The sequence below is a fragment of the Streptomyces sp. NPDC043867 genome (assembly GCF_056435845.1).
On the sequence record NZ_JBWKDS010000039.1, the window covers coordinates 1 to 57,466 of the forward strand.

Consider the following 57,466-nt stretch of genomic DNA (forward strand, 5'->3'; position numbering starts at 1 on the left):
CGTGGCTAAGGACGCAGCGGAAACGGGGGTGGGGGGGGGGGGGGGGACCCCCCGCCCCCCTCCTCCCCTTCCCCCCCCGATCCCGGGTCTCCGCCGGGGCGGGCGGACCCCCGGGGAGGTCAGCGGGCGTACCGCATCAGTGCCCGGACCATGTGGCACGTGGTGTCCGACGGGGGATGGACGCCGATGAGCTGCGCGGCGCTGCGGATCGTCTCGTTACGGGCCAAGTCCGGCACGTAGACACCGGAGTCGAGCAGGGCGATCGCGAGGCGCATCGCCTTGAGCCGGCGGTTGTGGGTGACGTACCAGTCGCGGGGCCGCCCGGGCGGGAGCGGGCGCTTGTTCACGGGCTCGTACGGCAGGTCGGGCGGGACCGCCCTGCGGACGGTGGACCGGGCGGACTTCGGCTTCAGTGCGGCAGCGGGCACGGGCATCCTCCTGTCGCGGTCAGGGCCTCACCGGAACCTCCGGCGCACCCTCGAACACTGCTTCCATTCTACCGCCCGGCACTGACAAAAGCCCCTGGCCACAGGGGCTTTGGCGGGGGCTGTGGCGCAGGTGGGAGGGGGTGTTCCGGGTACCGTGGGGGCATGGAGATCTGGATCAATCCCGCCTGTTCGAAGTGCCGCAGCGCCGTCGGTCTGCTCGACGCGGAGGGCGCCGACTACACCGTGCGCCGCTACCTGGAGGACGTGCCCACCGAGGACGAGATCAGGGACGTGCTGGAGCGTCTCGGACTCGAACCGTGGGACATCACCCGCACCCAGGAGGCCGCCGCCAAGGAACTCGGCCTCAAGGAGTGGGCGCGGGACGCCGGTTCGCGGGACCGGTGGACCAAGGCGCTGTCGGAGCATCCCGAGCTGATCCAGCGGCCCATCATCACGGCGGACGACGGAACCGCCGTGGTGGGCCGCACGGAGGAGGCGGTACGGAACGCGCTGTCCCGCTGACCGTCCGTCACCGAGGCGTCCCTGTGGCCCACATCACCCCGGCGGTCTCCGTGACCGTTGAGTGACCTCGTTCGGTATCTCGTACATAGCGGCGTACGTTCCCCCGCATCCAGGAGGCGCGCATGTCGCGTAGGAGAACGCTCGGCACCAAGAAGAAGCTCGCCCTGCTGGTCGGCGCCGCCGCCGTGGCCGGAGGCGGGGCCTTCGCCCTCGCGGCCACGTCGAACGCGTCGCCGGTCCAGAGCGCCCAGGACTCTGCGGTCTGCCAGGGACTGGCCACCGCGGTCGGCAACAACCAGCGGTTCATCGACGCCCAGCGGGCCGCTCCCGACGCCCAGTCGAAGGCCCGGATCGCCAACCGCGAGGACGTCATCAAGGAGATCGGGCGCCAGCAGAAGGCGTCCGGCTGCGAGGTCGGGGAGTCGGCTCAGGACTCCCAGGCCGGCCGGCCGGCGACCGACGCGCCCGCCGGGACGGCTCCCGAGGAGACCGCACCCGGTGACGACGCGGGCACCGGGGACGCGGGCCAGGACGCGGGAGGCGAGGAGGCGGGCGGTGCCGCCGGTGAGCAGGTGTGCGCCGGTTCGACCGTCACGCTCTCCGGCGAGAACGGCGCCCCGGCCGCGTCCAGCAACGAGTTCCCGGCCGGGACCAGGCTGAAGGTGACCAACCTGGACAACGACAAGTCCACGACGGTCGAGGTGACCTCGGTCTCGGGCAGCTGCGTCCTGCTCAACAACGCGGCGTTCGAAGAGGTCAGGGAGCCCGGAAAGTTCCTGATCCGCCGGGCCCGCATCGAGAAGGTCGGCTGACGGCCCTCTGCCGCCGTACGCGGGAACACCGCCGAGGGTCCCGTTTCTCCCGCACGGGAGGGGCGGGGCCCTCGCCCGGTGCGGGGCCCCTGCCGTGCGCGCCCGCAAACGCATCGCATACGAGCCGCCGCCCCCGGCGCACGGTCCACGCGGCCCCGGCCCGCCGCCCCCTCGGTGCCCCCTCACCGCGTGACCCCGGGCACACGAGTCCCAGGTAACACGGGGTTCACCTGCGGGCAATGACCGGGAAATCGCCTGTTGACAGGCTGCCGGACATCCCAGCGGCGCCCCAGTGCCGCAGCGCCGCAGCACCCGCGCATGCGCCTGCAGACCCACCCCGAAGGATGTGGCCCGTGACCTTCAAGGCTGAGTACATCTGGATCGACGGCACCGAGCCGACGGCCAAGCTCCGTTCCAAGACGAAGATCCTGGCCGACGACGCCAAGGGTGCCGAGCTGCCCATCTGGGGCTTCGACGGATCGAGCACCAACCAGGCCGAGGGCCACGCCTCGGACCGCGTACTCAAGCCGGTCGCCACGTACCCGGACCCGATCCGCGGCGGCGACGACGTCCTCGTCATGTGCGAGGTCCTCAACATCGACATGACGCCGCACGAGTCCAACACCCGTGCCGCGCTCGCCGAGGTCGCGGAGCGGCACGCCGCGCAGGAGCCGGTCTTCGGCATCGAGCAGGAGTACACCTTCTTCAAGGGCTCGCGTCCGCTCGGCTTCCCCGAGGGCGGCTTCCCGGCCGCGCAGGGCGGCTACTACTGCGGCGTCGGCTCGGACGAGATCTTCGGCCGTGACGTCGTCGAGGCGCACCTCGACAACTGCCTGAAGGCAGGTCTGGGCATCTCCGGCATCAACGCCGAGGTCATGCCCGGCCAGTGGGAGTTCCAGGTCGGCCCGCTCGCGCCGCTGGAGGTCTCCGACCAGCTGTGGGTCGCGCGCTGGCTGCTCTACCGCACCGCCGAGGACTTCGGCGTCTCCGCGACGCTGGACCCGAAGCCGGTCAAGGGCGACTGGAACGGCGCCGGCGCGCACACCAACTTCTCCACCAAGGCGATGCGCGAGGGCTACGACGCGATCATCACCGCGTGCGAGTCGCTGGGCGAGGGCTCGAAGCCGCTCGACCACGTCAAGAACTACGGCGCCGGCATCGACGACCGGCTGACGGGTCTGCACGAGACCGCCCCGTGGAACGAGTACAGCTACGGCGTCTCCAACCGCGGCGCCTCGGTCCGCATCCCGTGGCAGGTCGAGAAGGACGGCAAGGGCTACATCGAGGACCGCCGTCCGAACGCGAACGTCGACCCGTACGTGGTGACGCGGCTGCTCGTCGACACCTGCTGCACCGCTCTGGAGAAGGCCGGCCAGGTCTGATCCCCCGCCTCCCCTGAAGGGGCGCCCGCCGGACCGGCGGGCGCCCCTTCCGCGTTCCCCGCCGGGCGCGGGAGACAGGATCGCGCCGAGGCCCGGTATCACGTGCCGAGAAGGTCCCTACCGGAGCTGCTCAGGGCCGGGCTCATCTGCTTCAATGGACCCATGGCCAGCTTCCGGAAGTGCACCGCGACGGGTCGCCACGACCTCGAGCCCTTCTGGCCCTCCCGTCAGCTCCACGACTTCGACCGGGAGTGTTGTCGCGCGATGAACGCGCGGGCCCTCTAAAGCCGTCCACCCCGGCCTTCGGCCAGCGCGCACGACGTACGTCCGCCGACTCCCCCGCGAGGACCTCGCGGCCGTCGGCACCACACGACGACTCCTCGCGCGAAAGAGCTGACCTCTCATGGCGAACACCCGTACCTTCTCCACCGCCGGCACCCTCACCGCCTCCGCCCCGACCGCCGCACGGCACCGGCTGCGCGCCGTCGACCGGGACGAGGTGGTCGATGTCGCGGACTTCCTCCCGCCGGGGGCCACCTGGCTGCCGGCTCCCCAGCACACCCTGCCGACGCTGCCGGGCCGGCCGCCGATGGTCGGCTACCTGGTCCTCGTCCCGGCCGACCAGCAGCCGCTGCTGCCGGTCGCCGTGCCGGACGCACCCGACGCGAGGGCCCTCGGCGAGGACGCCGGCGAACCGCTCGTCCGGATCGACTCCGTGCAGCGCACCGCGCGGGTCGACGGCCGGACGCTCGACCTGACGTACCTGGAGTTCGAACTGCTCGCCCACCTGGTCGCGCACCCCCACCGGGTGCACACGCGCGACCAGTTGGTCACCACGGTGTGGGGCTACGGGCATGTGGGCGACGGCCGTACCGTCGACGTCCACGTCGCCCGGCTGCGGCGCAAGCTCGGCGCGGAGCACCGCAAGGCGATCCAGACGGTGCGGCGGGTCGGGTACAAGTACGCCCCGCCGGCCGGACGCTGACCCCGGATCTCCTGTCAGCAGATTCCCGTTCCGTCCGCGCCGTGCCTTGGGCAGAGTGACCGGCATGAGACTTCTGATGCTGGGCGGTACGGAGTTCGTGGGGCGCGCCGTCGTGGAGGCGGCGCTCGCCGCCGGCTGGGACGTGACCGTCTTCCACCGCGGGCGGCGGGCCGCCCCCGCGGGCGTGCGGACGCTGCACGGCGACCGCACCGCTCCCGGCGGACTCGCGGCGCTCACCGAGGGCGAGTGGGACGTCGTCGTCGACACCTGGTCGGCGGCACCGCGGGCGGTGCAGGACACGGCGCGGCTGCTGGCAGGCCGGGCCGGCCGGTACGTGTACGTGTCGAGTTGCTCGGTGTACGCGTGGCCGGCCACCGCCGGGTACACCGAGGACGCTCCCCTCGTCGGGGGCGCGTCGGCCGGCGCGGAACAGAGTGACTACGCACGCGACAAGCGGGGCGGTGAGCTGGCCGTGCTGGAGAGCTTCGGTGCCGGCCGCTCGGTGCTGGTGCGCTGCGGGCTGATCCTCGGGCCGTACGAGAACATCGGGCGGCTGCCGTGGTGGCTGAACCGGATCGCGCGCGGGGGTCCCGTGCTCGCGCCCGGCCCTCGCGACCTGCCGCTCCAGTACGTCGATGTCCGCGACCTCGCCGAGTGGACCGTCGGAGCGGCGCAAGGTGAGGTGAGCGGGGCGTACAACCTGGTGGGGCCGCGGGGGCACACGACGACGCGCGGGCTCCTCGACGCGTGCGCCCGGGTCACCGGCGGGCGGGCGGAGCTGCGGTGGACCGAGCCCGGGGCGATCCTCGCGGCGGGGATCGAGCCGTGGACGCACCTGCCCGTGTGGGTGCCGCCGGGCAGCGGGCTGCACGACGCGCTGCACGGGGCGGACGTGTCCCGTGCCCTCGGTGCGGGACTGCGGGTGCGGCCCGTCGAGGAGACGGTCGCCGACACGTGGAGCTGGCTGCGGAGCCTCGGAGGTGTGGCCCCGCAGCGGTCCGACCGGCCGGTGGTGGGACTCGACCCGGCCGTGGAGGCGAAGGTGCTCGCCATGTGACCCCGGGCGTGCCCTCCCCGGATCGGTGCGGGCCCGCGCACGACGCCGTACCCGACCGCACTGACTATGGTTCAAACCTGATTCGGGAGATCAACTCCCTTGATTTCACAGCGTTCTGGCCCCCTTGTGCCGGAAATGGCCCCATGGGTTTCCAAGTTCTTCCGCGGTTCCTGAACACCCCACACGCCTCACGCGTATGGAAGGGAGCCGCTTCACTCCTGTCGGGCGCCTCGCTGCCCCGCAAGGAAGTCAGAGGAGTTCCATGGGACGCAACACGCGAAAACGCCGTTCACCGCTCGCCGTCCGCGCCATCGCCGCATCGGCGGCTCTGGCGATCGGCGGCGGCGGACTGGTCTGGGCGAATTTCTACGCTTCCGCGCACGAGGAGAACTCGGCGCAGAACAGCACCAAGGCCGCCGCCGCCCAGGCGGCCACCATCAAGTGCCCGGACGTGGGTCAGCAGTTGACCAGTGTCCCGTACCGGGCACGATCCGGCGTCGACAGGGAGCTGGCGGCCCTCGACAAGCAGATCACCGAGGCCTACGCCCGGCTCGCCGCCACGCGCGACGCCGCGACGAAGGACACCGCTTTCGTCCAGAACGCCATCCTCGGCCCGCTGAAGGACAAGCGGACCGCGACGATCGAACGGATCAAGATCGGATTCAAGCGGGTCGGCAGCACCGCGCCGAGCTCGCTGGACGCACTCGCGCCGTGCACCGGCGTCCCGGCGGCTCCGCCGCAGACCACCGACGGCCAGGCCGGCAACGGTCAGGGCCAGAACGGCGGAGGCCAGAACCAGGGCACCGGCGGCCAGGCCGGCAACGGCCAGGGCCAGAACGGCGGCGGTCAGGGCCAGGGCAACGGAGGTCAGGCCGGGAACGGCGGGCAGGCCGGCAACGGTCCGGTCGCGGCCGACTTCGTCGACATCACGAAGGTGCGGCCCAACGTGGCCCGCAAGGCACGGACCCGCGCGGCCGGCTCGTCCGGCACCTTCACCAGCTCCTGCGGTGTGAACGCCAACAAGAAGTTCAACACCGACAACGTGATCGTGGCGCCCGGTGTCACCAACGGCGCTCACCACCTGCACGACTACGTCGGCAACCAGTCGAACGACGCGTTCGCCAACAACGACACGTTCGCCGCGGCCCAGACCAGCTGCGCGAACCAGGGCGACAAGTCGTCGTACTACTGGCCGGTGGTGCGGATCCAGGACGGTACGCAGGACTTCGACCAGAACAACGACGGCGGCGGCAAGGAGGGCAACGTCGGCAAGGTCCTGCAGACCAAGCAGGCGTCCATCAAGTTCGTCGGCAACCCGCGGAGCAAGGTCGTCGCGATGCCGAAGTTCCTGCGGATCATCACCGGTGACGCGAAGACCACGACCAACGGTCTCGCGAACGCCAACGCCCACTGGAGCTGCACCGGCTTCGAGAGCAAGGTCCAGCTGACGGAGCAGTACCCGATCTGTCCCCAGGGCAGCAGCGTGGTGCGCTCGTTCGCCTTCCAGAGCTGCTGGGACGGCCAGAACGCCGACAGCGCGAACCACCGTACGCACGTGGCCTTCGCCGACGCCCAGGGCAACTGCGCAAACGGCTTCAAGGCGATCCCGCAGCTGACGATGCGCCTCGTGTACGACGTGCCGCCGCCGACCGTCGCGAACGGTCAGGTCAAGAACGCCTACGCGGTGGACGGTTTCCCGGAGCAGCTGCACAAGCCGAGCACCGACCACGACGACTTCATCAACGTCTTCGACGAGAACCTGATGAACAAGATGGTCAACTGCATCAACACCGGCAAGAAGTGCAAGTGACCGGCTGAGCCGACTCACCGAGGAGGCCGGCGGCGGGAGATCCCGCCGCCGGCCTCCGGCGTTTCCGCGGCGCCCCGGGGCACCCGCGAACCCGTTGGTCAGCCGCTGTGGTGACCGGAGTGCGCGGTCCCGGTCTCCCCGCCGCCACCGCCCCCCGAGTGGTGCGAGGTCCCCTCCTCCATGGTTCCGCCGAGCTTGCCGCGCAGCGCCGTGACCGTCCCCGGCTCGCCGACGGCGACCCACTTGCTGCCGACGAGGTACGAACCGCCGTAGTCCTTGGCCTCGTTGAGCCACTCACGCTGACCGCGGTCGGTGGCGAAGGTGGCCAGGATGAACTTGCCGTCGGTGTTCTTGCAGACGGCCTGGCGGATCTCGTCGGCATCCGTCTGGATGTCCGGCTCGCACTTCGCCTCGGAGGCCAGGTCCTCCAGGCTGCCGGTGGCCGTGGCCGGTACCTTGTCGTCCCCTGCTCCGGCGTCGCCCGACCCGCCGCAGCCGGTGAGCAGCAGCAGCGCCGCGGCGGCCCCCGTCGCTGCGGCCGCAAGCCCTTCGCGCGTCAACCTCATTCGTTCCTCCGGTCCCTCACGGCGACATGAACTCGCCAGCTCCGTTCGCACCGTTGAGCACGGACGCCCGTCCGGTTAGCGTGCCGCACCTGTCGAGACAGGGGGCGCGCAGATGAACAGTCCGTCGCGACGCACGGTGCTGGGCACGGCCGGTGCCATCGGCCTCGGGACCGCCCTCGGGGTGACGGTCCCGGCCCACGCCGCAGGGAGCCCCGGCGAGGGCCCCGCCTTCGATACGGCTCCCGCACGCTCCGCGCTCAATCGGCTGCTGCCCGGACACGCCGAGCAGTACCGGCTCGGTCCGGTCGCGCCGGTGGACGGGCGGGACCGTTTCCGGGTGACGGGCTCCACGGGACGCATCGAGGTGACGGGGACGAGTCCGGCCGTGCTGCTCACCGGCGTCCACTTCCATCTGAAGTACGTGTGCGGTGCCCACCTGGCCTGGAACGGCTCCCAGCTCCGCCTGCCGCGCCGGCTGCCCGCGCCCGCGCGCCCGCTGGGCCGGGACACCGCGCTCCCCCACCGGTTCGCGCTCAACGACACCAACGACGGCTACACCGCCCCGTACGCGGACTGGCCGTACTGGGAGCACCAGATCGACCTCCTCGCCGCGCACGGCTGCAACGAGGTGATGGTCGTCGCCGGCATGGAAGCCGTCTACCACCGCGTCCTGCGGGACTTCGGGTACACCGACGCCGAGGCCCGCGGCTGGCTGCCCGCCCCCTCCCACCAGCCGTGGTGGCTGCTCCAGAACCTCGCCGGGTACGGCGGTCCGCTCTCCCCCGCACTGATCGCCCGGCGCGCGGAACTGGGCCGCCGCATCGCCGGCCGGCTGCGGGAGCTGGGCATGGCCCCGGTGCTGCCCGGCTACTACGGGCACGTCCCCCAGGACTTCGTGGCGCGCAACGGCGGGGACGCACACGTCGTGCCGCAGGGCGTCTGGCACGGCTTCCAGCGCCCGGACTGGCTGGATCCGCGCACCGGCGCCTTCGCCGAGGTCGCCGCCTCGTTCTACCGCCATCAGCAGGACGTGTTCGGCGGGGCCGCCCACTTCAAGATGGACCTGCTGCACGAGGGCGGCACCGCCGGGGACGTGCCGGTGCCGGACGCGGCCCGCGGGGTGGAGCGGGCCCTGCGGCGGGCCCACCCGGACGCGACCTGGGTGATCCTCGGCTGGGAGGCCAACCCGCTGCCCGCGCTCCTCGACGCCGTCGACAGGCAGAGGATGCTGATCGTCGACGGTGTCTCGGACCGCTTCAGCGGCGTCACCGACCGCGAGCGGGACTGGGGCGGCACCCCGTACGCGTTCGGTTCGATCCCCAACTTCGGCGGCCGTACGACGATCGGCGCCCGGACGCATCTGTGGAACGAGAAGTTCTTCGCCTGGCGGGACAAGCCGGGCAGCGCGCTGGCGGGCACGGCGTACCTGCCGGAGGCCGCCGACCGGGACCCGGCCGCGTTCGAGCTCTTCTCCGAAATGGCCTGGAGCCCCGGCCGGATCGACCGGGCCGCCTGGTTCTCGTCGTACGCCGACTTCCGGTACGGGCGGCGGGACCCCCGTGCCCGCGGCGCCTGGCGGGCCCTGCACGACACCGCCTACCAGCAGCGGGCCGTGGAGCGCAGCGACCCCCACGACTCGCTGTTCTGCGCCCGTCCCGACCTGGCGGCCGTCCGTGCCGCCGCGTACGCGCCGCGCGCCCTCACCTACGACCCCGGCCGCTTCGACGCCGCGCTGGCCGGGCTGCTCGCGGTGGCCGGGGACCTGCGGGGCAGCGCCGCGTACCGGTACGACGTGGTGGACGTGGCCCGGCAGGCGCTCGCGCACCGCAGCCGCCAGTACCTGCCGCAGCTTCGGGCCGCCTACCAGAGGCGGGACCTGCCCGCCTTCCGGGCGCTGGCCGCGCTGTGGCTGCGGCTGATGCGGCTGTCGGACGACGTCACCGGGACGCACCCGGCGTTCCTCCTCGGGCCCTGGGTCGAGGACGCGCGCCGGCTCGCCACGGACGACCGGGAGCGCGCCGAGTTCGAGCGGACCGCCAAGGTGCTGATCACCGTGTGGGGCGGCCGGGCCACCTCCGACGCCGGGGACCTGCACGAGTACGGCAACCGGGAGTGGAACGGCCTGCTGGCCGACTTCTACCTGCCGCGCTGGCAGAAGTGGTTCGACGCGCTGGAGGCCGCCCTCGTCACCGGGACGCCGCCCGCCGCCGTCGACTGGTTCGCGTTCGAGGAGCCGTGGACCCGGGAGCGGAAGGACTATCCGCTGCGGCCGTCCGGCGACCCGTACCGGACGGCCGCGCGCGTCCGGGACGTCCTGGCCCGCGCGCCCTACCAGGGCGCCCTCGCGGTCACCGCCGACCCGCCCGCCTTCCCGCCCGGCGGGCACGCGCGCGTGGAGGCCGTCTTCACCAACGTCAACGGCCTGCGCGCCACCGGCCGCGTCGACTTCACGCTCACCGGCGTCGCGGCGGATCCCGACGGTCCGACGTCCCTCGCCTCGGTGCCCGCCGCCGGGACCGGCGTCGTCCGCTGGCGGGCGGACGCCCCCGGCACTCCGCTGGACGGCCCGCTGCGCCCCCTGCCCTACACGATCGGGGTCCGCTACGGCCCGCGGGGCGAGGACCGGGTGCGAGCCGGCTTCGACGGCACCCTCTTCGAGGCGGGGCCGCTCGCCGACGGCTGGACGACGTACACGAACAACGCGGCCGTCTTCGGACAGCTCGGCGACCGGTTCGCGATCGACGGCGCGGGCGCGGACCTGTGGAAGGGCACCGCGGAGTTCGGCACCCTCTACCGGGCGGGAGCCCTGACGGACGGAGCCGTCGTGACGCTCCGCGTCGACGCCCAGGCGGTCACCGGTCCCTGGGCCAGGGCGGGCATCGTCGCCCGCGACAGCCTGGCGACCCCCGGGTCCAGGGGCTTCCTCGACCTTGCGGTCACCCCGGCCAACGGGGTCGTGCTGTCGTACGACTCGAACGGCGACGGCACCCTCGACACGTACCGGCGCCTCACCGGGATCGGGGCGCCGGTGCTGCTGCGGCTGACGCGCGCCGGGGCCTCGTACACCGGCGCGTGCTCGACGGACGACGGGGCGACCTGGCGGGCGGTGGCGACCGTGCCGGTGCCGGGCGGGGCCGACGCCCAGGACGTGGGGATGTTCACGAGCGCGGCGAACGGGGGCGGGGGTGCGCGCGGGACCGCGGAGTTCAGCGGCTGGAGGATCGCGTGACGCCGTGGTCCGCACCGGCACGCCTGTGCGAGGGTGGGTCCGTGAACGACGACTGGGAAAAGCGCGTGGCGGCCGCCTGGGCCACCTTCGACGACTACGACGAGGCACGGGCGGCGGACTTCCGCGCGGTGATCGACGAACTCGTCGCCGAGCTGCCGGACGACAGCCCCGTCCGCGCCTTCGAGCGGGCCTGCGCCTGGGACTCGACGGGCCACTCGGACCGGGCGGTGCCGCTCTACCGGGAGGCACTGGCGGGCGGACTCGACGGCTACCGCGCCCGGCGCACCAAGATCCAACTCGCCAGCTCGCTGCGGAACATCGGGCAGGCGGAGGACGGCGTCCATCTCCTCACCCCGGAACTGGTCGCCCCCTCCGACGAGTTGGACGACGCCGTACGCGCCTGCCTCGCGCTCTGCCTGGCCGACCTCGGCCGGGAACGTGAGGGCCTGGCCCTGGTGCTGGGCGCTCTGGCTCCCCATCTGCCGCGCTACCAGCGGTCGATGGCGAACTACGCCCGGCTGCTGGTGGAGCCCGACGCGTAAAGCCCCGGTCCGCTTCCCGCGGGCCGAGGTGACCAACCAACGATCCGCTCGTTCTGCTGAACGTGCAGTCACAGGATGTAGCCCCGCGCCCCGCACCCGGAACGGCCGTCGACGTCGAGCAGGCCGAGGCCGCGCTCGTCGAGCACTATCCGCGGCTGGTCCGGCTCGCCTATCTGGTGCTGCCGCCCAGCCTCGGCCGTAACCGCCGGGTGCTGACGGCGCACGCCCTGACCCAGCGGGCGCTGCCGCGCGGGCGGACCGCCACGTGCGTGATCCCCGCCCAGGCGAACGGCCGCGACGGCGACCCGGGCTATGCCGTCGTGCGCCTCCAGGTGGTGCGCGGCGCGCTGGACGCCGCGCTGCCCCTGAAGCGGCCGGCCTGGCCCAAGCGGTCCCAGCTGCCGCCGCTGCTGCCGCAGGTGTGGGGTCTGAGGCTCTTCCCGCGTTCCGGCGGCGCCGACGAACTCGCGCTGGACCAGCGGCTGTCCGGCCTCACCGGACCGGCCCGCGCGGCCTTCGTCCTGCGCGCCCTGGAGCAGCTGTCCGACGCCGGCGTGCGCGAGGTGCTCGACGCGGCGGGCGTCGACAGGCCGGGTGCGGCGCTCGCGGAGGCCCGCGCCCTGACCGGCCAGGACGAGCTGCTGCTCTCCCCCGCGTTCGACCCCTGCTCGCTGCACGCCCGGCCCACGGACCTGATGCGGCGCAGGCAGCACATGAAGGCCGCGCTCGCCGCCGCGGCGGCCGTCGCGGTGTGCGGGGCGCTGCTCGGGCTGCCCGGCGACGGCTGGGGCCGGGACGGGGCCGCCGCACCCGCGTACGCGCAGAACCCGGCCGCGGAGGCCGCGCTGGACCCGGCGCGGGTGGTGAAGGTGCCCGCGACGGCGTGGCGGTCGTCCGCGCGCACCGACTTCTCCGTGTGGCCCGCGCGCGGAAACCTGACCGGGGACAGGGCCCTGCTGCGCCGGGCCCTCGCCGTGTGGGCCCGCCCGGGCGAGACCGTGCAGGTCTCGGCGACCCCGGGCACGCCGTCCGGCGCTCCTCCCGGCCCGCCCCAGCTCCTGTACGCGGGTGACGTCGACTCCGCGCGCGTGGTGCTCCTGTACGACGGTCTGCGCATCGTCCGGTACGCCGAGCCGAAGGCTTCCGCGAACGGCGCCGCCCTCGACTTCGCGCGGGTGGACGGCGCGAGCGACGCCGAGTCGGGCGCGGTGGTCCTCGACCGCGCCGACGGCAACGTCCGCTATCTGACGGCGCCCTGGGTGCGCGAGGCGGCCGAGCTGGATCTGCTGAAGCCCGCGGCCGCCCCCGTCGACCTGGGTCTTTCGCGGGACGGGGTGACGGGGCCGCTGGCGAGCCCGGCCCAGCAGAGCGGCACCTGCCGCTCCTGGCGGGCGCTGCGGCTGACGGGCGGCACCGGCGGCGCGGGCCCGCGCCTGCTGAGCGACCTCGGCGAACTGACCCCGGCCCACCTCACCGCGGGCCGGCCCGGCGCGCCCCGTGAGGCCACGCCGCAGAGCTGGTCGCCCTATGCCTGCTCCCTCGCCTCGGTGCGCTCGCAGGGCGTGCGGTCGGTGAACGCCTGGCAGTTCGCGCGGCAGTCGCTGCCGGACGCGAGCGGGGCCGGCGCGTGGGTGTGCACACGGGCGGAGACCTGGCGGGGTGCCGACGCGCGCGTGCTGGCGCAGTTCCACACGCCGGGCGGGCGCTTCGGGGCGGTCGCGGCGAAGTCCGAGAACGCTCCCGCGTGCGGGTCGCGCGACCCGCACGTGCTGGCGGGCGTGCTGTGGAAGTCGGCCGCGGGGTCCTGGTACCTGCTCGCCGCCGGCAGCAGGGACACGGTCTCGGTCAGTGCGACGGGCGGAGTCCGCGGGACGGCACAGGGGAACCTGCTGACCCTGCGGACGGAGCAGGGGGCGCGGGCGGAGCTGACGGGGACGCTGACGAACGGCACATCGGTCAGCGGACTGCGCTGAGCTGAGGGGACGGCCGGCGGGTTTCCCGGCGGAGGGGTCCCGCGGGGCCCCGCCGCCGGGCAGAGGGCTCCCGCGGGTCCCGTCGGCAGCGCGTCCTCGAAGGGGAGGCCGGTCGCCGGGACGCCCTCCCGGCGGACGCGAAGCGTGACGGCCCGACGCTGGTCCGTGTCCCGCGGGCGAAAGGCGAGCACAGCGGGCCCGTCAGGTGAACACCCCAGGCCGGACCGGCCCGTTCCGGTACGGCTCCGATCGGTAAGGTGTTCGTATGACGACCGGGGTGCGCCGCAGGATGGGTGTCGAGGAGCGACGGGAACAGTTGATCGGCGTCGCCCTCGACCTGTTCAGCCGGCGCTCGCCCGACGAGGTCTCCATCGACGAGATAGCCTCCGCCGCGGGCATCTCGCGACCGCTGGTCTACCACTACTTCCCCGGCAAACTCAGCCTGTACGAAGCGGCGTTGCAGCGGGCCTCCGACGATCTCGCGGGGCGTTTCGTGGAGCCGCGGGAGGGACCGCTCGGGGCGCGGCTGCTGCGGGTCATGCACCGCTTCTTCGACTTCGTGGACGACCACGGGCCCGGCTTCTCGGCGTTGATGCGCGGCGGCCCCGCCGTCGGCTCGTCGACCACCAACGCGCTGGTCGACTCGGTGCGCCAGGCCGCGTACGTCCAGATCCTCGCCCACCTCGGGGTGGCGAACCCGCCCGCCCGGCTGGAGCTGGTGATCCGCTCGTGGATCTCGCTGGCCGAGTCGACGGCGCTGATCTGGCTGGACGGGCGGCGGATTCCGCGCGGCGAGCTGGAGACGCAGCTCGTGCACGACTTCGGCGCGCTGGCCGCGGTGAGCGCGGCCTACGACGCCGAGGTCGCCGCGCTGCTGCGGCGGGCCTTCGAGAACGAGCCGGCCGAGGGGCCCTTCACCGACCTCGCCGTCCGGCTGATCTCGCTGGCAACGCCCCCGGCGCCGTAGCCGCGGACCCTCACGCCTCGAACTTGCGGTACGACGGGTCGAGGTCGCGCACCTCGGCAGACACATGCAGGGCGACGCCCCCGGCGGGCTTCACATACGTCTTGAGCAGCTCCACGACGGCCTCGGTCAGCTCCGCCTTGGTCTCCTCGCTCCGCCCGGCCAGGAGCCCGAGGGTGACGTGGACGACGGCGTGCCCGGCGGTGTCGGCGCCCACCACGGTGTCCTCGGCCGGACGGAACTGCGTCTTGCAGGCGCCGATCTTCGCGGCTGCCGTGTCGACGACCTGCGCGTGCAGCGCCCGCGCGAATCCGCTGCGGTCGAAGGCGTCGGCGAGCGTCGCGGAGTAGTCGACGGTGATCTGCGGCATGGGCACTCCTGTTCCAGGGGACGTTCCCGTCACCCTAGCCGCAGCGCGTGCGCTGCGATGCCGTCCCCGGACGGGGTGCCCGCGCGCGGCCGTGCGCCGGGAGCCGGGGGGGGGGGGGGGGGGGGGGGCGCCCCCCCCCCCCCCCCCCCCCACCGGCCGTACCGCGCTAGCGCGAGGTGCGTTCGAACACCGCGACGGTGCGGGCCGGGACGGCGAACGTGCCGGATCCGGCCGCGTAGGCGGCGCGTTTCACGGTGGAGTCCGCGCCGGCCGCCTGTACCGGATGCAGCGCGTACGCCGTTCCGGCCAGGGCGTGGACCGCGGCGATCCGGTAGCTCACGGGCTGGTACGAGGTCCACCACTGCGCGCCCTGGATGTGCTCGGCGGGCGGGGACACCTGGACGTATCCGTACCCGGCCGGGCCGAGGGTGCTGGTGCACTCCCTGGCGACCGAGTCGAATTTCCACTCGAAGAGGACGGCGGTGACGTCCTTGGTGCCGGGTGGGGACGCCTGGGCCACTCCTGTGGGAAGGGTGACCGAGGCCGCCATGCCCGCCGCGAGGACGGATATGGCGGCCAGAGTTCTCCTGGCCATGTGATCTCCTGCACTTCGTCGTGCGGGTGGGGGAGGTGCGAGGACCGGAGGTTGCGGACTGAACAACGCCGGTGTGATCGGGACCGTAGCGCTTGCCGACAAGTTTCAGCAAGATGTCGCAAGAAATTCCAACCCGCTTCGCGGTACGGCCTCTTGGCCCGCTCCCACCCCTGCCCGCCGAGGCACAGGAGGCTCACCCGTTCGGTCAGACGCCCCACCAGACGGTGGTGTCCGCGGGCAGCTTCGCCTCGTCGTCCACGACGGTCACCGCACCGTTGGAGACCAGCACCCGCCCGTACGCCGGGACCGTCACGGATGCGCCGCCCGTGTTCGCCGTGCAGACGAAGTCGCCCCGGCGGAACGCCAGTACGCCCTCGGGTGCCGGCAGCCACTCGACGGCGTCGCCCGCCCCGAGGTCGGCGCGCTCACGCCGCACGGCCAGCGCGGTGCGGTACAGCTCCAGGGTGGAACCCGCCACGCCCGTCTGCGCCTCGATGCTCAGCTCGCCCCAGCCGGCCGGCTGGGGAAGCCAGCTGCCGCCGTCGCCGAAGCCGTACGAGGAGCCCCCGCGGGTCCACGGGATCGGCACCCGGCAGCCGTCGCGGAATCCGTCCTGCCCGGCGCCCCGGAAGTACGCGGGGTCCTGGCGCACCTCGTCCGGCAGGTCCACGACGTCCGGCAGGCCGAGCTCCTCGCCCTGGTAGATGTACGCGGAGCCGGGCAGCGCCAGCATCAGCAGGGTCGCGGCCCGCGCCCGCCGCAGTCCGAGCTCACGGTCGCCCGCGGTGCGGATCTGCGTGCCGAGGCCGGCCTCGTTGGCGAAGCGCGTGGCGTGCCGGGTCACGTCGTGGTTGGAGAGCACCCAGGTGGCGGGGGCGCCGACCGGGCGCATCGAGTCCAGGGTGCGGTCGATGACGGAGCGCAGCTCGGCCGCGTCCCAGTAGGTGCCCAGGTACTGGAAGTTGAAGGCCTGGTGCAGCTCGTCGGGGCGCACGTAGTTGGCGGTGCGCTCGATGGTCGGGGTCCACGCCTCGGCGACGAAGATGCGCCCGCCCGTCACCCGCCCCCGCCCTTCCGAGGAAGGCCCTTCGGGCCCCGTCTCGTCTCCCGCGTACTCGTCGAGGATCGTGCGCCACTGCCGGTAGACGTCGTGCACGCCGTCCTGGTCGAAGAACGGCATGACATCGTTGCCCAGCAGCTTCAGCTGCTCGTGGGATCCCAGGTCCGGCAGGCCCGTGGCCTTCACCAGCCCGTGGGCGACGTCGATGCGGAAGCCGTCGACGCCCATGTCGAGCCAGAAGCGCAGGATCGAGCGGAACTCGTCGCCGACCGCCGGGTGCTCCCAGTTGAAGTCGGGCTGCTCGGGGGCGAAGAGGTGCAGGTACCACTCGCCGGGGGTGCCGTCGGGCTCGGTGACGCGGGTCCACGCCGGGCCGCCGAAGATGGACTCCCAGTCGTTGGGCGGCAGTTCGCCGTCCGGGCCCTTGCCGGGCCGGAAGTGGTAGCGCTCCCGCAGCGGCGAGCCGGGGCCCTCCCGCAGCGCGCGCTTGAACCACTCGTGCTGGTCGGAGGAGTGGTTGGGCACCAGGTCGACGATGATCCGCAGGCCCAGCCCGTGGGCGTCGCGGATCAGCGCGTCGGCGTCCAGGAGGTTGCCGAACATGGGGTCGACGGCCCGGTAGTCCGCGACGTCGTAGCCCGCGTCGGCCTGCGGCGAGGCGTAGAAGGGGCTCAGCCACACGGCGTCGACACCGAGGTCGCGCAGGTACGGAAGTCGGGAACGTACGCCCTCCAGGTCGCCCATGCCGTCGCCGTTGCTGTCGGCGAAGCTGCGCGGATAGACCTGGTAGATCACCGCGTCGCGCCACCAGTCGCGGTGTGCGGCGACGGTGGCGAGAGCGGAGGTCGGGGCCTGGTCGGTGGAGTGCTGGCTCATGGCGTCCTTGATGCGATGGGGGTCCCCCCGGCCGGACGGGGCCGGGAGCGGGGGGAGCAGTTCGGGTCATGGAAGCGGGTGATGAGGCGGCCGCGACGCCGGCGGGGTCGGATGGGCGTCGCGGCCGCCACCCGCGCGCGGTGCGCGCGGGAGTCCTGGCGTGGCGGGCGTCAGCCCTTGGTGCCGCCCGCCGTCAGGCCGCTCACCAGGTTCTTCTGCACAAGGTAGAAGAAGGCGGAGACGGGTATGGCGACCAGCACCGCCGTGGCGGCCATGAGGTTGCGCTGCGCGTCGTGCTCGCTGACGAAGCTCTGCAGGCCGACGGCGAAGGTGTACTTCGTGTCGGACAGCATGAACGTCGAGGCGAAGGCGACCTCGCCGAACGCGGTGATGAAGCTGTAGAAGGCGGCCACGGCCAGGCCCGGCTTGGCGAGCGGCAGGATCAGCCGCAGGAACGTGCCGAAGGGGTTCAGCCCGTCGACGCGTCCCGCCTCGTCGATCTCGAAGGGGATGGTGTCGAAGTATCCCTTGAGCAGCCAGGCGCAGTAGGGCACCGCGGTCGAGCAGTAGACCAGGATGAGGCCCAGGTAGCTGTCGATGAGCTGGAGGTCCGACAGGATCTGGTACATCGGCACGATCAGGACGGCGATCGGGAACATCTGGGTGACCAGGAGCACCCACATGAACTTCCGGTAGCCGGGGAAGCGCATGCGGGAGACCGCGTAGCCGGTGGTGGCGGCGACCATGACGCCGATGGCCGAGGTGCCGAGCGAGACGATGAGCGAGGTCTTCATCCACGCGAAGAAGTTCGTGTGCTGAAGCACGAACGCGTAGTTGTCGAACGTCATCTTGTCCCAGATGCGCCCGGGGTGGAGGTAGTCGTCCTTGTCCGGGCCGAGGGACAGGTAGACCAGCCAGGCGATCGGGAAGAGCGCGATCAGGCTCGCGACGATCAGGATGCCGTGGGACACGACGGAGCCGGCGCGGGTGTTCTCGCCCCGCCGGGGACCCTTGCCCGGAGCGGGGCCCGGGGAGACCTGGTCCGCCGGGGCGGACGTCGGAAGTGTCGTGGTGCTCATGGGGGCTCCCGCCTCAGATCGCGAGCTGCTGGTCATTGCGGTTCAGCCAGCGGCGGTAGAAGGAGGTGAAGACGATCAGGATGGTCAGCAGCAGGATGCCGTAGGCCGCCGACTGCGCGAAGTCACGCGGCTGCTGGCCGAAGCCCAGGTAGTAGGCCCAGGTGACGAGGATCTGCGCGTCCGGGGCGGTGTTGCCGAACAGCAGGAAGATGACGGCGAACTGGTTGAACGTCCAGATGACGCCGAGGAGCACGACGGTGGAGCTGACGGACCGCAGACCCGGCAGGGTGACGTGCCGGAACCGCTGCCAGGCGTTCGCGCCGTCCATCTCGGAAGCCTCGTACAGGGTGGAGTCGATGGACTGCAGGCCGCCCAGCAGCGAGACCATCATGAACGGCACGCCGCACCAGGTGTTGACCATGATCGCGGCGAACCGCTGCCAGAAGGTGTCCTCCAGCCACAGCGGTGTCGGCAGGTGCACCGACTCCAGCACGGAGTTGATGACGCCGCCGTCGGCGAGCATGAAGCGCCAGCCGAAGACGGTGACGAAGGTCGGCACGGCCCACGGCAGGACCAGCAGCAGTCGGTAGAAGGTGCGGCCGCGCAGCTTCTGGTTGAGCAGCAGCGCGAGGCCGAGGCCGATGACGTAGTGCAGCGTGACGCAGAGCGCCGTCCACACGATCGTCCAGATGAAGTGCGACCAGAACCGGTCGTACGACGTCGGGCCCCACAGGATGTCGGCGTAGTTGTCGAGGCCGATGAACTCGTAAGTGGCGTCGATGTGGTTGACGCCGATCGTGCGGGCCGAGTTGAGGCTGTTGGCGTCCGTCAGCGTCAGGTAGAGGCCCCGCGCCAGCGGATAGAGCACCAGCACGCCGAGCACGAGGACCACCGGGGTGATCATCGCGTACGCGTACCAGTACTTCTGGTACGAGTGCCGGATGCGCTCGATCCGGCCGGGCCGGCGCCCGCGGTCACCACGCCGCTCGCCGGTCGCTCTGTCGATGGCGACTGTCATGATTCGACACCTTCTGCAAGTTCAGGAGTTGGTCGCACGCCCGGCGCCGGCGACGGCTCGGCCGGGGCGCACAGGCCGGATGGCCGTCGGATCCGTCCCCCGGTGCAGGCGGATCCGACGGCCACGCGGGGTCACTTCTTGAAGTCGGGGACCAGCTTGGCGATCGCGGTCTCCGCGTTGCTCAGGCCCTTGTCCAGCGACTCCTTGCCGCCGGCGATCTTCGGCAGTTCGGTGTCGAGCGGACCCCACAGCGAGCTGTACTCGGGCAGCGCCGGGCGCGGCTGGGCGGCGGCGAGCACCGTCTGGTAGCCGGCGATGCCCGGGTCGGCCTTGACGTCGGCGGTGTAGGCGTCGTCGCGGGTCGGCAGCGTCGAGTTCTTCAGGGCGATCGTCTCCTGGGACTTCGCCGAGGTCATGAACTTCACGAACTTCAGCGAGGCGTCCTGGTGGGCCTTGTCCGAGCCCGCGTAGACGGAGAGGTTGTGGCCGCCGGTCGGGGCGCCCGGCTTGCCGGTGGAGCCGGCCGGGACGGTGGCGATACCGAGGTTCGCCTTGTTCTTGAAGGCCGAGCCCTTGTAGAAGTTCGTGATCTCCCAGGGACCCTGGACGATCGCGGCGACCTTGCCGTTGACGAACGCGTCCTGGATGTGGGCGTACGCGTCGGCGGTGGTGTCGGCCTTGTGCAGGCCCTTGCCGCTGAACAGGCCCTGCCAGGTCTCGAAGCCCTTCTTGGCCTCGGGCGAGGCGACGGTGATCTTCTTGGCGTCGGCGTCGACCGTGTCGGTGCCCTCGCCGTAGAGGAAGGACTGGGCGTAGTACGCCTGGGTGGAGCCCCAGTAGCCGTCGACGCCCGTCTTCTTCTTCACCGTGGCGGCGGCGGTCTTCAGGTCGGCCCACGTCGTGGGCGCTTCCTTGATGCCGGCCTTCTCGAAGAGCGCCTTGTTGTAGACGAGCGCGAGGGTGTCGGTGACCAGCGGCACGCCGTAGGTCTTGCCGTCGTACTTGGCCTGCTCGATCAGGTTGGACTTGAACTTGTCCTGCTCGGCGAGAGCCTCGGTGCCGTCGAGCGGCAGGAAGTAGCTCTTCTTCGCGAACGCGGGGGTCCAGCCGACCTCCGAGCGCAGCAGGTCGGGCGCACCCTTGGATCCCGCGGCGGTGTCGAACTTGTTCTGCGCCTGGTCGAACGGCACGTTGACGTACTTGACCTTGACGTCGGGGTTGGCCTTCTCGAACTCCTTGACGAGGGCCTTGTACGTCGGGGCCTCGTTGGTGGCGTTCGAGGTGTCCCACCACGTGATGGTGGTGGGGCCGTCCGACTTGTCGCCGCTGTCGTCGCCGCCGCACGCCGTCGCCGAAAGGGCGATCGACGCCACCAGAGCGGTGGCCGCTATGCCACGCCGCATGAGATCTCCTTGAGGGTGAAAGCCCGAGTGGTTGGGGGAGCGGTCCCGCCCGCACCCCTTGCCGACTTGCCGACTGCGCCGTTGCGTCCGCCGGGCGACGTGAACGTAACAGCGTTGTAAGCGTCGCGAAAGAGCTTGCAGCAAAAAAGTGCAAGGACTGCCGAGAGTTACGCCGCCGTGACCTCTCCTCGGCGCCCGGATGCCCCGTACCGGGCCGATCAGCGGTCTCGCGGACGTCTGTGCAAGACTCTGCAAGCTCTTGCCAGGGCTGCCGTGTACGAGGATCATCGGCCCGTCAGCGCCTTGCAGGAGCCACCCCTTCCCGCGGCGCACGCGCGGGATGCCGAGCCGACCAGAACACGAGGGAGCCCGATGACGCAGCAGCCCGGAGCGAGCCGTTCAACCGGCCGCGCACGGCGCCTGGTTGGTGGGCAACGGGAGACCCGGCCGGTACAGTCCAATCCCGTGACCACACGGCTTGCCGACATCGCAGCCCAGGCGGGGGTCAGTGAGGCGACTGTCAGCCGCGTCCTGAACGGGAAGCCGGGCGTCGCCGCCACCACCCGCCAGTCCGTCCTGGCCGCCCTCGACGTCCTCGGCTACGAGCGTCCGGTCCGGCTGCGGCAGCGCAGCGAGGGACTGGTGGGGCTGATAACGCCGGAGCTGGAGAACCCCATATTCCCGGCGCTCGCCCAGGTGATCGGCCAGGCGCTGACCCGCCAGGGCTACACCCCGGTGCTGGCCACCCAGACCCCCGGCGGTTCCACCGAGGACGAGCTGACGGAGATGCTCGTCGACCGGGGCGTCGCCGGCATCATCTTCGTCTCGGGACTGCACGCGGACACCTCCGCGGACATGCAGCGCTACGAGCAGCTGCGCGCCCGGGGCGTGCCGTTCGTCCTCGTGGACGGTTTCTCGCCGAAGGTGCAGGCCCCCTTCATCTCGCCCGACGACCGGGCGGCGATGAGCCTCGCGGTCACCCACCTCGTCTCGCTCGGTCACACGAACATCGGTCTCGCGCTCGGCCCGAAGCGGTTCGTGCCGGTGCAGCGCAAGATCGAGGGTTTCGTGCGCACGATGCAGGAGCAGCTGGGCCTGCGCCCCGACGACATCGAGGAGCGGCTCGTCCAGCACTCCCTCTACACCCTGGAGGGCGGCCAGGCGGCGGCCACCGCGCTCATCGAGCGGGACTGCACGGCGGTGGTGTGCGCCAGCGACATGATGGCGCTGGGCGCGATACGGGCGGCGCGGCAGCTCGGGCTGGACGTGCCGAAGGGCATTTCGGTCGTCGGCTTCGACGACTCGCCCCTCATCGCCTTCACTGACCCGCCGCTCACCACGGTCCGCAAACCGGTGCCGGCCATGGGCCAGGCGGCGGTGCGCACGCTGCTGGAGGAGATCGGCGGGACGCCCGCGCCGCACAGCGAGTTCGTTTTCATGCCGGAGCTGGTGGTGCGGGGTTCGACCGCTTCCGCCCCCGGGGACCGGAATCGTCCCTGAGGGGGAGAACCGCCCGGCCCCGGCCCTCCGCGCGGAGCAGGAAATGCGGCCGGAACCCGACCAGGGGATGATCGGTGCGGGAAGGCTTTTCTGGCACACTCTGTCCTTATGGGTGAGATCACCGTGACGACACTGGAAGGCCGGAAGCAGGCCCCTCCCGAGTCCGTCGCGGACAGCTCGAACGACCGCGCCGGCCGGGCCCTGCTGCGCCGGCTGCGTACCCCACGCCGCCCCCGATTCTGGTTCGAGATCCTGCTGATCGGTGTGAGCTACTGGACGTACTCGCTGATCCGCAACGCGGTTCCGGAGCAGAGGACGCAGGCGCTGCGCAACACCGACTGGATCTGGCGGGCCGAGCACCATCTCGGGATCGCCGTCGAGGAGTCGGTCAACCACGCCGTGAACTCGGTGACATGGCTGATCGTCGGGATGAACTACTACTACGCGACGCTGCACTTCGTGGTCACGCTGGGTGTTCTCGTGTGGCTCTACCGCAGCCACCCCGGCCGGTACGCGGCGACGCGCACGGCGCTCTTCGCGACGACCGCCGTCGCCCTGGTCGGCTACTACTTCTACCCGCTCGCCCCGCCCCGGCTGATGGGCGGCACCTTCGTCGACACGGTCCTGGTCCATCAGACCTGGGGCTCCATGGCGTCGGGTGACCTGAAGAACATGTCGAACCAGTACGCGGCGATGCCGTCGATGCACATCGGCTGGTCCCTGTGGTGCGGTCTCACGATCTTCGCCCTGGCCTCGGCCCCCTGGGCCCGCGTCCTCGGTCTGCTCTACCCGGCGGCCACCCTGGTGGTCATCGTCGCCACGGCCAACCACTTCTGGCTGGACGCGGTGGGCGGCATGATCTGCCTGGCCTTCGGCTTCGTGGTCGCGGGAGCCTGGTACGGCGCCCTGCCGTACGCCCTGCCGCGCCGGGTACCGGAGCCGGGCGGGCCGCTGCCGCAACCACTGGAGGCCTGACCGGCCGCCGCGGCGACGCCGACGGGCTGACCGGGACCGGATGCTCCCGAACCCCGCGTTCGCCGTCGGCTCCTGCGAGGCCCTTCGGCTTCTCGGGCCTGTCTCGCGTCCGGGCGGCTTTCCGTGTCCCCGGCGTCACCCTCCGTAGAACAGTTCGTCCACCACGGCCCGCGCCCGTCGCGTCGTGCGCCGGTAGCCCTCCAGCAGGTCTCCCACGTGCCCGCTCTCGTACCCCAGGTACCGGCCCACGGCGGCCAGTTCCCGTCCGTCCGACGGGAAGGTGTCCCCGGCCCGTCCCCGCACGAGCATCACCGCGTTGCGGACCCGGGTCGCCAGCACCCACGCCTCGTCCAGGATCCCCGCCTCCTCCTGTGGCAGGAGGCCCGCGGCGCACGCGGCGGCGAGCGCGGCCCGCGTCCGGGTCGTGCGCAGCGCCGGCTCGGTGTGCCCGTGCCGCAGCTGCAGGAGCTGGACCGTCCACTCCACGTCGGACAGCCCGCCGCGGCCGAGCTTGGTGTGCAGGGTCGGGTCGGCGCCGCGCGGCATCCGCTCCGACTCCATGCGGGCCTTGAGCCGGCGGATCTCCCGTACGGCGTCGTCACCGAGGCCGTCCGCCGGGTACCGCAGCGGGTCTATCAGGTCGATGAAGCGGCGCCCGAGGTCCTCGTCGCCTGCGACGGGCTCGGCGCGCAGCAGGGCCTGCGACTCCCAGCCGAGGGACCAGCGGCGGTAGTAGGCCGCGTAGGAGTTGAGGGTCCGTACCGTGGGCCCCGACTTGCCCTCGGGCCGCAGGTCCGCGTCGACGAGCAGCGGCGGATCCGAGCTCGGCAGCTGGAGCAGCCGCCGCATCTCGGAGACGACGGCGTTCGCGGCGCGCGAGGCCTCCTGCTCGTCGACGCCCTCCCGGGGCTCGTGCACGAACAGTACGTCCGCGTCGGACCCGTAGTTGAGCTCGTGGCCGCCGAACCGGCCCATCCCGATCACGGCGAAGCGGGTGGGCAGCGTCTCCCCCCACCCGTCCCGCACGACCGCGCGCAGCGTCCCGGAGAGGGTGGCCGCGGTGAGGTCCGAGATCGCGGCGCCGACCCGGTCCACGAGCGCCCCCGGGTCGGCCACGGCCGGGGTCTCCTCGGTGCCGTAGGAGGCGACGATGTCGGCGGCCGCCGTGCGGAACAGTTCGCGGCGGCGCACCCCCCGCGCGGCCGTGACCGCCTGCTCGCCGCCGGGGGCCCGGCCGACCGCGGCGAGGATCTCCTGCTCGAGGTGGGCGCGGGACCTGGCCTCCAGTCCGCCCGCGGCGCCGTCGCCGAGCAGCGCGACGGCTTCCGGGGCGCGCATCAGCAGGTCGGGCGCGAGCCGTCCCGCGGACAGCACCCGCGCCAGGTTCTCGGCGGCGGCCCCCTCGTCCCGGAGCAGCCGTAGATACCAGGGCGTCTTGCCCAACGCGTCCGACACCTTGCGGAAGTTGAGCAGTCCGGCGTCCGGGTCGGCGGAGTCCGCGAACCAGCCGAGCAGGACCGGCAGCAGGGTCCGCTGGATGGCGGCCTTGCGGGTGACGCCGGAGGCCAGCGCCTCCAGGTGGCGCAGGGCGGCGGCGGGATCGGCGTACCCGAGCGCGACGAGCCGTTCGCGCGCCGCGTCCGGACTCAACCGGCTCTCGCCCGGCGCGAGTTGGGCGACGGCGTCGAGCAGCGGCCGGTAGAACAGCTTCTCGTGCAGCCGCCGTACGACGGAGGCGTGCCGCTTCCACTCGCGGTGCAGCTCGGTGACCGGGTCGGTGCGCAGTCCGAGCGAGCGTCCGATGCGCCGCAGGTCGGCCTCGCCCTCGGGCACGAGGTGGGTGCGCCGCAGCCGGTAGAGCTGGATGCGGTGTTCCAGGGTCCGCAGGAAGCGGTAGGCGGCGTCGAGCTGCACCGCGTCGGCGCGGCCCACGTAGCCGCCCGCGGCCAGCGCCTTCAGGGCGTCCAGCGTGGTCCCGCTGCGCAGTGACGTGTCGGCCCGCCCGTGCACCAACTGCAGGAGCTGCACGGCGAATTCGACGTCCCGCAGGCCGCCGGGGCCGAGCTTCAGCTCGCGGTCGACCTCGGCGACGGGGATGTTCTCCACGACGCGGCGGCGCATCTTCTGCACGTCGGGGACGAAGTTCTCCCGTTCGGCGGCGTGCCAGACGAGGGGGGCGAGGGTGGCGACGTACTCCTCGCCGAGCGCGAGGTCCCCGGCCACCGGCCGTGCCTTCAGCAGCGCCTGGAACTCCCAGGTCTTGGCCCACCGCTGGTAGTAGGCGAGGTGGCTGCTCAGGGTCCGTACCAGCGGGCCGTTACGGCCCTCCGGGCGCAGGTTGGCGTCGACGGGCCAGATGGTGCCCTCGACGGTGGTCTCGGAGCAGATCCGCATCATGTGCGAGGCGAGGCGGGTGGCCGCCTGGATCGCCTTGCCCTCGTCCGCGCCGTCCGCCGGCTCCCCGACGAAGATCACGTCGACGTCGGACACGTAGTTCAGCTCGTGGCCGCCGCACTTGCCCATCGCGACGACCGCGAGCCGGCACAGCGCGCCGTCGTCGGGCGCGGCGGCCCGGGCGATCGCGAGCGCGGCGCGCAGCGTCGCCGTCGCGAGGTCGGCGAGCTCGGCGGCGGTCTGGGCGATGTCGGTGGTGCCGCAGACGTCCCGCGCGGCGATGGACAGCAGGCAGCGCCGGTAGGCGACGCGCAGCGCGACGGGGTCGTCCGCCTCGGCGAGGCCCCGCTCGAACTCCTGCACTCCCGGGTGCAGGTCCCGCGGCTCGTACATCACGAGGGCCTGCCAGTCCCGCGGGTGGCGGGCGAGGTGGTCGGCGAGCGCGGCCGAGGCGCCGAGCACCCCGAGCAGCCGGTCCCGCAGCGGCTTGGACGCGATGAGCGTGTCCAGCAGCTCCCGCTGGGCGGTGTGACCGTCCTGCGCCTCGACGAGCCGGACCAGCCCGAGCAGCGCGAGATCGGGGTCGGCGGTCGCGCCCAGCGCGTCGAGCAGCACGGGATCGGTCCGGACGGGCGCCAGCTCGGCGCCGTCCAGGAGCCGCTCGGCGGCGGACGGGTCGGTGAAACCGTGCCGCAGCAGCCGAGTGAAGGTACTGCTTCTGCGCCCCGGCGCCGTCATGCTCGGCCTCCTGTCGGATCAAGGTCGTACGGCCTCGAGCCTAACCGCAGCGGCCGGTGGCGGCTCCGGGGCGGGCACCCGCGAACTGTCCGGGCTCCTTCGGCGCAAGCGGTGGCGCGGCGGGCCGTCCTGGGCTTCGGTGAGGGGGAACCGTCCGGCCGGACGCGAGGGCGCCCCGGCCGGCGTGCGACGAAGGGATGCATTTGTGGACATGACCCTCGAAGTGATCGTGCTGCCGGTCACCGACGTGGACCGGGCCAAGGAGTTCTACCGCGACAAGGTCGGCTTCCACGTCGATCTGGACGGCGAGGTGATGGAGGGGGTGCGGATCGTCCAGCTGACGCCGCCGGGCTCGGGGTGTTCCATCGCGCTCGTCGACGGACTGCCGATCCCGACCGGGACGCCGCGGCCGGGGACGTACCACGGCATGCAGCTGTGCGTGGAGGACGCGAAGGCCGCGTACGAGGAGCTGCGGGCGCGCGGCCTCGACGTCAGCGAGCCGCAGTCGTTCGCGCCGCAGGACGGTGCCACGTTCATGTACTTCACCGATCCGGACGGCAACGGGTGGGCGATCCAGGAGTACCGGCAGCGGGCGGCGAAGCCGCTGCACAGGGTATTGGCGGAGCTGGCGGCCGGGCGGCAGTAGTTCACCCGCTCTTCACCCCTCGGGTTGGGGGACGTGGGCCACGGGAATATTGGCGTGTGCATGCTCTGTCCGCACCGCTCCCGTCCTCGTCCCCCACACCGGAGGTCTGAAGTGTCCGGCAGAACCGCGTACCACCGCAGCCGTGCCCTCGTGGCGTCCGCCCTGGCCCTCGCCGCCGCGGCGGCCGGGCTCTGGACCGGGTTCGGCGGCTCGTCCCCCGCGCAGGCCGCGGCCGGGGTCCCGACCCCGGACCACGTGGTCGTCGTGGTCTTCGAGAACCACGCCTACAGCCAGGTGATCAACTCCTCCAGCGCGCCGTACATCAACTCGCTCAGGACCGGCGGCGCCAACCTCTCCCAGGCGTACGCCGAGACCCACCCCAGCCAGCCCAACTACTTCGCCCTCTTCTCCGGCTCCACCCAGGGCATCACGGACGACAGCTGCTACACGCCCGCCTTCTCCTCCGCGCCGAACCTCGCCTCCGAGCTGATCGCGGCGGGCAAGAGCTGGGCGAGCTACAACGAGACGCTGCCCAGCCAGGGTTCGACGACGTGCAGCAGCGGCAGGTACGCGCGCAAGCACAACCCCTGGTTCGGCTTCCGCAACGTGCCAACGTCCACGGCGAAGACGTTCGGCCAGTTCCCGGCGGACTACGCGACGCTCCCCCAGGTCTCCTTCGTCGTCCCCGACCTGTGCAGCGACATGCACGACTGCTCGGTGTCCACCGGCGACACCTGGCTGAAGAACAAGCTGGGCGCGTACGCGACCTGGGCCAGGACCCACAACAGCCTCCTCGTCGTCACCTTCGACGAGGACAACCGGCTCAGCGGCAACCGGATCCCGACGGTGCTGTACGGGCAGCAGGTGACGGCCGGCGCGACCTCGTCGACCACCTACAACCACTACGACCTGCTCCGCACCCTGGAGGACATGCACGGCCTCCCGCACGCGGGCAACGCGGCCTCCGCGAAGGACATCACCGGGATCTGGACGTCCTGACGTGTACGTAGCGGACAGCCGGGCCGGCACCCCGGCCACGGCGTCCGCGGCCGCCGCCGCCCGGCCCCGCGCCGGGCGGCGGCGCACCGCGGTCGCCCCCACGGTGCTCGCCCTCGGCACGGTCAGCCTGATCACGGACGTCTCGTCGGAGATGGTGACGGCGGTGCTGCCGCTGTACCTGGTGGCTGGCCTCGGCCTGTCCCCGCTGGGCTTCGGGCTGCTGGACGGGATCTACAACGGGTTCTCGGCACTGGTCCGGCTGGCCGGCGGGCATCTCGCCGACCGAGGGGGCGGCCGCCACAAGTGGGTGGCCGGCTTCGGCTACGGCCTGTCGGCGGCCTGCAAACCGCTGCTCCTGCTGGCCCACACGCTGACCCCGATCGGCCTGATCCTGGCGGTCGACCGCACGGGCAAGGGCCTGCGCACGGCGCCGCGCGACGCTCTGATCTCCCTGTCGAGCCCGCCGGGGACGCGGGGGCGTGCCTTCGGCGTCCACCGGGCCATGGACACGGCGGGCGCCCTGCTGGGCCCCCTGGCCGCCTTCCTGATCCTGCGGGCGACGGTCGACGGCTACGACGCGGTGTTCACCGTCAGCTTCTGTGTCGCCGTGACGGGCGTCCTGGTGCTGGTCCTGTTCGTACCGGGGGGTTCACCCGGGGCGGGGGCTCCCGGCGTGGGGTCTCCCCGGGCGGGTTCCCTCCCGGCCGAAGGCTGCGGCGACGACGACGGCGGGAAAACCGGGAAACCCCCCTCCGGAACCGCCGGGACCACCGCGCCCCGGCCCACGCTGCGGGCGGCGCTGGGGCTCCTCCGGGAGCGCGGCCTGCGCCGCATCACCCTCTGCGCCCTGCTGCTCGGCCTCGCCACGGTCAGCGACTCCTTCGTCTACCTGCTGCTCCAGCGGCGCCTCGGCGTGGCGGACCGCTGGTTCGCCCTGCTGCCGCTCGGCACCGCGGCCGCGTTCCTGCTGCTGGCCGTCCCGCTCGGACGGCTCGCCGACCGGGCCGGCCGGTGGCGGGTGTTCCTGGCGGGCCACGGCGCCCTGCTCCTCGCGTACGGCCTGCTGCTCTCCTCCTGGCACGGCGCCGCGCTGCCGTACGTCGTGCTCCTCCTGCACGGCGGCTTCTACGCGGCCACCGACGGCGTGCTGATGGCCGCCGCGTCGGACAGCGTCCCGGAGTCCCTGCGCTCCTCCGGGCTCGCCCTCGTGCAGACCGGGCAGGCGCTGGCCCGGTTCGTCTGCTCGCTCGGCTTCGGCGCGGCCTGGACGGCGTGGGGCGACCGTACGGCGCTCACCGCGTCGGCCGTGGCGCTGACCGTCTGCGCCCTGAGCGCGCTCCGTCTGCGCCCCACGGCGACGATCCCGGAAGGCCCCGCATGACCCCGCGCAGCCGCGTCCTCGTCCTGGCCCTCTCCCTCGTCCTGCTGGCGGGCGTCGCCACGGCCTCCGTACTGCACGCCTCGGCCCGCGCCGACCGCCGGGACCGGGCGCGGCCCGGGGGCCCGCGGATCACCGCGGGCCCGGTCGCGCTGGCCGGCGCGGGCCCCCGCATGGTGTTCCGGAACATGGCATGGGGCCCGCACCGCGACGAGCTGACGACGGTGCCGGCGTCGGACCCGGCGGGCCCGCGGACGGCGTCGAAGGTGACGTGCCTGCGCTTCTACGCGGCCGCGGGCACGGGGGTCTGCCTCCAGGCCGTCCGCGGCGCCGTCCAGGACACGTACCGGGCGGTGATCCTGGACGCGGCGCTGCACGAGAAGGCCCGCTACGACGTGCCCGGCATCCCGTCCCGGGCGCGGGTCTCGCCCAGCGGCCGCTTCGCCGCCTGGACGGCGTTCGTGGGCGGCGACTCGTACGCGGGGACGGACTTCTCGACCCGCGCGGCGATCGTCGACACGCGTACGGGCCGGTTCACGCCGTCGCTGGAGACGTTCCGGATCGTCAGGGACGGCCGCCCCTACCGGGCCGCGGACGTCAACTTCTGGGGCGTCACCTTCGCCGCCGACGACCGGCACTTCTACGCGACGCTGGCGACGAAGGGGCGGACCCACCTGGTCCGCGGCGACCTGCGCACACGTACGGTCACCACGCTGCGCACGAACGTGGAGTGCCCGTCCCTCTCCCCCGACGGCACGCGCGTCGCGTTCAAGAAGCGGGTGGCGGGCCGCCCCGCGGACGCGCCCTGGCGCCTGTACGTCCTCGATCTGCGCACGATGCGCGAGACCCCGCTCGCCGAGTCCCGCAGCGTCGACGACCAGGCCGTCTGGCGGGACGGTCACACCCTGGTCTACGCACTCCCCGGCGACTACGGGGCCGACCTCTACGCGGTCCCGGCCGACGGCACGGGGACGCCGCGCCGCATCAGCGCCGCGGCCGTGTCACCGGCGTTCCTGCCCTGACCGCACGGCGCTCCTCAGCCGGCGTCCGCGAGCACCGCCCGGATCACGTGCCGGGCGTTGCCCGCCATCGCCGGGTTCGTGGTGCGGTGGTGCGGCAGGGCGACCAGGGCCTGCGAAAGCGTCCGCGCCCGGCCGCTCGTCCAGGACGCGTCGTCCGCGCCGAGCGCCTCGCGGAAGACCTTCCGGCCCCCGGCGGGCAGCAGGTTCCACGCCGGGAACAGGTCGCAGGCGGGATCGCCGACCCCCATGCACCCGAAGTCGATCACCGCGGTCAGCCTGCCCCCGTCCACCAGCAGGTTGCCCGGCATCAGATCGGCGTGCAGCCACACCGGCGGCCGGTCCCGGTCCGGGGTCCGCAGCGCGTCCTCCCACACGGCGGTGACGGCGTCGCAGTCGACGCCCTCCGCGGGGATCCCGCGCAGCGCCGCGATCGCCGCCCGCGTCTCCTCGTCGAGCGAGGCGAGCGGTCCGCCGCGGTGGGCCGGAGGCGCACCCGGCAGAGTGACGGCCCGCATCGCCGCGACGAAGGCGGCCAGGTCCCGGGCCAGCGCCTCGGGTTCGGTCAGCGCCCCCGCCTCGGGGTTCTCCCCCACCAGCCACCGGTGCACCGTCCAGGGCCACGGAAAGCCCTCGGCCGGCTCACCGGCCCCCAGCACCTCGGGGACAGCCGTGGGCAGGCGGGACGCCAGACGGGGCAGCCACTCCTGCTCCCTGGACACGTCCCCGGCTCCGCCCGGAACCAGCGGCAGCCGCACCACCATGTCCTCGCCGAGCCGGTACATGGCGTTGACCGTCCCCCCGGACGGAACCCGCTCCACCGCCAGCCCGGCTCACCCCGGAAACCGCCCGGCGACCAGCCGCCGCACGAGCCCCTCGTCGACGCCCCACTCCCGCCCTGTGCCCATGAGGCGCCATCCGACCGCAGGTCGCGGACGGGCGTCAAACACGTTCCGGGACGCACACAGGGCCGACGGTCCGTGACCGTCGGCCCTGCGGCCGTATGCGGAGGTGAGGCCTGCGGCTCCCGCCTACAGCACCGGCAGGTTCTTGCGCAGCTCGAACGCCGTGACCTCGGAGCGGTACTCCTCCCACTCCGACTTCTTGTTGCGCAGGAAGAAGTCGAAGACGTGCTCGCCGAGGGTCTCGGCGACGAGTTCGCTGCGCTCCATGAGCGTCAGGGCCTCGCCCAGGTTCTGCGGGAGGGGCTCGATGCCCAGGGCGCGGCGTTCCGCGTCACGCAGGGCCCAGACGTCGTCGTCGGCGCCCGGCGGCAGCTCGTAGCCCTCCTCGATGCCCTTGAGACCGGCGGCCAGGAGCAGGGCGTACGCCAGGTACGGGTTCGTGCCGGAGTCGAGGGAGCGGACCTCGACGCGGGCCGAGCCGGTCTTGCCGGGCTTGTACATCGGGACGCGCACCAGCGCGGAGCGGTTGTTGTGGCCCCAGCAGATGTACGAGGGGGCCTCGCCGCCGGCGCCCGCCGTGCGCTCCGAGCCGCCCCAGATGCGCTTGTACGAGTTCACCCACTGGTTGGTGACCGCCGAGATCTCCGCCGCGTGCCTCAGCAGGCCCGCGATGAAGGAGCGGCCGACCTTGGAGAGCTGGTACTCCGAGCCGGACTCGTAGAACGCGTTCCGGTCGCCCTCGAAAAGGGAGAGGTGGGTGTGCATGCCGGAGCCGGGGTGCTCGGAGAAGGGCTTCGGCATGAAGGTCGCCTGCACACCCTGCTCCAGTGCCACCTGCTTCATGACCAGGCGGAACGTCATGATGTTGTCCGCCGTGGACAGCGCGTCGGCGTACCGCAGGTCGATCTCCTGCTGGCCCGGCGCGCCCTCGTGGTGGGAGAACTCGACGGAGATGCCCATCGACTCCAGCATGGTGATCGCCTGGCGGCGGAAGTCCATGCCCACGTTCTGCGGGGTGTGGTCGAAGTAGCCGGAGTTGTCGGCGGGGGTGGGCCGCGAGCCGTCCAGCGGGCGGTCCTTCAGCAGGAAGAACTCGATCTCGGGGTGGGTGTAGAAGGTGAACCCGAGGTCGGAGGTCTTGGCGAGGGCACGCTTGAGGACGTAGCGCGGGTCCGCGAAGGACGGCGAGCCGTCCGGCATCAGGATGTCGCAGAACATCCGCGCCGTGCCGGGGGCCTCCGCACGCCACGGCAGCACCTGGAACGTCGACGGATCCGGCTTGGCGATCATGTCCGACTCGTAGACCCGGGCGAAGCCCTCGATCGCGGAACCGTCGAACCCGATGCCCTCGTCGAAGGCCTGCTCCAGCTCGGCCGGGGCCACGGCCACCGACTTCAGGAAGCCGAGCACGTCCGTGAACCAGAGGCGTACGAACCGGATGTCACGCTCCTCCAGTGTCCGGAGCACGAACTCCTGCTGCTTGTCCATCTTCCGCTTCCACCCATCCTTGCTGGTCAGGCCGCCTGCTCCCACGCCTCGGGGACGATCGGGGCACATGAGCATCCCACCACAACACCATTTCGTGCGCGTTGCGGACCTAGATCGGCAGGCCGACCATGGTCTGAACGTCTCGCGTACGGACGGTGCACTGCGCTGCTGCCCATACTGCCTGCTCATCCGGGTCCGGCGATACCGAGGAACAAGCCCGGCCCTCATCCGGCGGCGGACGGCACCGGAGCTGCTCCGGAGCAACTCCGGACATTCCCGGGACCTCCACTCCGTACCCCGCCCGCATTCCCACTACGATCAGCAAACCCGACCGTCCCACATCCGCCAGCCCCCGAAGGACTCGCCATGGGTTCCGCCAAGAACAGCACCAATGCCTCGCGCAAGGCGCGTATAGAGGAGATGCGCCGCGCCGAGCGTTCCCGCGAGCGCCGCAGCCGGATCCTCACCATCGGTGCGAGCGCGGTCATCGTCGCGGGTCTCGTCGCCGGCGGCACGTACCTCGTCACGTCGCAGTCCGACAAGGACGGCTCCAGCGACTCGAAGGGGACGTCGGGTCACTTCGTCACCGGCAAGGACGGGGTGAAGACCTGGAAGGGCACCCTCGGCCGCACCCACGTCACGAAGACGGTGAAGTACCCGATGGAGCCCCCGGTCGGCGGTGACCACAACCAGGTGTGGATGAACTGCAACGGCGACGTCTACACCAAGGCGATCGGCAACATGAACGCCGTGCACTCGCTGGAGCACGGCGCGGTCTGGGTGACGTACAACGCCAAGGCACCGGAAGCCGACGTGAAGGCGCTCGCGGCGAAGGTCAAGAAGACCCCGTACACGCTGATGAGCCCCGTCGAGGACCAGAAGGACCCGATCATGCTCAGCGCCTGGGGCAAGCAGCGCACGGTCACGGGCGCGAGCGACCCGAACGTCGAGAAGTTCTTCGCGGAGTACGTGCAGGGCAAGCAGACGCCCGAGCCGGGGGCCGCCTGCACCAACGGACTGGCGAAGTGAGCCGTACGAGGCGGACCGGCTGGATCGCGGGGGCCGCGGCAGCCGTGCTCGTCACCGCCGGGGCGATCACGTACGCGGTCGCGGACGGCGGCGACCCGGGCACGAGCACGCCCGCCGCGGACTCCGCCGACGCGGGCTTCGCGCGGGACATGGCCGTGCACCACCAGCAGGCCGTCGAGATGTCGTACATCGTGCGCGACCGCACCGAGGACGAGGAGGTGCGGCGTCTCGCGTACGACATCGCGCAGACCCAGGCCAACCAGCGCGGCATGCTGCTGGGCTGGCTCGACCTGTGGGAGCTGCCGAAGGTCTCCGCCGACCCGCCCATGACGTGGATGGACATGGGCGGCATGGCCTCCGGCAAGGACGGCGCGCTGATGCCGGGGATGGCCACCAACGCCGAGATGGACGGCCTCCGCAAGAAGAGCGGCAAGGACGCCGAGATCACCTACCTGCGGTTGATGTACGCCCACCACGCGGGCGGTGTGCACATGGCCCAGGGCTGTGCGCGGAAGTGCGAGGTCGGCGTCGAACGGCGGCTCGCCAAGGGCATGGTCGCGGGGCAGCGGTCCGAGATGGATCTCATCTCCGGCATGCTGAAGGAGCGCGGCTCCGCCCCGCCGGACTGACGGGACCTGCCGGATCCGACGGGTTTCACGGACCCACCGGACCGACCGGGCTCACCCGCCGGGCTCCGGACCGGCCCGGCTCCGGACCGGCCGGACTCCCGGCATCGAACCGACCGACGCCGGACTCCGCAGGGACGGGACCGACCGGACTCCCGTGCGGAATGCGGCACATGACGGGCATCGCACCCAATTCCCTTACGCATACGGTTCCTTGGGGTCTTCTTGGCCCCCGCATTCCCCTGGCATGAACGCTTCGTCGCGAGAGTGACCACAGCGTGATCCACTCCCTGTGCCGCCTTGCCGCACAGGGGTCTACGCGGATCACGAACCGGCCACTACATGCGACGAACCGCATCGCAGGGGGTTTCATGAGATCCAACCGCGCCACAGCGCGCGCCGGAGTGAGCCTGGCAGCGACACTGCCGCTCCTCGCCGGTGCGCTGGCGCTCGGCATACCCGCGGCCCAGGCCGCGGACGGCCCGGCCCGCGACACCCTCGCGGGCACCAAGCCCGCCTGGGCCACGGCCGCGGCGGACAGGGGAGCCGCCGCCGACGGCTCCCGGGTGTCCGCCCGGGTCTACCTGGCCGGCCGGGACGCCTCCGGTCTTGCCGCGTACGCCAGGGCCGTGTCTGACCCCGGGTCGGCCTCGTACGGCAGGTACCTGAGCACCGGTCAGGCGCAGGCGCGCTTCGGCGCGACGAAGGCGCAGGTGGCCGGGGTGACCTCCTGGCTGAGGTCGGCGGGCCTCGAAGTCACCGGCACGACACGGCACTACGTCTCCGTGACGGGTGACGTGGCCGCCACCGAGAAGGCGTTCGGCACGCGGCTGCACAACTACGCCAAGGGCGGGAAGACCTACCGCGCGCCGACCAGGACGGCCTCCGCGCCGGCGGCCCTGAACGGCGCCGTGCTGACCGTCACCGGCCTGGACAGCGCCCCGCACAAGGCCACCCACCAGGACCAACTCCCGCCGCCGGACGCCGTGTTCCGCAACGCCGGACCGTTCTCCTCGTACCACGGCTCGAACATCGCGAGCACGCTGCCGTCCGCGTACGGCAAGAAGATCCCGTACGCCGTCAAGGGATACACCGGCAAGCAGCTGCGCGCCGCCTACGGGGCCGGCACGCGGACCGGCAAGGGGGTGCGGGTCGCCATCACCGACGCGTACGCCTCGCCGACCATCGCCTTCGACGCGGCCACCTACGCGAAGAAGCACGGTGACGCCAAGTACCGCGGCAGCCAGCTGCGCCAGGTGCTGCCGGGGACCTACACCAAGACCGAGGAGTGCGGGGCCTCGGGCTGGTACGGCGAGGAGACCCTCGACGTCGAGGCCGTGCACGCGGTCGCGCCCGGCGCGGACATCACGTACGTCGGCGCCGCCTCCTGCTACGACGACGATCTACTCGACTCGCTGAACAGAATCGTCGACGGGCACCTGGCCGACCTCGTCTCCAACTCGTGGGGCGACATCGAGGCCAACGAGACACCGGACATCGCGGCCGCCTACGACCAGGTCTTCCAGTTCGGCGCGGTCGAGGGCATCGGCTTCTACTTCTCCTCCGGCGACAACGGCGACGAGGTCGCCAACACCGGCACGAAGCAGGTCGACACCCCGGCCAACTCGGCCTGGGTGACGGCCGTCGGCGGCACCTCGCTGGCGGTCGGCAAGCACGACACGTACCTCTTCGAGACCGGCTGGGGCACCGAGAAGGCGAGCCTGTCGGCCGACGGCAGGAGCTGGACGGGCTTCCCCGGCACGTTCACCTCGGGCGCGGGCGGCGGCACCAGCCGGACCGTGTCGCAGCCCTTCTACCAGAAGAGCGTCGTGCCGGCCGCGCTCGCCAGGGCGAACGGGACGACCGCCATGCGGACCGTGCCGGACATCGCGGCGATCGCCGACCCCAACACCGGGTTCAGGGTCGGGCAGACGCAGACCTTCCCGGACGGGTCGCAGCGGTACGACGAGTACCGGATCGGCGGCACCTCGCTCGCCGCGCCGGTGATCGCGGCCGTCCAGGCCCTCGCCCAGGAGGCACGCGGCGGCAAGCCCATCGGCTTCGCCAACCCGTCGATCTACGCGAAGTACGGCTCGAAGGTGTACCACGACGTGACGGACCGCCCGACGGGGCCCCGACTCGCCGTGGCACGTGTGGACTTCGCCAACGGCTACGACGCGTCCGAGGGGCTGCTCACCTCCGTCCGCAGCCTCGGCAAGGACAGCTCCCTCAAGGCCGTGAAGGGGTACGACGACGTCACCGGCGTCGGCTCGCCCGCCGCCGGGTACGTCAACTCGTACCGGTCGCACTGACGCTCCGTCACCGTGTGTGGCGCCCGCTCCTCTTGGGGGCGGGCGCCGCTGTGTCCGGCGGGACCAAGTGATCCGGTCGGCGCTCAGGCGGGTCCGGTGGCCAGTACCGCGGCCGCGACGTCCCCGGGGCGGTCGAGCATGAGGAGGTGTCCGGAGGGGCCGCGCGTGACGCGGAACGTGGCGTCCAGCCGTGCGGCCAGGGCCCGTTGCCGGGCCACCCAGCGTCCGGAGCGGGCCGCGAGGACGGTGGCGGGTGCCGGGGCCGCGGCCAGGACCGTGACCGGGGCGGCCGGGAGCGGCAAGCACCGCCGCAGGGCAGCCAGTTCGGCCGCCTCATCGCGGTAGGTGGCGTTCTCGGCCAGGACCGCGTGCAGCGAGCGGCTGGTGGAGTAAGCGCTCCTGACCAGGTCGTACGGGGCAGGGTCGCCGCCCGCCGCGCGTCCGGCTCGCACCACCGCGCGCCGCAGCGCCGGGCCCAGGGCCCGCGGCAGGCCCGCCGCGCCGAGCAGCGTGCCGCACACGCGCGTGCCCGCGTCGCGCGCCGCTCGCGCCCTGCGGGGGCCCGGTTCCTCCTCCACAGCGGCGTCGAGCAGGACCAGCCCCGCCGTACGGGCCGGGTGGAGCCGGGCGAAGGCCTCCGCGTGGAAGCCCGCGAGGGAGTGTCCGGCGACGGTCACCGGGGCGTCGAACCCGAGCGCGTCCAGGACCTGCGCGATACGCCGCGCCTCTCCGGCCAGCGTGGGCCGCGTGCGCGCGGGTCCGCTGAGCCCCAGTCCGGGGCGGTCGAACCGTACGACCGTGCGGTGCGGGGCGAGCAGGGGCACGACCGGATCCCAGTCGAACCAGGCCAGTCCGAGGCCCGCGCTCAGGACGCAGACGGGCCCCTCTCCGTCCACCCGGACGTGGTGGGGTACGCCCTCGACCCGCACGAAGCGCACGGACGTCATCGCCCCGCCCGTCCCGTCTCCGGGACGAGCCGCCGGGCGGGCGGCCCGGCCTCCGGGGCGGGCCGGGCGAGCGAGACCCCGAGGACCCCCAGCCACACCGCGATCAGGCCCAACTGGGCGCGCTGAGCGAGCCCGAGCGACCAGTCGGCGTGGCCCTCCTCCAGCGCGGCGACGGCGGCCAGGGTCCAGGCCGTCGCCACCAGTTCGAGGGCGACGAGGGGCGGGCCGAGGCGGGCGAGGGCTGAGGCGGGCGCGGGTGCGGCGCGGCGGGCCGCCTGGGTGAGGGCCGCCATGGCCGCGAGCGCGCAGCACAGGGCGAGCGCGCTGCTGGTGGTGTGCGCCAGGTGGGTCACCGGTACGAGCCCCGCGTGCTCCCGCTCGGCGCAGCGGCGGTCCACGGTCGCCGCGCAGCTCAGGGGCAGGCGTGAGTCGACTGCGGTGGCCGCGCCGAAGAGCACCAGGGCAGTCCAGCCGGCGGTCGCCCAGCGGCTCCGGGGCGGCAGCCGCAGCAGCGCCCACAGTCCGCCGGCCCACAGGAGCGTCCCGGCGACCAGGTCCGTCGTACGGAACAGTCCGCCTCGGGGCTGGTCCTGCGCGGCCAGCTCACTGACGTAGGTCCGCGCCGGCGCCAGTCCGGTCGGCAGGACGGCCTCCAGCGCCCACGCGGTGTATGTGAGTGTGCCCAGCACGACGAGCAGGGCGACGGCGCGGCGGTCCCGGCGGTCTGGAAGGTCCGGGCTGTCCCGGCGGTCCCGGCAGTCCCGGCGGTCCCGGCAGTCCCGGCGGTCCCGGCGGTCCCGGCGGTCCCGGCGGTCCCGGCGGGACGGGGGTGGCGGCGTCGTCATGGGGCACATGATCGACGCGTCGGGAGCGGTGTGCACGTTGGCCGGGGTGCGCGGGCGGTGGTTTCCGGGGCGGGGCCGGGGCGGTGCATCCGCCTGCCGCAGAACGGGCACACAGCTCCGCCGGGAGGTCCCCCTCGGTTACGTGCCCGGTCTGCGACAGGCATCTGATGTACCGCCCCGTCCCCTCTCCCCGGCGGACGGCGGCTGCGGGTCTCGTGCCGCGAGCCACAGCTTCCCCGGCCTGGTCCGAGGGCGGCTGCGGGTCTCGTTCCGGGAGAGGTTCCGGGCAGAGGTTCCGTCCCGCCGCCTGGGCGGCTGCTTGCCGGGGTCAGCGGTGGGCCGATTCCCGGTGCTGGGGGACGTGCGCCGCGATCAGCCGGCCCGTGCCCGGACCGTCCGCCGGAACCAGCGCGCGTCGCCGGTCGACGGCGTACGCCACCCCCGCGACCCCCAGACCCAGCACCGCGAGCACCGCCCCCGCCACCGCGGGCGACGTCGCCCCGAAGCCCGCCGCCAGGGCGAGCCCCCCGATCCAGGCGCCGCCGGCGTTGGCCAGGTTGAAGGCCGCCTGGTTGGCGGAGGACGCCAGGGAGGGGGCCGCGGAGGCCTTCTCCATGACCATCAGCTGAAGCGGCGAACCCGTGACGAAGGCGGCCATGCCGAGGAGGGTGACCCCGGCGGCCGCGCTCCACTGGGCGGTCATGAGGACCGGGAACAGGGCGAGGACGGCGGCCAGGGACACCAGTCCGCCGAAGAGGGTCCCCCGCAGGGAGTGGTCGGCGAGGCGCCCGCCCAGCAGGTTGCCCGCCGTCGCGCCGACACCGAAGAGGGCGAGCAGGAGGGTGACACTGCCGTCGGCGTACCCGGCGGCGTCCGTCAGCATGGGCGTGATGTAGCTGTACGCGGAGAACAGGGCGCCGAAGCCGGCGACCGTGGTGCCCAGCGCGAGCCAGACGGGCAGCGAACCCAGCGCGGCCAGCTCGCCGCGCAGGCCGCCGGCCGGCGCGGGGGCGTGGTCGCGGGGAATGAGCAGTGCGAGCGCGGCTATCGCGGCCACGCCGATCACGCTCACGCCCAGGAACGTGGCACGCCAGCCGAGGTGCTGTCCCATGAGCGTGGCGACGGGCACACCGGCGATGTTGGCCGCGGTCAGGCCGAGGAACATCAGCGAGACGGAGCGCGCCTTGCGCTCGGGTGCGACCAGGCTCGTGGCGACGACCGCGCCGACCCCGAAGAAGGCGCCGTGCGGCAGGCCGCTGAGGAAGCGGGCCGCCAGGAGCCAGTGGTGGTCGGGGGCGAACGCGGACAGCGCGTTGCCGACCACGAACAGGCCCATCAGCGCGATCAGGACCTTGCGGCGGGACATCCGGGAGGTCACGGCGGCCAGCAGCGGGGCGCCGATGACGACGCCCAGGGCGTACGCGGAGACCAGGTGGCCGGCGGTGGGGATCGAGACGTGCAGGTCGTCGGCGACGTCGGGCAGCAGGCCCATCATCACGAACTCGGTGGTACCGATGCCGAAGGCGCCCACGGCGAGGGCGAGCAGGGCCAGGGGCATGAAAGGGCCTTTCCGAAGAGCGGAGGAGCGCGCTGACGCCGGTGGGGGACGCGTCGGCGCGCAAGGTCGTGCCCGTGCACACCGCTGTGCACGGGCAGCTTAAGTTCAACTGTGGAACAAACTCTTCCAGGCCCAGTATTCCCCGAGGTTACGAGGCGGTTGCGTCCACCTTGACGCGCGCGGCGACCGGAAGGTGGTCGCTGCCGGTCTCGGGCAGCGTCCAGGAGGTCACCGGCTCGATGCCCCTGACCATGATCTGGTCGATGCGGGCCATCGGGAACGACGCGGGCCAGCTGAAGCCGAACCCGCTGCCCACCGCGCCCTGGGCGGAGCGCATCTGCGCGGTGACCGCGTTCAGCGCGCGGTCGTTCATCGTGCCGTTGAGGTCGCCGAGGAGCACGACCCGCCGCACCGGCTCGTCGGCGATCGCCTCGCCCAGCGCGTCCGCGCTCTTGTCGCGCTGGTGGGCGGTGAATCCGGCCGCCAGCTTCACCCGGACCGAGGGCAGGTGGGCGACGTACACCGCGACCTGCCCGGCCGGCGCCGTCACCGTCGCCCGCATCGCGCGCGTCCAGCCCAGCTTGATGTCCACCGGCCCCGCGTCGCTCAGCGGGTACTTGCTCCACAGCCCGACCGTGCCCTGCACCGAGTGGTGGCGGTACGTCGGAGCGAGCGCCTTCTCGTACACCGGGACCGCCGAGGCCGTCAGCTCCTCCAGGGCCACGACGTCGGCGCCGGAGGCGGCCACGTCGCGCGCGGTGCCGGACGGGTCCGCGTTGTCGGCGTTGACGTTGTGCGTGACGACGGTCAGGTCGCCGCCGCTCCCGGTCCGGTCCGAGAGCAGCCCGCCGAACAGGTTCAGCCAGACGACCGCCGGGAGCAGTACGGCGATCAGCGCGGTCGCCGACTTCCGGACCACCGCGAGGACCAGCAGGACCGGCACGAAGACGCCCAGCCAGGGCAGGAAGGTCTCGGTGAGGCTGCCCAGGTTGCCGATGCTGTTGGGGATCTGCGCGTGCAGCAGCATGACCAGGGCCAGGATCAGCGCGAGCCCGGCGAGGACCAGGCCGCGCCGCCAGATGCCCCGGTCGCCGCGCCAGCCGTCGGCCAGGCGCCGAAGCGGGGATCCTGGGCGGTCGGGTCCCGAGCCGCCGCTGCCCGTCTCCGTCACATACGCCTGCGCCATACCGTCGCCTCACAACTTGCCGTGCACACCGTCTGTCCCGCGTCTACGACCCTAGGGGATGATCGGTGCTCTTCCTGCCGTCGCACGACGGCCGTACGGGCACGAGGACGACCAACTCGCCGTCCGGAGTTCCGGACCACGGCCTTCTGCCCCGCCACTGTGACGAAACGCGCACATACGGGCAAGTTGTTGCTCGGTGAACTACCGCCTGGGTCACGGGACTACGGCGCCGGCGGCCGCAGTCCCGCGAGCACCGCGTCGACGATCCGCGCGGCGAGGTCGTCGGGCAGGTCGGCGTCGGGCCGCATGAGGGAGCGGACCAGCATGGGCCCGACGACGATGTCGTTCACGAGTTCCACGTCGAGGTCGTCGCGGAGTTCGCCGTTCAGCTGCCCGCGGCGCAGGACCTCGAAGGTGAGCCGGCGGCGCGGTTCGATGACCGTGGCGTGGTACGCCGCCCAGATCCGGGGGCTGCTCTTCATCTGGGCGTACACGTTGTGCAGGATCGCCGACGAGCGGTTCAGCAGGCCGCGTTGGCGCAGTCCCTCCACCAGGGCGACGAGGTCGTCGCGCATCGAGGTGCCGGGAAGCACCGGCTCCTGGGGCTCGGCGGCGCGCAGGACGTCGACGAAGAGTTCCTCCTTGCCGCGCCAGCGCCGGTAGATGGTCGCCTTGCCGACTCCCGCGGTACGGGCGACCCGTTCGATGGAGACCTCCCCCAACGGCACGCCCTCCTCGAGGAGTTTCATCACGCCCTCGAGGATCGCGCGCTCCACGGCCTCGCTGCGGGGGCGACCCCGGGACGCGGGTCCCTCCTGCCCTGCTCGGCTGTGCGCGAGGCTCACGTCGACTCCGTTTCTCCGTACCGCTGGGGGTGATTCTCCCCGACGCGGGAATGGTCGGACAGGCCCCCTAGTGCTCGGACGTCACCAACTCCGGCTCGCCCTTGTCCTCCTGCTGTGCCGGGGTGCGGCCCGGCAGGAACACGGCGACGACGACGGCGCCGATGAGCGCCACGCCCGCACCGCACAGGGCCGTGACGTGCATGGCGTGCAGGAAGGCGTCGTTGGCGGGAGCGATGAGCGCCTCGCCGCGGGGACCGAGTTTCGCGGCGACGCCGAGCGTGGCCTCGATGGACTCGCCCGCGGTGTGCCGCAGGCCGGCCGGGAGCCGGGTGAGGTCGTCCTCGATGCCGTTGCGGTACGCCGTCGAGAGCACGGAGCCGAGCACCGCGATCCCGAGGGCGCCGCCGACCTGGCGGAAGGTGTTGCTGAGCGCGGAGGCGGAGCCCGCCTTCTCGCGCGGCAGCGCCTGCATGATGACGACGCTGGTCGGGGTCATGATGTGCGCCATGCCGGTACCCATGAGGAAGAAGATCACCTCGAGGATCCAGATCGGCGTGTCCGCCTCCAGGGTGGCGAACGCGGCCAGCGTCGCGGCGATGACCAGCAGCCCGGCGGTGCAGGTGGCCCGGTTGCCGAAGCGGTCGACGACCAGCCGGGCGCGGGGCGCGAAGATGAGCTGGGCCGCGGCGAGCGGCAGCATCAGCAGACCGGTCTGCAGCGGCGAGTAGCCCCGCACGCTCTGGGTGTAGAAGACGGAGAAGAAGGTCACGCCCATCAGCGCGAAGAAGACCAGCGCGATGGCGGAGACGGCGGCCGAGAAGACCTTGTTCCTGAAGTAGGTGACGTCTATGGACGGGTGGTCGATGCGCTTCTCGTACACGACGAAGACCACCAGGACCGCGAGTCCGGCGGCGACGGCGGCGAGCACCTTCGGGTCGGTGAAGTCGGCCGACTGGCCGCCCTCGATGATGCCGAAGACGAGCAGGACGAGTCCGACGACCGACAGGACCACGCCGACCGGGTCGAGCCGGCCCGGGTTCGGGTCGCGGGAGTCGGGGACCAGCCAGATCATCAGGCCCAGCGCGAGCAGCACGATCGGCACGTTGATCAGGAAGACCGAGCCCCACCAGAAGTGGTCGAGGAGGATGCCGCCGGTGATCGGGCCGATGGCGATGGCGAGGCCGACGCCGCCGGCCCAGATGCCGATGGCCTTGGGCTGCTCGTCGCGCTCGAAGACGTTCATGAGGACGGCGAGGGTGGCGGGCATCACGAAGGCGGCACCGAGGCCCATCACCGCGCGGAACACGATGAGCTGGACCGGCGAACCGGACTCCGCGGCAAGGGCGGACCCCATACCGAAGACGGCGAGACCGGCGAGCAGCACCTTCTTGCGGCCGAGCCGGTCACCGAGCAGGCCCGCGGTGAACAGCAGTCCGGCGAAGACGAGCGTGTAGGCGTTGATGGCCCACTCCAGCTCGCCCTGGGTGGCGCCCAGGCCGGTGGGTGCCGGGGTCGAGATCGTCTTGATCGCGACGTTCAGGATCGAGTTGTCCAGGACGACGATCAGCAGGCTGAGCATGAGCACGCCGAGGATGGCCCAGCGGCGCCGGTGCACCGCCTCGGGCACCCGTCGTTCGGTGGGAGCTGGAGTTGTCATGCCGCCAGCCTAGCGACATTCGATACGGGACCGTCTCGTATCGAATGTACTTTGCGGAGAACTTACCAAGAACTTACGCTCCCGGCGGTCTGCGGCCCGGACCGCAGAAGGGAGACACAGGACGCGTCACCCGGTCTGGCCTCCGGTGGCACGAGGTGCCACCATGGAGGGGATCCGGGGACGCCGTCAGGGCGCCTCGAGATGACAGAAGGAGCCGTTGCGATGACGCAGCTCTCGGCTGCCCCGAAGCCGGGCCAGGACTCTGGCCCCACGTCCGACAGCAAAGCGCTGTACGGCGGCAAGGGCACTCGCCGCATCACCGTGCGTGACATCACCGCCGCCAAGGAGCGCGGCGAGAAGTGGCCCATGCTCACCGCGTACGACGCGATGACCGCGTCCGTCTTCGACGAGGCCGGCATCCCGGTCATGCTCGTCGGCGACTCGGCGGGCAACTGCCACCTGGGGTACGAGACGACCGTGCCCGTCACCCTCGACGAGATGACCATGCTCTCCGCGGCGGTCGTGCGCGGCACCAGCCGGGCCCTGATCGTCGGCGACCTCCCCTTCGGGTCGTACCAGGAGGGGCCGGTCCAGGCCCTGCGCTCGGCCACCCGCCTCGTCAAGGAGGCCGGGGTCGGCGCCGTGAAGCTGGAGGGCGGCGAGCGCTCGCACCGGCAGATCGAGCTGCTCGTGGAGTCCGGCATCCCGGTCATGGCGCACATCGGCCTGACCCCGCAGTCCGTGAACTCCATGGGGTACCGCGTGCAGGGGCGGGGCGAGGAGGCGGCCCAGCAGTTGCTGCGGGACGCCAAGGCGGTGCAGGACGCGGGAGCGTTCGCCGTGGTCCTGGAGCTGGTGCCGGCGGAGCTGGCCGCCGAGGTCACTCGGGTGCTGCACATTCCCACGGTCGGGATCGGCGCGGGCGCCGAGACCGACGCGCAGGTCCTCGTCTGGACCGACATGCTCGGTCTCACCGGGGGCAGGATGCCTCGCTTCGTGAAGCAGTACGCCGATCTGCGCACGGTCATGGGGAACGCGGCGAAGGCGTTCGCCGAGGACGTGGTCGGCGGGACGTTCCCGCTGGCGGAGCACTCCGTCCACTGAGCCACTGAGCCACTGCGGCACGAGCGGCCCCGCCGATCTTCCCCCGTCGGCGGGGCTGTGCCGTTTCCGGAGGCGGCGGCCGGTGGGGCCTTCCGCCCCCTCCGCCCCCTCCCGTCCCGTTTCCGGGGGCTGCGGGCTCGTCCTCGAACGCCGGACGGGGTGAGCCGGCCGGCCCGGAGGCCCGCTGTCGGTGATCCGTCGGTGATCTGTCGGTGGTTTGTCGGTGGCGGGTGGGAGCTTGGCCCCATGACGCGAATCGACAACAACCCCAGCGGCGGCGCCCGGAGCGCCGTCACCGTACGGGGGCTGGTCAAGCACTACGGCGAGACCAGGGCGCTCGACGGTGTGGACCTGGACGTGCGCGAAGGCACCGTCCTCGGTGTGCTCGGTCCCAACGGCGCCGGCAAGACCACCCTCGTCCGCTGCCTGTCCACCCTGGTCACCCCGGACGCCGGGCAGGCCACGGTCGCCGGGTACGACGTGCTGAAGCAGCCCCGGCAGCTGCGCCGGGTGATAGGACTCACCGGCCAGTACGCCTCGGTCGACGAGAAGCTCCCCGGCTGGGAGAACCTGTACATGATCGGGCGGCTGCTCGACCTGCCGCGCAAGGAGGCCCGCCGCCGGGCCGACGAGCTGCTGGAGCGCTTCTCGCTGACCGAGGCGGCCAAGCGCCCCGCGGCCACGTACTCCGGCGGGATGCGCCGCCGGCTCGACCTCGCCGCCTCGATGATCGGCAGCCCGGCCGTGCTCTACCTGGACGAGCCGACGACCGGACTCGACCCGCGCACCCGCAACGAGGTGTGGCAGGAGGTCAAGCGCATGGTCGCCGACGGCGTCACCGTGCTGCTCACCACCCAGTACATGGAGGAGGCCGAGCAGCTGGCGTCCGAGCTGACCGTCATCGACCGGGGCAAGGTCATCGCCAACGGCCGGATCGACGAGCTGAAGGCGCGGGTCGGCGGCCGGACGCTGCGGATCCGCCCGCTGGACCCGCTGCAACTGCGCCCGCTGGCGGCCATGTTCGACGACATGGGGCTCACCGGCCTCGCCCCGACGATCGTGGACGGCGAGACCGGCAGCGCGCTGGTCCCGATCCTCAGCGACGAGCAGCTCACCGCCGTGGTCGGCGCGGTCACCGCGCGCGGCATCACCATCAGCTCCATCAGCACCGAACTGCCCAGTCTGGACGAGGTGTTCCTGTCCCTCACCGGCCACAAGGCCAGTGCCCCGCAGGAGACCCCCGCCCGTGCCTACGAGGAGGTCTCCGCATGAGTGCCCGCCCGTCGCCCACCGCCACCCTTCCGGAGAGCGGCTCCGCCGCACACCTCCCTGTCGTCGAGGCCCCCCTCGCCGCCGAGGGCGACTCCCGTATCTCACCCCGTGCCCACGCGCGGCACATCGGCGCGCTGGTCCGCCGCAACCTGCTGTGGATCCGCCAGGACCCCGAGTCGATGTTCGACGCCGTCCTGATGCCCGTCGTCTTCACCCTGCTGTTCGTGTACGTCTTCGGCGGCTCCATCGGGCAGTCGCTGGGCGGCGGACAGCAGGAGTACGTGCAGTACGTGGTGCCGGGGCTGATGGCCATGATGGGCATGAACATCGCCACGGCCGTCGGCACCGGCTTCAACCAGGACTTCCACACCGGTGTCATGGACCGCTTCCGCACCCTGCCGATCGGCCAGGGCTCCGTGCTCTTCGCCAAGATCGTGGTGGAGCTGATGCGGATGCTCGTGGCGACGACGATCCTGCTGATCGTCGGCGTCCTGGTCGGCTTCGACATCGAGAACTGGCCGGGTCTGTTCGCGGCCGTCGGACTCGCCACCCTCTTCGGCTCCGCCCTGATGTGGATCTTCCTGGTCCTCGGCGTGACGATGAAGAGCGCGCAGTCCGTCCAGGCGATGGGGTTCCTGGTGCTGATGCCGCTGCAGTTCGGCTCGTCGATCTTCTCGCCGACCCAGACCATGCCCGGCTGGCTCCAGGCCTTCACGGACTACAACCCGCTGTCGGCCCTCGCGGACAGCGCGCGCGGCCTGATGGTCGGCGGCCCGGTCGCCCACGACCTGTGGGTGACCCTCGCCTGGACGGCGGCGCTCACGCTGGTGATGGCGCCGGTCGCGATCCACAAGTTCCGGACCAAGAGCTGACGCGCGGCCGGGCGCCGGCCCGGGTCCGCGTCAGACGAGGGCGGCGGCCTCCTCCAGGGAGAGCCCGCCGCCCTCGGCGTACGCCGCCGCGTACGCCGGCTCGTCGAGCACCGCCCGCACGGCCGCCTCCGCCTGCCCGCGGACCTCGTCCTCCGTGGGACGGGCGAAGTGGCCCGGCGGCAGCAGGCTGTCGGCGGCGCCGATGAGCCGGGCCGCGTCCCGGGCGTGCCGGCCGTCGTCGAGTCCGGCGAGGGCGATGGCCGCCGTGACCAGATGGGCGGAGGTCATGTGCGGTGCGATCATCCGGGTCAGCGGGTCCGCGGCCCGCTCCAGCGCCCGCCGGGCCTTCTCCCGGGCGCTCGCGTACCGTCCCTCGACCGTGTCCAGCCAGGCCTCGACGCCGAGGACGAACATGTCGAACACGACGAAGGAGACGGCTTCGAAGTCGGTGCGCAGCAGGCGCATCTGCTCGCGGGCCTCCCCGACCCGGCCGGTGCGGCCGAGCCACATCGCGAGGAAGAGGCGGGAGGCGGGCATCGCCTCGTTGACCGCGCCGTGCCCGGCGGCCAGCACCTCGCGCAGCAGCCGCTCGCCCCGCTCGGGCTCCCCCGACTCGACGAGGACACTGCCGAGCCGGGCGGTGAGCACCGCCGACTGCGCGTGGGCGCCGAGCCGTTCGGCGTAGGTGATCGCCTCCGTGTAGTCGGCGGCGGCGAGAGCGAACGCCCCCCGTCGCTCGTGGGCCTCGCCGCGTGCCGACAGTGCCTCGGCCGCGCCCCAGGCGTCGCCGAGGCGTACGAAGATCTCCAGCGCCTCGTCGGCGTCCCGGGCCGCGTCGCCCGCCCAGTCGGACCGGTTGGCGAGGATGTTGGCGCGCATCTGGAGGGCGACGGCGAGTTCCCACCCGTAGCCCAGTTCGCGGCAGGTGGCGACCGTCCTGTCGATCACGTCGCGCATCCGGTCCATGTCGCCGGTCAGCAGGACCGCGTAGAACCAGAGGTAGCCGGGGTTGCGGCAGGTCTGCGGCTGGCCGGGCCGGTAGGCCTCGCTGATGGCGCGCAGTTTCGCCTTGGCCTCGGGGGTCTGCCAGGCCTGGAGGTCCATGTCCATGCAGGCGAGGTGGATGAGGTGCACGCCGCGCCGGGCCTCTTCGAGGACGTCGGGACGCATCGGCGGCGGGGCGGCCGTGCAGCTCTCGTAGAGCGGGGCGACGGGCCTTCGGGGCGGCGCGAACGGGTCGGGGCCGAGCGCCATGACCTCGCGGGACCAGGTGCGGGTCTCGACGCGCTGGTCGCGGGTCTGCCAGTACCAGGCGAGGGAGAGGACGAGGCAGAGCGCCTCCTGCTCGTCCCGTTCGGCGACGGCGTGGCGCAGGGCGGTGCGGAGGTTCTCGTACTCGCGCTGGAGCCGTTCGATGGCGGCGAGTTGGCCCGGGCCGCGCAGTTCGGGGTCGGTGGTGCGGGCGAGTTCCCGGTAGTGGGTGAGGTGGGCGCGGGCGGCGGCGGGGCGCCGGCCGGACTCGTCGAGGCGGGCGCCCGCGTACTCGGCGACGGTCTCCAGGAGCCGGTAGCGCATCTCGCCGTCCCCGGAGGGTGCCGCGACGACGAGGGACTTGTCGACGAGGGAGCCGAGTGCCTCCAGCGCGGCCGGGCCGCACACGGCCTCGGCGGCGGTCAGGTCGCAGCCGCCGGCGAAGACGGACAGCCGCCGCAGCACCTCGCGTTCCTCCTCGTCGAGCAGGTCCCAGGACCAGTCGACGACGGCGCGCAGGGTCTGCTGCCGGGGCAGGACCGTGCGGCTGCCCGAGGTCAGCAGGCGGAAGCGGTCGTCCAGCCGGTCGGCGATCTGGCGGGGGGTGAGCATCCGCAGCCGGGCGGCGGCGAGTTCGATGGCCAGCGGCAGCCCGTCGAGCCGGCGGCAGATCTCGGCGGCGGCGTCCGGGTCGTCCTGGACGCGGAACCCGGGGCGCGCCGCGGCGCCGCGGTCGGCGAGCAGCCGCAGCGCGACGGGCTCGGGCAGCGGCTCCACGGGACGCAGCAACTCCCCCGGCACGCCGAGGGGTTCGCGGCTGGTGGCGAGCACGGTCAGTCCGGGGCAGCGCTCCAGCAGTTGTTCGACGAGCCGGGCGGCGGCGTCCACGACGTGCTCGCAGTTGTCCAGGATGAGCAGCATGCGGCGCTTGGCGCAGTGCTCGGCGAGCCGGGACACGGGGTCGTCGTGCCGGTCGGCGACGGCGCGCAGCTCCTCGGCGCCGGCGCCGCGCAGCACGGTCTCGCGGGCGCCCAGCGCGGTGAGTACGGCCTCGGGCACGGCCTCCGGGTCGTCGACGGGCGCCAGTTCGGCGAGCCACACCCCGTCGCGCGCCGTGTCCCCGGCTCGCTCGGCGGCCTCCTGCGACAGCCGGGTCTTGCCGGCCCCGCCGGGTCCGAGCAGCGTCACGAGCCGGGCCGCCGCGAGGTCGCCGCGGATGGCATCGATGTCGCTCTCCCGGCCGACGAAGGAGGTGAGGCGGGCCCGGAGGTTGCCGGGGGGCGTGGTGGCGGGGCCGGTTCGGGGCGGTGCGGGGGGCGTGGGCCGCGGGCCGGCTGCGGGGGCGCCCGCGGCGACCGCGGCGGCTCCGGGTGCGGGGCGGGAGGGTGCCGGGCCCGGGGCGTCCGCCGGCCCGTGGTGCAGCAACTCCTCGTGCAGGGCGCGCAGCTCGGGACCGGGGTCGGAGCCCAGGCGGTCGGCGAGGAGCCGGCGTACCGCGTCGTAGGCGGCGAGGGCCTCGGCGGGGCGGCCGGCATCGCGCAGGGCGCGCAGGCGCAGAGCCTGGAGGGGTTCGTCCAACGGGTGGAGGTCGCACAGGGCGGTGAGCTCGGGCAGCGCCTGCGCGGCGTGGCCGAGGGCGAGAGCGGCGGTGAGGCGGGCGCGGCGCGCGTCGAGCCGCCGGATCTCCCAGCGGGCCGACTCGGCGGTGCGGTCGGGCAGGTCGGCGAGCGCCGGGCCGTGCCACAGGGCGAGGGCGTCGTCGAGGACGACGGCCGCCTTGGCGGGGTCGCCGTCGGCCAGCGCCCGCGCGCCCTCTCCGCTGAGCCGCTCGAAGCGGTGCAGGTCCACGTCGTCGGGGGCGGCGCAGAGGCGGTAGCCGCCGTCCGCCGAGGCGACCGCGTCCGGACCGAGCGCCCGGCGCAGCCGTCCCACCAGCGCCTGGAGCGCGCCCGTGGCGTCGGCGGGCGGATCGCCGTCCCACACCTCGTCGACGAGGTGGGCGGCGGGCACGGTCCGGCCGGCGCGCAGGGCGAGCACGGTCAGCAGGGCACGCAGACGCGCTCCGCCGACCGGTACGGGGGTGCCGTCGGGGCGGAGTGCCTGCGTGGTGCCGAGAACGCGGTAGCGCACGGGGTTCATTGTCTCCGGTGCCGTGAGGGGCGGGTGTCGGGTGCGCCGGGGGCAGCGGTCGCAGGGGGCGGTGTCGGGGGGCGGTCGTAGGGGGCGGTGCCCCGGGGGCCCTTGTTGGGGAGCGGTGTCGGGGCGGCGGTCGCAGCCGGGCGGTGTCTCGGCGGCGGTGGTAGCGGGGCGGTGTCCCGGCGGCGGTCGCAGCCAGGCGGTGTCTCGGCAGCCGCCCCAGCCAGACGATGTCCCGGCCATGGTCGCAGCCAGGGGGCGTCCTGGCGGCGGTCGCAGCCGGACGGTGCCCCGGCGGCCGTCGTTGCGGGGCGGTGTCCGCGCGGCGGTCGCAGCCGAGCGATGTCTTGGCGGCCGTCGCAGTCGAACGGTGTCCCGGCGGCGGTCGCAGCCAGGCGATGTCCAGCAGCGGCGGTCGCAGCCGAACGATGTCTTGGCAGCCGTCGCAGTCGAACGGTGCCCCAGCCGCGGTCGCAGCCAGACCGTGTGTCGGCGGCGGCCCCGGCCAAACCGTGCCCAGGTCGGGCCGCCGTGCCCGGGTCGGGTCGCGGCGTCCAGGTCGGGCCGCTGCGGGACCGGCCGCCGTGCCCGGGACCGGCCGCCCTGCCCTGCGTGGTGTCCCGTCGACGGGAGTCCGGCCGCCGGGCGGGGCGAAGGCACCGGGTGAGGCGAAGGCGCCGTGTCGGGGCGCGGGTCCCGGACCGGTCCCCGTCCCCCGCCCGCCGGTCCTGTCCGGCGCAACCGTCACCGGGCCCCGCCAGGAACCGTGGGCCCCCGTTCTCCGTCGGCCCGTCCCGGTACCGCGCCCCGCCTCATCCGCATGCCCCCACCTTCCCCGGAACCCTTGGGGGCTCGCGAGACGTTTTCCGGGGGCGCCCGGTACGGTCGGGCAGGCCGACCGGCCCGACCGACAGCCCACCACCAGCACTGGGAGTCCCATGACCACCGCCGCGTCCCGCCGCAGCGACCGGAGGATCAGCCCCGTCTTCCTCGGGATCCTGGCCGTCACGGCGGTCACCGGCTGGGCCACCTGGACCGGCTTCGCCGAGCAGCCCGGCGTGGCCGTGTTCCTGTTCGTGACGGCCGCGTGGATCGTCTCGCTCTGTCTGCACGAGTACGCGCACGCCCGCACCGCCCTGCACGGCGGGGACATCTCGGTCGGCGCCAAGGGGTATCTCACCCTCAACCCGCTGAAGTACACGCACGCGCTGCTGAGCATCGTCCTGCCGGTGATCTTCGTGATCATGGGCGGGATCGGTCTGCCGGGCGGCGCGGTCTTCATCGAGCGCAGCCGCATCCGGGGCCGCTGGAAGCACAGCCTGATCTCGGCGGCGGGCCCGCTCACCAACATCCTGTTCGCCGTGGTGTGCACGGCCCCGTTCTGGCTGCACGCCCTGGACGGGGTGCCGGTCGAGTTCCAGTACGCGCTGGCGTTCCTCGCACTGCTCCAGGTCACGGCCGCGATCCTGAACCTGCTGCCGGTCCCGGGCCTGGACGGCTACGGGGTCATCGAGCCCTGGCTGTCGTACGGCCTGCGCCGCCAGGTGGAGCCGTTCGCGCCGTTCGGGCTGCTCGCCGTGTTCGCGGTGCTGTGGATCCCGTCGGTGAACATCGCGTTCTTCGACGCGGTCGACGCGATCCTGGGCGGGCTGGGGATCGACGACCTCCAGCGGTACTGCGGCCAGGACCTGTACCGGTTCTGGCGCGGCACGGACGAGATCTGCGTCTCCTAACCGGTGACGGAACCGTCCCGCATCCGGCCGCGGCGCGCGTAGTACCAGGTCATGTTGGACGACAGACCGGCGAGCAGCACCCACACGACGCCGAGCCAGCTGCCCTGGACGAAGGAGACCACGGCCGCGGCGACGGAGAGGACGCAGACGACAAGGGCGTACAGAGCGAGGCGGGGCATGGGGGTCGGCTCCTGACAGACGGACGTAGCGGTACGGCATCCCAGTGTCCCCCATGCCCGGGCGCCCGCTACACGTCGGTCAGTCGCAGGCCCGCGTGCGCCTTGTAGCGCCGGTTCACCGAGATCAGGTTCGCGACCAGGGACTCGACCTGGTGGGCGCCCCGCAGCCGCCCGGCGAAGATGCCGCGCATCCCGGGGATGCGCCCGGCGAGCGCCTGCACGGTCTCCACGTCCGCCCGCTCCTCGCCGAGGACCATCACGTCGGTGTCGATCTCCTCGATCGCGGGGTCCTGGAGGAGCACCGCGGAGAGGTGGTGGAAGGCTGCGGTGACCCGCGAGTCCGGCAGCAGGGCGGCGGCCTGCTCGGCGGCGCTGCCCTCCTCCGGCTTCAGGGCGTAGGCGCCCTTCTTGTCGAAGCCGAGCGGGTTGACGCAGTCGACGACGAGCTTGCCGGCCAGTTCCCCGCGCAGGCTCTCCAGTGTCTCGCGGTGCCCGTCCCACGGCACCGCCACGATCACGATGTCGCTGCGCCGCGCGCACTCGGCGTTGTCGGCGCCCTCGACACCGAGTCCGAGTTCCTCGGCGGCGCCGCGCGCGCGGTCCGCGGCACGGGATCCGATGATCACCTTCTGGCCGGCCCTGGCGAGCCGGAAGGCGAGGCCCTTGCCCTGCGGGCCGGTCCCGCCGAGCACGCCCACGACGAGCCCGGAGACGTCGGGAAGGTCCCAGGGGTCCTTGGCGGGGGCCTTCTGGCTGGCGGTGGAGGCACTGTCGGTAGAGGTCATGGGCCGACTTTACGTGCGCGGATCGCCGCCCCGCCGCTCAGGTGAGGGCCGTCACGGGGACGCGGCGGAAGGTGATCGTCTCGTACGCGCCGAAGTCGCCGGTCTCGTAGAGCAGTCCGACGGTCGTCGCGTCGACGCGGACGAGGTCGGAGTACGCGGCGGGGAGGCCGTCGACGGTGTGCACGGGCCGCCAGGTGGTGCCTCCGTCGGCGGAGGCGCGGACCGTCATCAGGGCGCGGAAGGCGGGGTCGGCCGGGCCGGAGTACAGCAGCAGGTCGGGGTCGCGGAGCTGGAGGAGGCTGCCCTGGACGACGGGCGTGACGAGCCCGGCTTGCGGCCGGAACGGCTTCTCCAGGCTCCTGCCGCCGTCGGACGAGTGGGCGTCCGCCCGGTTGCCCGGGGACGGCGAGTCGTTGCGCGTGCTGAAGTAGACGCGGCCGTCGGGGAGTTCGGCCGCCGTCGTCTCGTTCACGTTGACGTAGCCGTCGGTGTTCTCGTCGAGGTAGCCGAGGTACCAGGTCTGCCCGCGGTCGTCGCTCAGCAGGCAGTGGCCGCTGTTGTACCTGGCCTCGGTGCCGTGGTCCCCGCCGGTGGGCGGGACGGTGTGGTTGCCGGGGACGAGGACCCGGCCGGTGGTGAGCTGGAGCGCGTGTCCGGGCGTGGTCGCGTACCAGCGCCAGCCGGGCTTCTTCACCTGCCCGGTGATCTCCCGCGGCTGCGACCAGGTCGCCCCGTCGTCGTCGCTGTGCTGCACCCAGACGCGGCGCCCGTCGGCGGCCTTCACCTTGCCGCGCAGGATGGCGTCCTCGCTCGCGGCGGCCGCAGCGCGGACGTGGACGAGCAGGATCCGGCCGGTGTCGAGGACGACGGGTGCCGGGTTGCCCGCGAGGTTGTTCCCGTTCCCGGCGACCGCCTGGAGCGGGCCCCAGGTGCGGCCGCCGTCGGTGGACCGCTTCAGCACGATGTCGATGTTCCCGTGGTCCTGCGCGGAGCCGACCCTGCCCTCGCAGAAGGCGAGGAGGGTGCCGGCGGCGGTGGCGACGACGGCGGGGATCCGGAAACTCGCGTACCCCTCCCGGCCGGCGCGGAACGGGATGCTTGCCTCGGTCATGGGCGGCTCCAGGGTCGGGCTCCCCGGGCGGGGAGCGATCGTTGCCCTTCCCCATCCCGGGCGAATTCGCGGTGAACGCGGCCTGACGATCAGTCGATTGAGGCAGGATGCGTGCCCATGGACGCCGTACGGGTCGCGTTGCTGCGTGAAGTGCTCGCCGGGACCGAGTGGCTGGGGGCGACGCGGCGGTTCGCCGGGGCCCTCAGAGGGTCGGTGGTGTCGCATGGCGGCGGGCTGCTGCTGGTGGGGACGGCCGGCTACGAGCCCTGGCACCTGGCCGCGCACCTGGTGGACGAGGCCGCCTGGTCGGGGACGCCGGAGCTGTCGCCGACCCTGGTCCGGCACGGTGCGCGGGCCTCGGACCCCGCCCATCTCGCGGTCGGCCTCGGCCGCATCGAGGCCGCGAGGCGCGGGGAGACGCTGCTGGTGGTGGCGCCGGACGCGCCGGGGGCGCGGCTGCTCGAGCGGGTCTCCGACGCCCGGCGGTCCGGGGCGACGGTGCTGGCTCTCGACGAGAGCGACGGCGAACTGCGTTCGATGGCCCACGAGTCGCTCTCCGTCCCCGCCGGGCCGGAGCTCGACCTCGACACGGTCCAGCACCTCGTCAGCGCGGCGGCCGGGGAGAACTCGCTGCCGGTGCGACGGGGGCGTCGGCGGTTCCGTGACCGGCTGTCCCGGCTGGCGGACCAGCTGACCTCCCCTCCCCCGGCCCGCTGGTAGGCCGTCCCGGCGGGCGGAAAACCGGTTGCTCCGAGCGGGTCCGCCGCTGAGCATGGCCCGTTGTGACCGATGACGCCCCCGCCACGGAGGCCGCCGCTTCCCCGGGCCTGCGTTCGGTGCTGCCCGACCTGTCGCCCTGGCGGGTGTCCGCCGACTTCCGCAGGCTGTGGCTGGCCGGGCTGATCACGAACTTCGGGAGCTTCCTGACGTTCGTGGCCCTGCCGGTGCAGATGAAGGACCTCACGGGGTCGGCCGTCGCGGTGGGGGCGATCGGGGCCGTCGAACTCGTACCGATGATCGTCTTCGGTCTGTACGGCGGGGCGCTCGCGGACGCCCTGGACAAGCGCCGGCTGATCGTCCACACGGAGATCGGGCAGGGGCTGCTCTGCGCGGGGCTGCTGGTCAACGCGCTGCTGCCGCGGCCGGTGGTGTGGCCGCTGTACGCGGTCGCCGCGCTCTCATCAGCCCTCGGCGCGATCCAGCGGCCCGCGCTGGACTCGCTCGTCCCACGGATCGTCCCGCACGAGCACCTGCCCGCCGCCGCCTCCCTCAACTCGCTGCGCTGGACCGTCGGCGGAGTCGCGGGACCGGCTCTCGCGGGCGTCGTGGTGGCGTACGCGGGGCTCGGCTGGGCGTACGCCGTGGACCTGCTGACGTTCGCCGTGTCGGTGGCGCTGGTCACCGGGCTCGCGGCCTCTCCCGCCGCCCACGAGGCCGCGAGGCCGTCGCTGCGGTCGATCGCCGAGGGGGCCCGGTACGCCTGGAGCCGCAAGGAGCTGCTCGGCACCTACGCCGTCGACCTCGCCGCGATGTTCTTCGCGATGCCGCTCGCCCTGCTGCCGTTCCTGGCCGACGAGCTGGACGCCGAGTGGTCGCTCGGGCTGATGTACGCGGCGCTGCCGGCCGGCGCGCTGCTCGTGACCCTCACCAGCGGGTGGACCTCGCGCGTCCACCGGCACGGCCGGATGGTGGTACTCGCGGCGGCCTGCTGGGGGCTCGCCATGGCGGCGGCGGGCGCCGCGCACGACGTCTGGCCGGTGCTGGCGTTCCTCGTCCTCGGCGGCTGCTTCGACATGGTCAGCGGGATCTTCCGCGCGGCGATGTGGAACCAGACGATCCCGGACGAGCTGCGCGGCCGGCTGGCCGGGATCGAGCTGCTGTCCTACTCCGCCGGGCCCCAGCTCGGGCAGGTCCGCGCGGGCGGCATGGCCGCGTGGACGAGTGTCCGGACGTCCATCTGGGCGGGCGGGGTCCTCTGTGTGGGCGCGGTGGGGCTCCTGGCGCTGTGCCTGCCGAAGCTGATGACGTACGACGTACGCACGAACGAGCACGCGCTACGGCAGCGGGCCCTGCGCGAGGCGGGCGTGACGGCCCCCGCACCGGACGCCGTGTGAGCCCCGACGAACCCGGCGGGACCACCCCTCGCCGCGCTGACAGCCGGCCGGGACGAACCCCGGCCGGGACGAACCCCGGCCGGGACGGGTGCCGCAACCGGGATCCGTCGCGAGGTCCGGCCCACCCCTGCGGCCCACCCGCCATGTGACAGCCGGCCGGAACCCGACGTCACTGCCGCGACGGTCACCGCGGTGGCCGGAATCCGGCGTCGCGGTCACCACCGTTCCCGCGGCCGGGATCGGCGTCGCGGCCCGGGTCCGGCGTCGCGGGCCGGGCCGGGCCGCCGTCGTGGTGGTGGCCGGACCCGGCCGTCAGGCCTCGTCCGTGCCTTTCGCGGTGGGGTCGTGCCACTTGGGGTCGTTCTCCCACTCGAGGTTCCGCTCCCGGGCGGTCTCCATCGCCTGCTCGGCCTCCTTACGGGAGGCGTAGGGGCCGAACCGGTCCTTGGCGGGGCAATCGGGGCCCTCCTCGACCTTCTTGTGCTCCAGGCAGTAGTACCACTCACCGGGCTTGCCGGCGGTCCGCTTCTTGAACAGGGCCATGACCAGCTCCTTTCGCCAGGGACATGTTCCCCCATGGCCGCTGGTTAGACTCGCTGGCATGTCTGGCCAGTCGCTGCTCGTACCAGGGGAGCTCTCTCCCACCCGTTCCGTCCCCGGAAACATCAGGCGTCCCGAGTACGTGGGCAAGCCCGCGCCGACGCCGTACACCGGCCCCGAGGTGCAGACCCCGGAGACCGTCGAGGCGATGCGCGCCGCCGGGCGCATCGCGGCGCGGGCCATGGCCGAGGCCGCGAAGCTGATCGCCCCCGGTGTCACGACGGACCAACTGGACCGGGCCGCACACGAGTACATGTGCGACCACGGCGCCTACCCGTCGACGCTCGGCTACCGCGGTTTCCCCAAGTCGCTGTGCACCTCCGTCAACGAGGTCATCTGCCACGGCATCCCGGACAGCACCGTCCTGCGGGACGGCGACATCGTCAACCTCGACGTGACGGCGTACATCGGCGGCGTGCACGGCGACAACAACGCCACCTACCTCGTCGGCGATGTCGACGAGGAGAGCAGGCTGCTCGTCGAGCGGACCCGCGAGTCCCTCGACCGCGCCATCAAAGCGGTCAGGCCCGGCCGCCAGATCAACGTCATCGGGCGGGTCATCGAGTCGTACGCCAAGCGGTTCGGGTACGG

46 protein-coding genes and 2 pseudogenes (1 of these 48 cut by a window edge) are annotated in these 57,466 nt (G+C 72.8%); 26 read left to right on the forward strand and 22 right to left on the reverse strand.

The features are described from left to right. Positions 1–119: 119 nt before the first annotated feature. Positions 120–428: a hypothetical protein gene (locus AC069T_RS30080; RefSeq protein ID WP_478785743.1), complete on the reverse strand. Its 309-nt coding sequence runs from the start codon at positions 426–428 to the stop codon at positions 120–122. 162 nt (positions 429–590) lie between these two features. On the opposite strand from AC069T_RS30080, the gene AC069T_RS30085 reads away from it, so the two are divergent. From AC069T_RS30085 to AC069T_RS30110, 6 genes are all read left to right on the forward strand, one after another. Beyond that, positions 591–950, forward strand: coding sequence for an arsenate reductase family protein (locus tag AC069T_RS30085; RefSeq protein WP_478785744.1), 360 nt, complete (start codon positions 591–593; stop codon positions 948–950). Between the two features lie 122 nt (positions 951–1,072). After that, positions 1,073–1,762, forward strand: coding sequence for an RlpA-like double-psi beta-barrel domain-containing protein (locus AC069T_RS30090; protein ID WP_478785745.1), 690 nt, complete (start codon positions 1,073–1,075; stop codon positions 1,760–1,762). A gap of 353 nt (positions 1,763–2,115) precedes the next feature. Beyond that, the gene (glnII, locus tag AC069T_RS30095; RefSeq protein WP_478785746.1) at positions 2,116–3,144 is read left to right on the forward strand and encodes a glutamine synthetase; all 1,029 of its coding nucleotides are present in this window, start codon (positions 2,116–2,118) and stop codon (positions 3,142–3,144) included. Positions 3,145–3,547: 403 nt separating this feature from the next. Then, positions 3,548–4,129: a winged helix-turn-helix domain-containing protein gene (locus AC069T_RS30100; RefSeq protein WP_478785747.1), complete on the forward strand. Its 582-nt coding sequence runs from the start codon at positions 3,548–3,550 to the stop codon at positions 4,127–4,129. Between the two features lie 64 nt (positions 4,130–4,193). Then, entirely contained in the window at positions 4,194–5,186 is a 993-nt protein-coding gene (locus AC069T_RS30105; RefSeq protein ID WP_478785748.1) for an SDR family oxidoreductase, read from the forward strand. 262 nt (positions 5,187–5,448) lie between these two features. Then, a complete protein-coding gene (locus AC069T_RS30110) occupies positions 5,449–6,996 on the forward strand; it encodes a DUF1996 domain-containing protein (protein ID WP_478785749.1) in 1,548 nt (515 codons plus the stop codon). 98 nt (positions 6,997–7,094) lie between these two features. Here the strand turns inward: AC069T_RS30110 and AC069T_RS30115 are convergent, their stop codons facing one another. Continuing rightward, a complete protein-coding gene (locus AC069T_RS30115) occupies positions 7,095–7,562 on the reverse strand; it encodes a hypothetical protein (protein ID WP_478785750.1) in 468 nt (155 codons plus the stop codon). A 112-nt stretch (positions 7,563–7,674) separates the two neighbouring features. Here AC069T_RS30115 and AC069T_RS30120 point away from each other — a divergent pair, with 112 nt between their 5' ends. The 4 genes from AC069T_RS30120 to AC069T_RS30135 all read left to right on the forward strand — a co-directional run bounded on the left by AC069T_RS30120 (position 7,675) and on the right by AC069T_RS30135 (position 14,273). Next, positions 7,675–10,791 (forward strand): alpha-N-acetylglucosaminidase, encoded by a 3,117-nt coding sequence (locus tag AC069T_RS30120; protein ID WP_478785751.1) that lies wholly within the window; start codon positions 7,675–7,677, stop codon positions 10,789–10,791. 23 nt (positions 10,792–10,814) lie between these two features. Continuing rightward, the gene (locus AC069T_RS30125) at positions 10,815–11,333 is read left to right on the forward strand and encodes a tetratricopeptide repeat protein (RefSeq protein ID WP_478785801.1); all 519 of its coding nucleotides are present in this window, start codon (positions 10,815–10,817) and stop codon (positions 11,331–11,333) included. Positions 11,334–11,395: 62 nt separating this feature from the next. After that, positions 11,396–13,306, forward strand: coding sequence for a hypothetical protein (locus AC069T_RS30130; protein WP_478785752.1), 1,911 nt, complete (start codon positions 11,396–11,398; stop codon positions 13,304–13,306). 265 nt (positions 13,307–13,571) lie between these two features. After that, entirely contained in the window at positions 13,572–14,273 is a 702-nt protein-coding gene (locus AC069T_RS30135; protein WP_478785753.1) for a TetR/AcrR family transcriptional regulator, read from the forward strand. Between the two features lie 10 nt (positions 14,274–14,283). Here the strand turns inward: AC069T_RS30135 and AC069T_RS30140 are convergent, their stop codons facing one another. From AC069T_RS30140 to AC069T_RS30165, 6 genes and pseudogenes are all read right to left on the reverse strand, one after another. Beyond that, a complete protein-coding gene (locus AC069T_RS30140) occupies positions 14,284–14,640 on the reverse strand; it encodes a 5-carboxymethyl-2-hydroxymuconate Delta-isomerase (RefSeq protein ID WP_478785754.1) in 357 nt (118 codons plus the stop codon). Positions 14,641–14,857: 217 nt separating this feature from the next. Beyond that, a pseudogene (locus AC069T_RS30145) lies at positions 14,858–15,235 on the reverse strand (glycosidase); the annotation flags it as partial. Positions 15,236–15,440: 205 nt separating this feature from the next. Beyond that, complete coding sequence (locus tag AC069T_RS30150; protein WP_478785755.1) at positions 15,441–17,171, reverse strand: glycoside hydrolase family 13 protein; 1,731 nt, start codon at positions 17,169–17,171, stop codon at positions 15,441–15,443. 170 nt (positions 17,172–17,341) lie between these two features. After that, positions 17,342–18,250 carry a sugar ABC transporter permease gene (locus tag AC069T_RS30155; protein ID WP_478785756.1) on the reverse strand — a complete coding sequence of 303 codons (909 nt, stop codon included), beginning with the start codon at positions 18,248–18,250 and terminating at the stop codon, positions 17,342–17,344. Positions 18,251–18,263: 13 nt separating this feature from the next. Further along, positions 18,264–19,268, reverse strand: a complete 1,005-nt coding sequence (locus AC069T_RS30160; protein ID WP_476751862.1) for a carbohydrate ABC transporter permease — start codon at positions 19,266–19,268, stop codon at positions 18,264–18,266. Between the two features lie 131 nt (positions 19,269–19,399). After that, positions 19,400–20,671, reverse strand: a complete 1,272-nt coding sequence (locus AC069T_RS30165; protein WP_478785757.1) for an extracellular solute-binding protein — start codon at positions 20,669–20,671, stop codon at positions 19,400–19,402. 465 nt (positions 20,672–21,136) lie between these two features. Between AC069T_RS30165 and AC069T_RS30170 the strand changes: the two genes are divergently transcribed. Both AC069T_RS30170 and AC069T_RS30175 read left to right on the forward strand, forming a co-directional pair. Next, the gene (locus tag AC069T_RS30170) at positions 21,137–22,171 is read left to right on the forward strand and encodes a LacI family DNA-binding transcriptional regulator (RefSeq protein WP_478785758.1); all 1,035 of its coding nucleotides are present in this window, start codon (positions 21,137–21,139) and stop codon (positions 22,169–22,171) included. 108 nt (positions 22,172–22,279) lie between these two features. Then, on the forward strand, positions 22,280–23,146 hold the full coding sequence (locus AC069T_RS30175; protein WP_478785759.1) for a phosphatase PAP2 family protein: 867 nt from the start codon (positions 22,280–22,282) through the stop codon (positions 23,144–23,146). Positions 23,147–23,281: 135 nt separating this feature from the next. On the opposite strand, the gene AC069T_RS30180 is transcribed toward AC069T_RS30175, so the two are convergent. Continuing rightward, complete coding sequence (locus AC069T_RS30180) at positions 23,282–26,278, reverse strand: bifunctional [glutamine synthetase] adenylyltransferase/[glutamine synthetase]-adenylyl-L-tyrosine phosphorylase (protein ID WP_478785760.1); 2,997 nt, start codon at positions 26,276–26,278, stop codon at positions 23,282–23,284. 205 nt (positions 26,279–26,483) lie between these two features. On the opposite strand from AC069T_RS30180, the gene AC069T_RS30185 reads away from it, so the two are divergent. The 4 genes from AC069T_RS30185 to AC069T_RS30200 all read left to right on the forward strand — a co-directional run bounded on the left by AC069T_RS30185 (position 26,484) and on the right by AC069T_RS30200 (position 30,323). Next, complete coding sequence (locus AC069T_RS30185; RefSeq protein ID WP_388782813.1) at positions 26,484–26,924, forward strand: VOC family protein; 441 nt, start codon at positions 26,484–26,486, stop codon at positions 26,922–26,924. Between the two features lie 111 nt (positions 26,925–27,035). Beyond that, positions 27,036–27,923: an alkaline phosphatase family protein gene (locus tag AC069T_RS30190; protein WP_478785761.1), complete on the forward strand. Its 888-nt coding sequence runs from the start codon at positions 27,036–27,038 to the stop codon at positions 27,921–27,923. A 1-nt stretch (position 27,924) separates the two neighbouring features. Next, positions 27,925–29,304, forward strand: a complete 1,380-nt coding sequence (locus AC069T_RS30195; RefSeq protein ID WP_478785762.1) for an MFS transporter — start codon at positions 27,925–27,927, stop codon at positions 29,302–29,304. After that, positions 29,301–30,323 carry a TolB family protein gene (locus tag AC069T_RS30200; RefSeq protein ID WP_478785763.1) on the forward strand — a complete coding sequence of 341 codons (1,023 nt, stop codon included), beginning with the start codon at positions 29,301–29,303 and terminating at the stop codon, positions 30,321–30,323. The genes AC069T_RS30195 and AC069T_RS30200 overlap by 4 nt, the downstream gene beginning before the upstream one ends. Positions 30,324–30,337: 14 nt before the next feature. On the opposite strand, the pseudogene AC069T_RS30205 reads toward AC069T_RS30200, so the two are convergent. Both AC069T_RS30205 and glnA read right to left on the reverse strand, forming a co-directional pair. Next, a pseudogene (locus AC069T_RS30205) lies at positions 30,338–31,228 on the reverse strand (aminoglycoside phosphotransferase family protein). A gap of 123 nt (positions 31,229–31,351) precedes the next feature. Next, positions 31,352–32,713: a type I glutamate--ammonia ligase gene (gene glnA / locus AC069T_RS30210; protein ID WP_358851623.1), complete on the reverse strand. Its 1,362-nt coding sequence runs from the start codon at positions 32,711–32,713 to the stop codon at positions 31,352–31,354. A 366-nt stretch (positions 32,714–33,079) separates the two neighbouring features. Between glnA and AC069T_RS30215 the strand changes: the two genes are divergently transcribed. The 3 genes from AC069T_RS30215 (at position 33,080) to AC069T_RS30225 (ending at position 36,680) form a co-directional block, all read left to right on the forward strand. Beyond that, positions 33,080–33,742 carry a DUF3105 domain-containing protein gene (locus tag AC069T_RS30215; RefSeq protein ID WP_478785764.1) on the forward strand — a complete coding sequence of 221 codons (663 nt, stop codon included), beginning with the start codon at positions 33,080–33,082 and terminating at the stop codon, positions 33,740–33,742. Then, the gene (locus AC069T_RS30220; protein ID WP_478785765.1) at positions 33,739–34,371 is read left to right on the forward strand and encodes a DUF305 domain-containing protein; all 633 of its coding nucleotides are present in this window, start codon (positions 33,739–33,741) and stop codon (positions 34,369–34,371) included. Before AC069T_RS30215 ends, AC069T_RS30220 begins: the two co-directional genes overlap by 4 nt. A gap of 368 nt (positions 34,372–34,739) precedes the next feature. Further along, complete coding sequence (locus AC069T_RS30225) at positions 34,740–36,680, forward strand: S53 family peptidase (protein WP_478785766.1); 1,941 nt, start codon at positions 34,740–34,742, stop codon at positions 36,678–36,680. Between the two features lie 83 nt (positions 36,681–36,763). On the opposite strand, the gene AC069T_RS30230 is transcribed toward AC069T_RS30225, so the two are convergent. The 6 genes from AC069T_RS30230 to AC069T_RS30255 all read right to left on the reverse strand — a co-directional run bounded on the left by AC069T_RS30230 (position 36,764) and on the right by AC069T_RS30255 (position 43,718). Next, positions 36,764–37,627, reverse strand: a complete 864-nt coding sequence (locus AC069T_RS30230) for an alpha/beta fold hydrolase (RefSeq protein WP_478785767.1) — start codon at positions 37,625–37,627, stop codon at positions 36,764–36,766. Next, positions 37,624–38,472, reverse strand: coding sequence for a DUF998 domain-containing protein (locus AC069T_RS30235; RefSeq protein WP_478785768.1), 849 nt, complete (start codon positions 38,470–38,472; stop codon positions 37,624–37,626). The genes AC069T_RS30230 and AC069T_RS30235 overlap by 4 nt, the downstream gene beginning before the upstream one ends. Before the next feature lie 328 nt (positions 38,473–38,800). Further along, entirely contained in the window at positions 38,801–40,030 is a 1,230-nt protein-coding gene (locus AC069T_RS30240) for an MFS transporter (protein WP_478785769.1), read from the reverse strand. Between the two features lie 148 nt (positions 40,031–40,178). Further along, positions 40,179–41,216: an endonuclease/exonuclease/phosphatase family protein gene (locus AC069T_RS30245; protein ID WP_478785770.1), complete on the reverse strand. Its 1,038-nt coding sequence runs from the start codon at positions 41,214–41,216 to the stop codon at positions 40,179–40,181. A gap of 221 nt (positions 41,217–41,437) precedes the next feature. Then, positions 41,438–42,061, reverse strand: coding sequence for a TetR/AcrR family transcriptional regulator (locus AC069T_RS30250; protein WP_476751843.1), 624 nt, complete (start codon positions 42,059–42,061; stop codon positions 41,438–41,440). Between the two features lie 67 nt (positions 42,062–42,128). Beyond that, positions 42,129–43,718 (reverse strand): MFS transporter, encoded by a 1,590-nt coding sequence (locus tag AC069T_RS30255; RefSeq protein WP_478785771.1) that lies wholly within the window; start codon positions 43,716–43,718, stop codon positions 42,129–42,131. A 222-nt stretch (positions 43,719–43,940) separates the two neighbouring features. Here AC069T_RS30255 and panB point away from each other — a divergent pair, with 222 nt between their 5' ends. The 3 genes from panB to AC069T_RS30270 all read left to right on the forward strand — a co-directional run bounded on the left by panB (position 43,941) and on the right by AC069T_RS30270 (position 46,966). Beyond that, a complete protein-coding gene (gene panB, locus AC069T_RS30260) occupies positions 43,941–44,822 on the forward strand; it encodes a 3-methyl-2-oxobutanoate hydroxymethyltransferase (RefSeq protein WP_478785772.1) in 882 nt (293 codons plus the stop codon). A 246-nt stretch (positions 44,823–45,068) separates the two neighbouring features. Continuing rightward, complete coding sequence (locus tag AC069T_RS30265; protein WP_478785773.1) at positions 45,069–46,094, forward strand: ATP-binding cassette domain-containing protein; 1,026 nt, start codon at positions 45,069–45,071, stop codon at positions 46,092–46,094. Then, a complete protein-coding gene (locus AC069T_RS30270) occupies positions 46,091–46,966 on the forward strand; it encodes an ABC transporter permease (RefSeq protein ID WP_478785774.1) in 876 nt (291 codons plus the stop codon). The genes AC069T_RS30265 and AC069T_RS30270 overlap by 4 nt, the downstream gene beginning before the upstream one ends. Before the next feature lie 30 nt (positions 46,967–46,996). Here the strand turns inward: AC069T_RS30270 and AC069T_RS30275 are convergent, their stop codons facing one another. Beyond that, a complete protein-coding gene (locus AC069T_RS30275; RefSeq protein ID WP_478785775.1) occupies positions 46,997–50,356 on the reverse strand; it encodes an AfsR/SARP family transcriptional regulator in 3,360 nt (1,119 codons plus the stop codon). A 935-nt stretch (positions 50,357–51,291) separates the two neighbouring features. On the opposite strand from AC069T_RS30275, the gene AC069T_RS30280 reads away from it, so the two are divergent. Beyond that, entirely contained in the window at positions 51,292–52,086 is a 795-nt protein-coding gene (locus AC069T_RS30280; protein ID WP_478785776.1) for a site-2 protease family protein, read from the forward strand. Here the strand turns inward: AC069T_RS30280 and AC069T_RS30285 are convergent. The 3 genes from AC069T_RS30285 to AC069T_RS30295 all read right to left on the reverse strand — a co-directional run bounded on the left by AC069T_RS30285 (position 52,083) and on the right by AC069T_RS30295 (position 54,161). After that, positions 52,083–52,265: a hypothetical protein gene (locus AC069T_RS30285; RefSeq protein ID WP_476751836.1), complete on the reverse strand. Its 183-nt coding sequence runs from the start codon at positions 52,263–52,265 to the stop codon at positions 52,083–52,085. The two genes, AC069T_RS30280 and AC069T_RS30285, sit on opposite strands and share 4 nt — an antisense overlap. 68 nt (positions 52,266–52,333) lie before the next feature. Next, on the reverse strand, positions 52,334–53,050 hold the full coding sequence (npdG, locus tag AC069T_RS30290; protein ID WP_478785777.1) for an NADPH-dependent F420 reductase: 717 nt from the start codon (positions 53,048–53,050) through the stop codon (positions 52,334–52,336). A gap of 37 nt (positions 53,051–53,087) precedes the next feature. Continuing rightward, positions 53,088–54,161: a sialidase family protein gene (locus AC069T_RS30295; RefSeq protein ID WP_478785778.1), complete on the reverse strand. Its 1,074-nt coding sequence runs from the start codon at positions 54,159–54,161 to the stop codon at positions 53,088–53,090. A gap of 117 nt (positions 54,162–54,278) precedes the next feature. Between AC069T_RS30295 and AC069T_RS30300 the strand changes: the two genes are divergently transcribed. Continuing rightward, positions 54,279–54,881, forward strand: coding sequence for a hypothetical protein (locus AC069T_RS30300; RefSeq protein ID WP_478785779.1), 603 nt, complete (start codon positions 54,279–54,281; stop codon positions 54,879–54,881). A gap of 62 nt (positions 54,882–54,943) precedes the next feature. Beyond that, positions 54,944–56,275 (forward strand): MFS transporter, encoded by a 1,332-nt coding sequence (locus AC069T_RS30305; RefSeq protein WP_478785780.1) that lies wholly within the window; start codon positions 54,944–54,946, stop codon positions 56,273–56,275. A gap of 312 nt (positions 56,276–56,587) precedes the next feature. On the opposite strand, the gene AC069T_RS30310 is transcribed toward AC069T_RS30305, so the two are convergent. Continuing rightward, a complete protein-coding gene (locus tag AC069T_RS30310; protein ID WP_478785781.1) occupies positions 56,588–56,818 on the reverse strand; it encodes a hypothetical protein in 231 nt (76 codons plus the stop codon). Positions 56,819–56,876: 58 nt separating this feature from the next. Here AC069T_RS30310 and map point away from each other — a divergent pair, with 58 nt between their 5' ends. Continuing rightward, positions 56,877–57,466 carry the 5' portion of a type I methionyl aminopeptidase gene (gene map, locus AC069T_RS30315; protein ID WP_478785782.1) on the forward strand. The gene runs 268 nt beyond the window's last position, so only the first 590 of its 858 coding nucleotides appear in the window; the start codon lies at positions 56,877–56,879; its stop codon lies off the right edge, out of view.

What these genes read in the sequence shown, in the direction of transcription:
- AC069T_RS30085 (WP_478785744.1), top strand. Translation starts at nt 591, where the DNA reads ATGGAGATCTGGATCAATCCCGCCTGTTCGAAGTGCCGCAGCGCCGTC.
- AC069T_RS30090 (WP_478785745.1), top strand. Translation starts at nt 1,073, where the DNA reads ATGTCGCGTAGGAGAACGCTCGGCACCAAGAAGAAGCTCGCCCTGCTG.
- AC069T_RS30100 (WP_478785747.1), top strand. Translation starts at nt 3,548, where the DNA reads ATGGCGAACACCCGTACCTTCTCCACCGCCGGCACCCTCACCGCCTCC.
- AC069T_RS30105 (WP_478785748.1), top strand. Translation starts at nt 4,194, where the DNA reads ATGAGACTTCTGATGCTGGGCGGTACGGAGTTCGTGGGGCGCGCCGTC.
- AC069T_RS30110 (WP_478785749.1), top strand. Translation starts at nt 5,449, where the DNA reads ATGGGACGCAACACGCGAAAACGCCGTTCACCGCTCGCCGTCCGCGCC.
- AC069T_RS30115 (WP_478785750.1), bottom strand. Translation starts at nt 7,562, where the DNA reads ATGAGGTTGACGCGCGAAGGGCTTGCGGCCGCAGCGACGGGGGCCGCC.
- AC069T_RS30120 (WP_478785751.1), top strand. Translation starts at nt 7,675, where the DNA reads ATGAACAGTCCGTCGCGACGCACGGTGCTGGGCACGGCCGGTGCCATC.
- AC069T_RS30135 (WP_478785753.1), top strand. Translation starts at nt 13,572, where the DNA reads ATGACGACCGGGGTGCGCCGCAGGATGGGTGTCGAGGAGCGACGGGAA.
- AC069T_RS30140 (WP_478785754.1), bottom strand. Translation starts at nt 14,640, where the DNA reads ATGCCGCAGATCACCGTCGACTACTCCGCGACGCTCGCCGACGCCTTC.
- AC069T_RS30150 (WP_478785755.1), bottom strand. Translation starts at nt 17,171, where the DNA reads ATGAGCCAGCACTCCACCGACCAGGCCCCGACCTCCGCTCTCGCCACC.
- AC069T_RS30155 (WP_478785756.1), bottom strand. Translation starts at nt 18,250, where the DNA reads ATGAGCACCACGACACTTCCGACGTCCGCCCCGGCGGACCAGGTCTCC.
- AC069T_RS30160 (WP_476751862.1), bottom strand. Translation starts at nt 19,268, where the DNA reads ATGACAGTCGCCATCGACAGAGCGACCGGCGAGCGGCGTGGTGACCGC.
- AC069T_RS30165 (WP_478785757.1), bottom strand. Translation starts at nt 20,671, where the DNA reads ATGCGGCGTGGCATAGCGGCCACCGCTCTGGTGGCGTCGATCGCCCTT.
- AC069T_RS30175 (WP_478785759.1), top strand. Translation starts at nt 22,280, where the DNA reads ATGGGTGAGATCACCGTGACGACACTGGAAGGCCGGAAGCAGGCCCCT.
- AC069T_RS30180 (WP_478785760.1), bottom strand. Translation starts at nt 26,278, where the DNA reads ATGACGGCGCCGGGGCGCAGAAGCAGTACCTTCACTCGGCTGCTGCGG.
- AC069T_RS30200 (WP_478785763.1), top strand. Translation starts at nt 29,301, where the DNA reads ATGACCCCGCGCAGCCGCGTCCTCGTCCTGGCCCTCTCCCTCGTCCTG.
- glnA (WP_358851623.1), bottom strand. Translation starts at nt 32,713, where the DNA reads ATGGACAAGCAGCAGGAGTTCGTGCTCCGGACACTGGAGGAGCGTGAC.
- AC069T_RS30215 (WP_478785764.1), top strand. Translation starts at nt 33,080, where the DNA reads ATGGGTTCCGCCAAGAACAGCACCAATGCCTCGCGCAAGGCGCGTATA.
- AC069T_RS30225 (WP_478785766.1), top strand. Translation starts at nt 34,740, where the DNA reads ATGAGATCCAACCGCGCCACAGCGCGCGCCGGAGTGAGCCTGGCAGCG.
- AC069T_RS30230 (WP_478785767.1), bottom strand. Translation starts at nt 37,627, where the DNA reads ATGACGTCCGTGCGCTTCGTGCGGGTCGAGGGCGTACCCCACCACGTC.
- AC069T_RS30235 (WP_478785768.1), bottom strand. Translation starts at nt 38,472, where the DNA reads ATGACGACGCCGCCACCCCCGTCCCGCCGGGACCGCCGGGACCGCCGG.
- AC069T_RS30240 (WP_478785769.1), bottom strand. Translation starts at nt 40,030, where the DNA reads ATGCCCCTGGCCCTGCTCGCCCTCGCCGTGGGCGCCTTCGGCATCGGT.
- AC069T_RS30245 (WP_478785770.1), bottom strand. Translation starts at nt 41,216, where the DNA reads ATGGCGCAGGCGTATGTGACGGAGACGGGCAGCGGCGGCTCGGGACCC.
- AC069T_RS30255 (WP_478785771.1), bottom strand. Translation starts at nt 43,718, where the DNA reads ATGACAACTCCAGCTCCCACCGAACGACGGGTGCCCGAGGCGGTGCAC.
- panB (WP_478785772.1), top strand. Translation starts at nt 43,941, where the DNA reads ATGACGCAGCTCTCGGCTGCCCCGAAGCCGGGCCAGGACTCTGGCCCC.
- AC069T_RS30265 (WP_478785773.1), top strand. Translation starts at nt 45,069, where the DNA reads ATGACGCGAATCGACAACAACCCCAGCGGCGGCGCCCGGAGCGCCGTC.
- AC069T_RS30270 (WP_478785774.1), top strand. Translation starts at nt 46,091, where the DNA reads ATGAGTGCCCGCCCGTCGCCCACCGCCACCCTTCCGGAGAGCGGCTCC.
- AC069T_RS30275 (WP_478785775.1), bottom strand. Translation starts at nt 50,356, where the DNA reads ATGAACCCCGTGCGCTACCGCGTTCTCGGCACCACGCAGGCACTCCGC.
- AC069T_RS30280 (WP_478785776.1), top strand. Translation starts at nt 51,292, where the DNA reads ATGACCACCGCCGCGTCCCGCCGCAGCGACCGGAGGATCAGCCCCGTC.
- AC069T_RS30285 (WP_476751836.1), bottom strand. Translation starts at nt 52,265, where the DNA reads ATGCCCCGCCTCGCTCTGTACGCCCTTGTCGTCTGCGTCCTCTCCGTC.
- npdG (WP_478785777.1), bottom strand. Translation starts at nt 53,050, where the DNA reads ATGACCTCTACCGACAGTGCCTCCACCGCCAGCCAGAAGGCCCCCGCC.
- AC069T_RS30295 (WP_478785778.1), bottom strand. Translation starts at nt 54,161, where the DNA reads ATGACCGAGGCAAGCATCCCGTTCCGCGCCGGCCGGGAGGGGTACGCG.
- AC069T_RS30300 (WP_478785779.1), top strand. Translation starts at nt 54,279, where the DNA reads ATGGACGCCGTACGGGTCGCGTTGCTGCGTGAAGTGCTCGCCGGGACC.
- AC069T_RS30310 (WP_478785781.1), bottom strand. Translation starts at nt 56,818, where the DNA reads ATGGCCCTGTTCAAGAAGCGGACCGCCGGCAAGCCCGGTGAGTGGTAC.